Source organism: Streptomyces sp. NPDC057287 (assembly GCF_042667905.1).
GTDB lineage: Bacteria > Actinomycetota > Actinomycetes > Streptomycetales > Streptomycetaceae > Streptomyces.
Genome location: NZ_JBHUYV010000024.1, coordinates 1 through 57,671, shown reverse-complemented (window position 1 = coordinate 57,671; position 57,671 = coordinate 1). Strand labels below are relative to the sequence as shown.

At 66.2% G+C, this 57,671-nt stretch carries 46 protein-coding genes and 3 pseudogenes (1 of these 49 running past the window's edge); 31 read left to right on the top strand and 18 right to left on the bottom strand.

All coding sequences use genetic code 11. The features are described 5' to 3' along the window. The 3 genes from ACFUNE_RS33490 to ACFUNE_RS33480 form a co-directional block, all read left to right on the top strand. Positions 1-6, top strand: partial view of a hypothetical protein gene (locus tag ACFUNE_RS33490; RefSeq protein WP_383575860.1) — the 3' end only. Its footprint begins 600 nt before the window's first position; the window shows 6 of its 606 coding nt (coding positions 601-606); its start codon lies beyond the left edge, outside the window; it ends in the stop codon at positions 4-6. Positions 7-63: 57 nt separating this feature from the next. Further along, positions 64-699, top strand: coding sequence for a hypothetical protein (locus tag ACFUNE_RS33485; protein ID WP_383575857.1), 636 nt, complete (start codon positions 64-66; stop codon positions 697-699). Between the two features lie 89 nt (positions 700-788). After that, positions 789-1,202 (top strand): hypothetical protein, encoded by a 414-nt coding sequence (locus tag ACFUNE_RS33480; protein ID WP_383575855.1) that lies wholly within the window; start codon positions 789-791, stop codon positions 1,200-1,202. A 539-nt stretch (positions 1,203-1,741) separates the two neighbouring features. Here the strand turns inward: ACFUNE_RS33480 and ACFUNE_RS33475 are convergent. From ACFUNE_RS33475 to ACFUNE_RS33440, 8 genes are all read right to left on the bottom strand, one after another. Next, a complete protein-coding gene (locus ACFUNE_RS33475) occupies positions 1,742-3,598 on the bottom strand; it encodes an AAA family ATPase (RefSeq protein ID WP_383575853.1) in 1,857 nt (618 codons plus the stop codon). Between the two features lie 56 nt (positions 3,599-3,654). After that, on the bottom strand, positions 3,655-3,870 hold the full coding sequence (locus ACFUNE_RS33470; RefSeq protein ID WP_383575851.1) for a KTSC domain-containing protein: 216 nt from the start codon (positions 3,868-3,870) through the stop codon (positions 3,655-3,657). 403 nt (positions 3,871-4,273) lie between these two features. Next, the gene (locus ACFUNE_RS33465) at positions 4,274-4,741 is read right to left on the bottom strand and encodes a Pycsar system effector family protein (protein WP_383575848.1); all 468 of its coding nucleotides are present in this window, start codon (positions 4,739-4,741) and stop codon (positions 4,274-4,276) included. Positions 4,742-4,791: 50 nt separating this feature from the next. Then, complete coding sequence (locus ACFUNE_RS33460) at positions 4,792-5,703, bottom strand: hypothetical protein (RefSeq protein WP_383575845.1); 912 nt, start codon at positions 5,701-5,703, stop codon at positions 4,792-4,794. After that, positions 5,700-7,748, bottom strand: coding sequence for a hypothetical protein (locus ACFUNE_RS33455; RefSeq protein ID WP_383575842.1), 2,049 nt, complete (start codon positions 7,746-7,748; stop codon positions 5,700-5,702). The genes ACFUNE_RS33460 and ACFUNE_RS33455 overlap by 4 nt, the downstream gene beginning before the upstream one ends. Beyond that, positions 7,745-8,653 carry a hypothetical protein gene (locus ACFUNE_RS33450; RefSeq protein ID WP_383575839.1) on the bottom strand — a complete coding sequence of 303 codons (909 nt, stop codon included), beginning with the start codon at positions 8,651-8,653 and terminating at the stop codon, positions 7,745-7,747. Before ACFUNE_RS33450 ends, ACFUNE_RS33455 begins: the two co-directional genes overlap by 4 nt. A gap of 153 nt (positions 8,654-8,806) precedes the next feature. Beyond that, positions 8,807-9,451 carry a Crp/Fnr family transcriptional regulator gene (locus ACFUNE_RS33445; RefSeq protein WP_383575835.1) on the bottom strand — a complete coding sequence of 215 codons (645 nt, stop codon included), beginning with the start codon at positions 9,449-9,451 and terminating at the stop codon, positions 8,807-8,809. A 215-nt stretch (positions 9,452-9,666) separates the two neighbouring features. Next, on the bottom strand, positions 9,667-9,888 hold the full coding sequence (locus ACFUNE_RS33440; protein ID WP_383575833.1) for a hypothetical protein: 222 nt from the start codon (positions 9,886-9,888) through the stop codon (positions 9,667-9,669). 330 nt (positions 9,889-10,218) lie between these two features. Between ACFUNE_RS33440 and ACFUNE_RS33435 the strand changes: the two genes are divergently transcribed. From ACFUNE_RS33435 to ACFUNE_RS33420, 4 genes are all read left to right on the top strand, one after another. Next, positions 10,219-11,106: a nucleic acid/nucleotide deaminase domain-containing protein gene (locus ACFUNE_RS33435; RefSeq protein WP_383575830.1), complete on the top strand. Its 888-nt coding sequence runs from the start codon at positions 10,219-10,221 to the stop codon at positions 11,104-11,106. Between the two features lie 281 nt (positions 11,107-11,387). Further along, on the top strand, positions 11,388-12,785 hold the full coding sequence (locus tag ACFUNE_RS33430; protein WP_383575827.1) for a hypothetical protein: 1,398 nt from the start codon (positions 11,388-11,390) through the stop codon (positions 12,783-12,785). Between the two features lie 112 nt (positions 12,786-12,897). Next, positions 12,898-14,442 carry a nucleic acid/nucleotide deaminase domain-containing protein gene (locus tag ACFUNE_RS33425; RefSeq protein WP_383575824.1) on the top strand — a complete coding sequence of 515 codons (1,545 nt, stop codon included), beginning with the start codon at positions 12,898-12,900 and terminating at the stop codon, positions 14,440-14,442. Between the two features lie 14 nt (positions 14,443-14,456). Next, complete coding sequence (locus tag ACFUNE_RS33420) at positions 14,457-15,032, top strand: SUKH-4 family immunity protein (protein ID WP_383575821.1); 576 nt, start codon at positions 14,457-14,459, stop codon at positions 15,030-15,032. A 109-nt stretch (positions 15,033-15,141) separates the two neighbouring features. On the opposite strand, the gene ACFUNE_RS33415 is transcribed toward ACFUNE_RS33420, so the two are convergent. Beyond that, entirely contained in the window at positions 15,142-15,735 is a 594-nt protein-coding gene (locus ACFUNE_RS33415; RefSeq protein ID WP_383575818.1) for a hypothetical protein, read from the bottom strand. A 499-nt stretch (positions 15,736-16,234) separates the two neighbouring features. Continuing rightward, the gene (locus ACFUNE_RS33410; RefSeq protein ID WP_383575816.1) at positions 16,235-16,972 is read right to left on the bottom strand and encodes an HNH endonuclease family protein; all 738 of its coding nucleotides are present in this window, start codon (positions 16,970-16,972) and stop codon (positions 16,235-16,237) included. A 130-nt stretch (positions 16,973-17,102) separates the two neighbouring features. On the opposite strand from ACFUNE_RS33410, the gene ACFUNE_RS33405 reads away from it, so the two are divergent. The 9 genes and pseudogenes from ACFUNE_RS33405 to ACFUNE_RS33365 all read left to right on the top strand — a co-directional run bounded on the left by ACFUNE_RS33405 (position 17,103) and on the right by ACFUNE_RS33365 (position 26,640). After that, the gene (locus ACFUNE_RS33405; RefSeq protein WP_383575814.1) at positions 17,103-17,354 is read left to right on the top strand and encodes a hypothetical protein; all 252 of its coding nucleotides are present in this window, start codon (positions 17,103-17,105) and stop codon (positions 17,352-17,354) included. A 583-nt stretch (positions 17,355-17,937) separates the two neighbouring features. Next, positions 17,938-18,507, top strand: a complete 570-nt coding sequence (locus ACFUNE_RS33400; protein ID WP_383575812.1) for an RNA polymerase sigma factor — start codon at positions 17,938-17,940, stop codon at positions 18,505-18,507. After that, positions 18,504-19,205 carry a hypothetical protein gene (locus tag ACFUNE_RS33395; RefSeq protein WP_383575810.1) on the top strand — a complete coding sequence of 234 codons (702 nt, stop codon included), beginning with the start codon at positions 18,504-18,506 and terminating at the stop codon, positions 19,203-19,205. Before ACFUNE_RS33400 ends, ACFUNE_RS33395 begins: the two co-directional genes overlap by 4 nt. A 1,407-nt stretch (positions 19,206-20,612) precedes the next feature. Further along, complete coding sequence (locus ACFUNE_RS33390) at positions 20,613-21,206, top strand: helix-turn-helix domain-containing protein (protein ID WP_383575807.1); 594 nt, start codon at positions 20,613-20,615, stop codon at positions 21,204-21,206. Positions 21,207-21,418: 212 nt separating this feature from the next. Beyond that, positions 21,419-21,769, top strand: a complete 351-nt coding sequence (locus ACFUNE_RS33385; RefSeq protein WP_383575805.1) for a sigma factor-like helix-turn-helix DNA-binding protein — start codon at positions 21,419-21,421, stop codon at positions 21,767-21,769. 520 nt (positions 21,770-22,289) lie between these two features. Next, positions 22,290-23,141, top strand: coding sequence for a hypothetical protein (locus ACFUNE_RS33380; RefSeq protein WP_383575802.1), 852 nt, complete (start codon positions 22,290-22,292; stop codon positions 23,139-23,141). A gap of 769 nt (positions 23,142-23,910) precedes the next feature. Further along, positions 23,911-24,975 (top strand): helix-turn-helix domain-containing protein, encoded by a 1,065-nt coding sequence (locus ACFUNE_RS33375; protein WP_383575800.1) that lies wholly within the window; start codon positions 23,911-23,913, stop codon positions 24,973-24,975. Between the two features lie 304 nt (positions 24,976-25,279). Continuing rightward, positions 25,280-25,969: an HNH endonuclease family protein gene (locus ACFUNE_RS33370; protein ID WP_383575797.1), complete on the top strand. Its 690-nt coding sequence runs from the start codon at positions 25,280-25,282 to the stop codon at positions 25,967-25,969. Positions 25,970-26,065: 96 nt separating this feature from the next. Then, positions 26,066-26,640: pseudogene (locus ACFUNE_RS33365) on the top strand (isochorismatase family protein). A gap of 264 nt (positions 26,641-26,904) precedes the next feature. On the opposite strand, the gene ACFUNE_RS33360 reads toward ACFUNE_RS33365, so the two are convergent. Continuing rightward, a complete protein-coding gene (locus tag ACFUNE_RS33360) occupies positions 26,905-27,408 on the bottom strand; it encodes a lamin tail domain-containing protein (RefSeq protein WP_383575795.1) in 504 nt (167 codons plus the stop codon). 199 nt (positions 27,409-27,607) lie between these two features. Here ACFUNE_RS33360 and ACFUNE_RS33355 point away from each other — a divergent pair, with 199 nt between their 5' ends. After that, positions 27,608-27,853: an Imm7 family immunity protein gene (locus ACFUNE_RS33355; protein WP_383575792.1), complete on the top strand. Its 246-nt coding sequence runs from the start codon at positions 27,608-27,610 to the stop codon at positions 27,851-27,853. Between the two features lie 32 nt (positions 27,854-27,885). On the opposite strand, the pseudogene ACFUNE_RS33350 reads toward ACFUNE_RS33355, so the two are convergent. After that, positions 27,886-28,317: pseudogene (locus ACFUNE_RS33350) on the bottom strand (IS5/IS1182 family transposase); the annotation flags it as partial. Positions 28,318-28,967: 650 nt separating this feature from the next. On the opposite strand from ACFUNE_RS33350, the gene ACFUNE_RS33345 reads away from it, so the two are divergent. Further along, positions 28,968-29,231: a helix-turn-helix transcriptional regulator gene (locus ACFUNE_RS33345; RefSeq protein ID WP_383575790.1), complete on the top strand. Its 264-nt coding sequence runs from the start codon at positions 28,968-28,970 to the stop codon at positions 29,229-29,231. A 227-nt stretch (positions 29,232-29,458) separates the two neighbouring features. After that, positions 29,459-30,991 (top strand): UvrD-helicase domain-containing protein, encoded by a 1,533-nt coding sequence (locus tag ACFUNE_RS33340; RefSeq protein ID WP_383575788.1) that lies wholly within the window; start codon positions 29,459-29,461, stop codon positions 30,989-30,991. A gap of 316 nt (positions 30,992-31,307) precedes the next feature. Here ACFUNE_RS33340 and ACFUNE_RS33335 read toward each other — a convergent pair whose 3' ends face one another. From ACFUNE_RS33335 to ACFUNE_RS33315, 5 genes are all read right to left on the bottom strand, one after another. After that, a complete protein-coding gene (locus ACFUNE_RS33335) occupies positions 31,308-32,345 on the bottom strand; it encodes a hypothetical protein (protein ID WP_383575786.1) in 1,038 nt (345 codons plus the stop codon). A 114-nt stretch (positions 32,346-32,459) separates the two neighbouring features. After that, on the bottom strand, positions 32,460-33,233 hold the full coding sequence (locus tag ACFUNE_RS33330) for an AAA family ATPase (RefSeq protein WP_383575783.1): 774 nt from the start codon (positions 33,231-33,233) through the stop codon (positions 32,460-32,462). After that, the gene (locus ACFUNE_RS33325) at positions 33,230-34,738 is read right to left on the bottom strand and encodes a Mu transposase C-terminal domain-containing protein (RefSeq protein ID WP_383576020.1); all 1,509 of its coding nucleotides are present in this window, start codon (positions 34,736-34,738) and stop codon (positions 33,230-33,232) included. Before ACFUNE_RS33325 ends, ACFUNE_RS33330 begins: the two co-directional genes overlap by 4 nt. 564 nt (positions 34,739-35,302) lie before the next feature. Continuing rightward, positions 35,303-38,515, bottom strand: coding sequence for an AAA family ATPase (locus tag ACFUNE_RS33320; protein ID WP_383575781.1), 3,213 nt, complete (start codon positions 38,513-38,515; stop codon positions 35,303-35,305). Continuing rightward, complete coding sequence (locus ACFUNE_RS33315) at positions 38,512-39,753, bottom strand: exonuclease SbcCD subunit D (protein WP_383575778.1); 1,242 nt, start codon at positions 39,751-39,753, stop codon at positions 38,512-38,514. Before ACFUNE_RS33315 ends, ACFUNE_RS33320 begins: the two co-directional genes overlap by 4 nt. Before the next feature lie 125 nt (positions 39,754-39,878). On the opposite strand from ACFUNE_RS33315, the gene ACFUNE_RS33310 reads away from it, so the two are divergent. The 5 genes from ACFUNE_RS33310 to ACFUNE_RS33290 all read left to right on the top strand — a co-directional run bounded on the left by ACFUNE_RS33310 (position 39,879) and on the right by ACFUNE_RS33290 (position 47,136). Continuing rightward, positions 39,879-40,697, top strand: a complete 819-nt coding sequence (locus tag ACFUNE_RS33310) for a hypothetical protein (protein ID WP_383575775.1) — start codon at positions 39,879-39,881, stop codon at positions 40,695-40,697. A 50-nt stretch (positions 40,698-40,747) separates the two neighbouring features. After that, complete coding sequence (locus ACFUNE_RS33305; RefSeq protein ID WP_383575773.1) at positions 40,748-41,893, top strand: hypothetical protein; 1,146 nt, start codon at positions 40,748-40,750, stop codon at positions 41,891-41,893. Continuing rightward, positions 41,890-43,380, top strand: coding sequence for a hypothetical protein (locus tag ACFUNE_RS33300; protein ID WP_383575770.1), 1,491 nt, complete (start codon positions 41,890-41,892; stop codon positions 43,378-43,380). Before ACFUNE_RS33305 ends, ACFUNE_RS33300 begins: the two co-directional genes overlap by 4 nt. Positions 43,381-43,412: 32 nt before the next feature. Continuing rightward, positions 43,413-44,741 carry an AAA domain-containing protein gene (locus tag ACFUNE_RS33295; protein WP_383575768.1) on the top strand — a complete coding sequence of 443 codons (1,329 nt, stop codon included), beginning with the start codon at positions 43,413-43,415 and terminating at the stop codon, positions 44,739-44,741. Positions 44,742-44,907: 166 nt separating this feature from the next. Further along, complete coding sequence (locus tag ACFUNE_RS33290) at positions 44,908-47,136, top strand: hypothetical protein (RefSeq protein ID WP_383575766.1); 2,229 nt, start codon at positions 44,908-44,910, stop codon at positions 47,134-47,136. Positions 47,137-47,890: 754 nt separating this feature from the next. On the opposite strand, the gene ACFUNE_RS33285 is transcribed toward ACFUNE_RS33290, so the two are convergent. Continuing rightward, positions 47,891-49,402: a toll/interleukin-1 receptor domain-containing protein gene (locus tag ACFUNE_RS33285; protein WP_383575763.1), complete on the bottom strand. Its 1,512-nt coding sequence runs from the start codon at positions 49,400-49,402 to the stop codon at positions 47,891-47,893. A gap of 367 nt (positions 49,403-49,769) precedes the next feature. On the opposite strand from ACFUNE_RS33285, the gene ACFUNE_RS33280 reads away from it, so the two are divergent. From ACFUNE_RS33280 to ACFUNE_RS33250, 7 genes and pseudogenes are all read left to right on the top strand, one after another. Continuing rightward, entirely contained in the window at positions 49,770-50,033 is a 264-nt protein-coding gene (locus tag ACFUNE_RS33280) for a hypothetical protein (protein WP_383575760.1), read from the top strand. A 2-nt stretch (positions 50,034-50,035) separates the two neighbouring features. Then, the gene (locus ACFUNE_RS33275; RefSeq protein ID WP_383575758.1) at positions 50,036-51,007 is read left to right on the top strand and encodes a hypothetical protein; all 972 of its coding nucleotides are present in this window, start codon (positions 50,036-50,038) and stop codon (positions 51,005-51,007) included. Between the two features lie 377 nt (positions 51,008-51,384). Beyond that, positions 51,385-51,849, top strand: a pseudogene (locus ACFUNE_RS33270) (type II toxin-antitoxin system prevent-host-death family antitoxin); the annotation flags it as partial. A gap of 528 nt (positions 51,850-52,377) precedes the next feature. Then, positions 52,378-54,318 carry a DnaB-like helicase C-terminal domain-containing protein gene (locus ACFUNE_RS33265; protein WP_383576017.1) on the top strand — a complete coding sequence of 647 codons (1,941 nt, stop codon included), beginning with the start codon at positions 52,378-52,380 and terminating at the stop codon, positions 54,316-54,318. Then, the gene (locus ACFUNE_RS33260) at positions 54,319-54,939 is read left to right on the top strand and encodes a hypothetical protein (protein WP_383575755.1); all 621 of its coding nucleotides are present in this window, start codon (positions 54,319-54,321) and stop codon (positions 54,937-54,939) included. A 209-nt stretch (positions 54,940-55,148) separates the two neighbouring features. Further along, a complete protein-coding gene (locus ACFUNE_RS33255) occupies positions 55,149-55,664 on the top strand; it encodes a GNAT family N-acetyltransferase (protein WP_383575753.1) in 516 nt (171 codons plus the stop codon). A 349-nt stretch (positions 55,665-56,013) separates the two neighbouring features. Beyond that, positions 56,014-56,601: a hypothetical protein gene (locus ACFUNE_RS33250; RefSeq protein WP_383575750.1), complete on the top strand. Its 588-nt coding sequence runs from the start codon at positions 56,014-56,016 to the stop codon at positions 56,599-56,601. The last annotated feature ends 1,070 nt before the right edge of the window (positions 56,602-57,671 follow it).

Here is a 57,671-nt window from a genome sequence, read left to right as displayed (position 1 = left end):
GCTTAACGTGTTGGAGAAGTCCAACATCCGGGTATGGTGTAGCTAAGGAGGAGGGGGTACTCCGTGGAATTTTGCGTTCCTCTTGTTATCCGCAATATCAGCCTTGACGACGACGAGACAGTTGAGAAGCTGGCACTGAGTCTGTCTGATCTCGGCTGGCGTCAGGTAGCAGGGCAGGTGCTGGCCAGCGTGTACACGACTCAGCCGGACCCAGTGGCTTCCGTAGTCGCAGCAGCGCACCACATCAAGCGTGAACTGCCGCATGCCGTCGTGGAGCGCGTGGACGAGCAGTTCGTCTCGCTCGCCGACATTGCGGCCCGCGCCGGCCTGAGCCATGAGGCTGTCCGCCTGTGGGCGACAGGGAAGCGACGAACGACAGGCAAGCCTTTCCCTGCCGCACGCTCAACCGTCGGCCAAGGCCAAACCACAACCAAGATCTGGGTGTGGCCTGAGGTGATGGCCTGGCTCAAGGCGCAGTATTGCCTGGACCTGGAACCAGGCACGGCCCACCTTGACGCCCAGCAGGTTGCGCGTGTCAACGCCGCTCTGTGCGAGTCGCCCCAGACGGATCGTTGGCGCCGGACGAGCACGGCCAGCCTCACGCGGACCCTCGAAGCTACCAGTGCACTTCTGGGGGAAGACGTGCCGTCCGGCCCGAACGGACGGCGTCTCTTCGCCGAGCCGGGTACCCAACGATGAACACCACAGTTTCTTCGAGAGCGACCCCAGGCGACGTTCATGAGCAGGTCTCCGAGCTCCACACTCGACTGCACCTGAACGACGTAAGAGTGCAGCGTCTGCGCGCCGAGACCATCGAAGATCCGCCGCTAGACGTCGCCAAAGTCGTCATCACCGTCGAACCGTGCGAAGTGCTCCTCGAAGCACCGCGCTTCGCTGCTCGATTCACCCAAACCGTGACCCTGCAGGACCACGACGAGCAATCGCTCGCGGAAGTCGAGATCGTGGTCGTCATCGACTACACGCTCGACGACGGCCCCACGCCCTCGCAAGAGGCCATTGCCGCATACGTCGAGAGCAATTCGTACTTCACCGCTCACCCCTACCTGCGTGAGACGCTACAGAACGCTACGCTGAAGCTAGGGGTCGAGCCCGTAGTCCTGGGCATCCTTAGCAGGGACCAGCCCAGGCCCACCGAGGTTAGCCTTGTGCGCCGCCCAACACCCCAGGTTGCCGCCCCCTAGCCTTGAATGGCGGACCCTCCCGGCGAGGCATCGGTCCGCAGCCTTGGAGGCTCCGTGGTGGGTAAATCGGATCGCCTGCCCGGGCGGCCCCGTCAGGTGTGAGCTACGTCTGAAAGGCTCAGCCGGCCAACGGCACGGTGCTGCGGGCCGCTCCGATCAGCTAGCCCCGCGGCATCGTTCACGCCGACTTCGGAACAGGCCGCCCCGTACTGAGGACCTGCCGCGGGCGTGATTCGAGCGGCGGACTGTCAGTGGCATGTGGGAATCTTTGAGTATGAACTTCCGGGGGAAGTATTCACATCGAAGGCGTTCCGACGAACACAGGCGGTGTTCCATGGCTGACGGACGGGTTATACGCGTACATCGCAAGGAGCTGCCTTCTCCTGACGGCTGCCGCTGGTGCGGCGATGACCAAGGCCACCACGGCTCCCAGTGGGTGGCCTCGGTCGGCCTGCACACATGGCAGGAGCCGACCCGGGAGCAGCGCCTCACGCGCATGAAAGCGCGGCGTGCGGCGCGTCAGGCCGCCCCCGCAGCGTCTACCAAAGATGGGGCCCCGCGCTCTGGGCTCGCGTGACCAGGGAATCGAAGACTGTTGACAGCGCCTCGGGGATCCGGTCCTTGGTGATGTGTGCGGCAATGCCGATCATGAGGTCTTCCTTGCCCTTCGGCCCATCGGCCGAGCCGGTCTTGAACAAGTCCAGCAGTTGAGAGCTGAACTTCCCCGCGCGTAGTTCGTTGACTTCCTCGGGCAACCAGGCCCCCCGCTCAGCGTTGGGCTTCCACAGGGCGTTGGCGGTCTCGGCCCAGTCGTCGTCAGTGAACAGGTCCTCGAGCTCATTGGGGGAGCCGAGGTAGAGGCACTCCTTCTTGAGGTCGAAGCCATGCTCCTTGAGCTTGTCATCCCGAAAGGCACGCTTCTGATGGGTGCGGCTGTCCTTGTCAACGACAAATGCAACGTCGCGGCCGTGCTCCTTGAGGAACTTGGCAAACCGCAGGGCACCCTCGTTGCTTCCGCCGGCCCATAGACAGATCCCGGCGGACTGAATGGGTACTCCGGCGTACTTGCGGAACAGGAGCGGGAACGCAGAGGTCTCGGACACGCCCTCCACCGCGACGAAGAACCGCTCGTGCAGCAGGACACTGTTGCGGAACCCCAGCGTGGTCGCGATCGTCGACAGGTGACGGCGCACATCCATATCCGCGCTGTCCTCGCTCAGCACCTCGGCCCGCACTGTGCCGTGGTGAGTGCGCAGATGCACCACAGAGGAGATGTCGACGCCGTCGATCAGGTTGAGCGAATGCGTCGCCACGATGACGCGCGCGTTGGGACGTGACGACTGCAGCTGGATGAGCGCCATGATGCGTCGCTGATGGGAGTAGTCCAGGTGCGTATCGGGCTCGTCGTAGACGAACACGACATCCGCGTCGAGGCCTTGCGTCGAGTCGTGCTGCCCCAGGTCGTTGCTGCTCTCCCACAAGGCCAGCGAAATCCGGCGTGAGCGACCGGTTCCCGCCGACGAGAGCGGGTACCGACGGCCCTGTGAATCCACGATGCTCAACTCGACCCCGACCAGGGCCGGGCGCACCTGCACCTGCGGATCCAGTTCCACCGAGGGCAAAGAGCACCGCTCGGCGATGTGCCCGCGGATGCTATCGATGTCCTCCGTCAGCGACTCGGCAAGGTAATTCTCAAGCTCCGATACACGCTTGGCCACCTCATCAGCACGCGTGTACTCGCGCAGCCGGGAGTTGAGCAAACTCTGGACCACCGCTTCAGGAGCCTGAACCGAATCGCCCTTGAAGTACACCATCGACGGCAGCGCAGCAGCTACCTCGGAGTCCGCCGCCACCCATGCGTCGACCTGCTCCATCTGCTGGGCCAGCTCCCGAAGCGGCTGCTCCCAACTGTTCTTCGCGTTCGCTTGACCGACCGGCTGGACCCCGCGAGCCACCGCCAGCTCCTTGAGCATCGTCAGCTTCACCGATTCCAGGTCACGCAGTTCCGGATCCTTGCAAACGCGGCGCCGGATCTCCAGGAAGGTGCCCGCCTCCGGCCGGTAACGGCGGCGGATCAGTACATGCTCAGGCAAGTCGAAATGCGCCTCCTCAGCCGCGCTGAGGATGAAATCGCCCGTCACTGTCGTCTGAGCCACTCGCGCATGCGCGGCGACCATGTCCACTTCGAGTGGCGCCTCCGGCAAGATCCCGCCGCCGACGTAGGTGAGATCCCGTTCGCTCAGTGGCGACCCGTGCAGCAGGAAGTCCAGCGCGTCGAGCAGGGTGCTCTTTCCACCCTCGTTCTGGCCCGTGAGGACCGTCTGTGGCAGGACCGGAACATCATCGATGTTCGCGAGGCAGCGGAAGCCCTCAACGGAAACGGAGCAGATCTGCACGCATGCCTCAACTCGACAACGATCGAACGGTTCGGATAAACAGAAAACTTCGGGTGTCAGCCTGAGATCTGACGGTATGGGAACTGGTCCACGATGAATCGAGCCAGATGACGACCCTTGCTGGGGGCGGCCATCAGCGCCGCGTGAACGTCCGCGGACACACCGTCGTAGCGGTACAGCCTTCCGCTGTGGAAGGCCACCTCAAGCACACGATCTGACTCGCTGTAGCCCACCGAACGGACGTTCGTCGACTGAACCGGCTCATGTAACAAAGTGCCTCCTGCGGCCTACGTGCCGGGCGTTGCACGAATGAACAAAATAATAGCGCTGTGCACGAGGCCGAATGCCCTGTCGGTGCGAAGTGCCATCGGTGCCTAGCGGTTCGGGCATCGTCGCCAGCAAGGCATCCTCGGACGCCGGGTTCCCCAGCCACGGTGAGGGCTGATGCATGCACCGTGCAACCGAACACGAGGCCGCCCACAGCTGCGATGGCAGTACTGATGCCTCCGTGGATCAGAAGGCACCAGAGTCAACGAAGCACGCGGAACTGGCAAGGAGAACCAGAGCGACGTCAGTGCCGGGAGGCCCTGGGGCGACGAGCACCGGCAGGGAGCTGACGACTACAGTGATCGGGAACAGTCTTCGTTGTGCCAGGTTGCCCAGTTGTCGAGGGCATCAAGTCTCGTAGAGCAGCGCGGCGCATACCGATGTGACAGCCGGCAGCAACATGAGCACTGCCCCGAGGACACACCTGTTCTTTATGCGGACGATGCGGCTGGTTGCGGTCAGAGCGCGGAACAGTCTGCCATGGGGGTCTGCGCTGCTCAGGAGGAGCCCGGAGGAGAGCTCTGCTTGCTTGTCCGCCCTGACCACGTCGTCGTAGTAGGCCACGGATCCGAGGCTCTCCCAGACTCTTGGACCACGGCGGGGGAGTAAGGCTGCCAGAAGGAAGATCAAGGCCAGCGTTGTCGTGACAGAGGCTGTCCACCACAGTGGCTGGGGCCACAGCGCACCGGGCGGTCGGCGGACCAGGAGGAGCCCGAACAGGGACAGTCCCGCTGCGAGCAGGACCGCGGCCTTGCCGTCGGCCCTGCCTATCTCAATGTGGTTCTGAGCGATCAGCTCACGGGACAGCTCCACCACATCGGCCGGCTCGGGAGCTGTTGGACGGCGCCGTAAGCGAAGGAGGGGAGTCATCGGAAGTCCTCATACAGATTGTTGGCATCTCCCGGGCCGTTGTCGGTGCCGATGCGCCGCAGCACTTCGTCGCCTTGTGGGACTCCGACGTCGCTGAGCACCCGTGCGAGGTTGACGCCGACGAAACTGCGGTCTTCCGGTGTTAGCGACTGCAGCGTGGCGGCGAGGGTGTGCTCCCAACTGTCCGGATCGCTTAGTAGGGTGCGGTGGGCAACGGTCCAGTCGAGCACCTCGCGTGCTTGGTCAGGCTGATGCAGTAGCCACAGGGCTGCGAGACCGACGGGACCGCCCGCGACGACCTCTCGATAGAAGCGGTATGCCTCACGGTGGGCTTCGCCGAAACCAGCGGGCAGGGCCGGTGCCGAACCGGAACCGGGCGTGGGCAGCAGTGCGGCCGGGGGATCCAAGAACCAATACGTGAGACCTGAGCCGTGAATTGGATGGGGCTGGCCAGGCGGCACGGCCTCGGTCGTCGCGAAATACGGCGGCGCTTTGCGCAGCGGGTCAGGGACTCCGGGCAGAGAGGCGTGTTCGTTGATATGGCTGGCCACCAGCTGCTGGGCTTGCTCTTCGGTAATCTGCGACCTGGCCGCGACGACAGGGTTGCTGATTCTCCAGCTGACCCCGTAGCGGGCGGGGGATTTCGGTGGCCGGCGGGGAACGTCCACCGAGATCCGCTGCTCGGCCAGCGAGACCCACACGATGCTGTGGAAGGCGCCCTCCCGTACGGCACGTCGAGTCGGACGTGGGTAACCCCAGATGTCGCCACTGCGTGGCGGCAGCATCCCGTCGTCGTCCTCAGTGTCGGCGAGGAACACCAGCGCCCGGTCGCTCGGCGCGCTGAGATGGTGACGGAGCAGTTGCCAGACAGGGGAGGAGACCAGAGGCGTGATGAGCGGACCGGTCATGATGTGAGTCCTTCGGCTGTGAACGAGTTGCGGGATCGGTGACGGCGCAGCAGAAAGCGAAGGGCACCACGATGACTGCGTGCCACCCCGGCGAGTTCGCCCAACATGTACGGGAACGCGGTCTGTCGACTTTGTTCCGGGTCGCGCTCGATCAGGAACAACCCCGCCGACATCGCCTCGTAGGTATCTGGATCGCCCAACGCCGTGACCACGAGGTCGAATGCTCGCTCGAAGTCATACGTGAGGAGGTCCGCGAGCCGTACGCGATGCAGCCCCCGGGCTCTGGCTGAGGGGAAGGCCCCTTCACTCATCGCTTTGATGACGTGCACTGCCATCGTGTGGTGCTGTGTGCCCTGGTCTGCCCGCTGCCAGGAGAGCAGATGATCCAGGACCAGGATGCGGTTGGCCTTCTCGGAGAGTAGGACGCTGAGAGCGAAGGAGACAGCGGTGCGGACTCTGCTGTCAAGCTCTTCCCCTGGTCTGGAGAGGGCCGTATCCATGAGCCTGAGAGCGGTGGTCGGCCGTGCCAAACCGTAGCTGCTGGCACAGGTCTCGGCGACTGTGCAGTGAAGGGTCACCGCGGCAGACCGGCTCCACTGTCTCAGCTGCTCGCCTACTGCTGCGGTGTGGGAGGGGCGCTCCGCCAGCTCACCCAGTGCATAGGAGACCAGGCGGCGATGCCAGCGGTACTCCGAGGCAGCGAACGGCGCCAACTGACGCAGGGTGTTCGGACCGGTAGCGTGCGCGAGAGTCTTCCCGAGTGCCCGCCCGGCGGCCAGCTCGACTCCCGAGTGGTGAGGGGACAGACTCAGAGCTTTCCACAGCACGGCAGTCATGCCTTCGTAGTCCAGCAGAAGGCACCTCAGCAGGCTCTCCGAGCGGTGCTGGCCGAAGAACGCGACTGCCTGGACGGGGTAGCGCTGCCCGGCTGTGAACCGAGGCGGCATGAGACGGGCACCGACGGCCTCCAACCGATCGTGGAAGGCCGACCCGAGCAGGTCACGCTCTGCGGCCGTGTCCGGCCTCCCGGATGCCGGGGCACAGCGTTCGTCGATGAGAGGTCGCAGCGACACACTGAATTCCTCGACAATCGTGCGGTCCTGTCCTGCCAGGAGCGAGATGGCCGCCATCAGTGAAAGGCTGTCCGCTCTGTGACGGGACGCTGCCAATGCCTGGTGAGCTGCCGCGGGACTGCCGGCCCGTAACTCCTCAAGCACGGACGACGCGGCTCTCTCCGACACGACGAGATCACGCAGCCCTTCAGCGACCGCAACAGCGTCCTGGGGCAGAGGATGATCGCGCAGGTAACTGCTGAAGTCTGGCGAGCTGAGGTGTTCTCGAGCTGCAGACACCTGCCCAGGGGAGAGGTCACCCTCCTCAGCCATGGCGTTCAGCTGTCTGGCGGCTACAACGGCTGGCAACGGCGGACGGTGCACGCACTGCCAAGGCTTTGACTCACGGGGGAGAGCCGTGTCCGCCCCGACCGTGACGACCAGGTGGGCACGAGCGTCGCGGAGCAGCGCGGCCAGCGCGTTGAGCGCCGCCTCGCTGAGCGAGGCGGCGGCTCGCGGGGTCAGGCCCTGAAGTACGTAGCCGCGGGCTTCTTTGGGACGCCACCGTGCCAGGTCCTCGGGGCAGTCCAGACCGGTGATGGCGTTGACCCCGTGGCAGTCCGCCAGTAGCGCGAACGCAGTGGTGCTCACGCCTGTGCTGCTGCCGGCCCACAGTATTAGGAGGTGGCTGTCCAGAATCTTTCGGCATTGTGCGTAAGCCGGTGGTTCGACGAACCCATGCAACCGGGCTGTGACCTCGTCCGCTGGGTAGGGTCCCTCTCTCAAACGGGGCTTGAAGACGTGCTCTGCGACGGCCTCGTCCATCTGCACGCCGTTGATCACGGTGACGTTGCCCGCGATGCCGCCCATGACGGCCATGCCCTGCTCTAGGCGTTGTTGGTTGTCACGGTAGGAGTGGCCTGCATCTGCGCGGTTGTCCGCATCAGCGTCAGTACCGGTTGAGAGGGGAGCGGCGTTCGTAGCAGTGCTCACCGAGGGTCCCCGGATTCACCGATCCGCTTGTCGCCCGACACGTTGTCGCCGCCGCCCCAGTGCTGGTTGGTGCCGCGATACGACGTAGAGGGGCCGGTGTACTTGAAGTCCCGACCCACATTGCCCATCACCGCGGCACCGCCCCCTACACGCTGCGTATTGCCGCTGTAGTGCGTCTCGGCCCCGGCCATGGTGTCCCGCTCTTCATGGACAGACTCAGCGGTCTGCTCCGCGAACTCCTCACGCGGTTCCACGCCGGCCCGGACGAGGTTCCCCGAGGGGGAAGGGACGTACAGCCAGGCGCGCTGAGAGAAGGCCTTGCCTTCCACGGTGGCCGGGACTTCCACGCAACGATCGGGGTGAAGTCCGGTGTACGCGCCGAGCACGGCGTCCTCGTAAACGCGCTGTGAGATGATACTGACCAGATGCGTGACCTGTTCGCTCGCCGCGGCGAGGATGGCTTTGACTGGGCGTGAGTCCAGCAACCGGTGCGTGTCGTTGCGGGCCGTTCCGTTGCCATCGCCTTGATCTCCCGCGTCAGGCAGCGGGCCGACATGGATGCTGGCCCGGAGCCGGATACGGGGGCCCACGGACTGCCTGTTGTACGCGCCGAGGGTGTCGTCCAGCACGCCGAGAAACGGCCAGAGAACATAGGGCAGCCATGACGGGTCGAAGCCGAACACCACCCCGTCCCCAGTGCTGGCCGGAAATCGTTTCGCGTCGCGCAGCTCGTGGAGCTTTGCGCGTTCCAAGGCCTGGTCCACAAGCTCCGGGATCAGCTGGCTCACCGGCCCGTGCTGCGAGGCGGGAAGGCCGGTGAAGTCTTTGGCATCGACCGCGAGCAAAGCCCGGTAAGGGGGAAGCGGACGGCTCTCGGCATACGGGACGGGCATCTGCGTGGACATTGTGATCTCCTCGTGAACGAAGCCGGGGCCGGCAGTTCCGAGATTCCCCTGCTTCCGCTCACCCGACTGCACAGCGCAGGGCACTGCGAGGGTGCCCCACGTCACAGCGAGGTCGTGACGAAGGTGTCGCGGACGACGACGTGCCGGACAAGGCTAGAGAGCGCCCTCGGCCCAATGCCGTAGTGCCCGCAGGTCCTTGACCACGATTACTCTGCGAGCCGTCTCCACCGCGCCGGCTTGACGCAACTGCTGGAGCCCGGTAATGACCGCGTTGCGTGTTACCCCGATAGCCTGGGCGAGTTCCTCCTGGCTCAAGCCGGTCAGCCTTACAGCATCCGATTTAGTGCCGTGTGTGTTGAGCTCGATCAGTCGCACAAGTGCCCGTGCAAGTCGAACGACCAGCGGCAGGGTCAGCAGTTCGCTGCGGTGCGTGTCCGACTCGCGTAGCCTCGATAGGGCCTGGCGCATCAAGTCCATGATGAGGCCACGCTCTTCGACGAACCGGCGAAACCGATCAGCCTCCAGCACGACGGCGGTACACGGGGTCAGAGCGACCACGTCTGCTGTGCGCGGCGTGCCATGGAAGACGGAGACTTCGCCGAGCAACTCCCCAGGCCCTCGGAAGGCCAGCCACGTCACAATGCCCTCCGGTTCCCGGCGTATCACTTTGGCCAGGCCCTCGGTGAGGGCTAGCAGGTACGTTCCCGCCGTGCCCTGCCTGAGCATCACGCTGCGCGCACGAAAGGCGCGCGCTGTCCCCTGATGCCGTAGCTCATTCCAGACCTCGTCGGACAGCACCCGTCACCTTTCCCGTTTGGCTCACCAGCGACAGTCCGCAGCTGTCACCCATTGAGTTCTACGCCGATCGGACCTTCTCGACTCGTCAGTGGGCGACTATGTCCGGTAACGGCTGCTGATCTCACCGTGACTGCCTCGAGGAGTTCTGGCCGAAGGATGAAGGTGTTCCCGATTGGCGCACCAATACGGTCCGCAGGGAGCGACCCGAGGAGCGGCTAGTCGCCCGCCGGTGTAGGAACAGGGCGCCAGCCAAACGAGCTCCCGCTGAACGTTGCGCTGATGAAGTCGACCGTGCCACCGGTGAACGTGGCGTCGGCGAAGGAGACCATGCCACCGGCGAGCCTCGCGAAGGCGAAGGTGACCGTGCCGTCGCTGAACGTCGCGCCAAGGAACGAGACCACGCCGCCGCTGAACGGCGCGCGGTCGAAGGCGACCACACACCTCGAAAGTGGCTGATTGAGAAGTTGCCGCCATCGAAGACGGCACCCGGTGAATAGGGGATGCCCACCCGCCCGCTCGTGGATGCGAGTCGCAGATGCGCCGATCAGCTTGTGGGCCGCCGCCTTGGTCAGCCGCTTCGCAGCTCGCACAGCAGTCCAGGCCCCCGGCTCCAACCGCAGCCACAAAATTCGGCGGAGAAACCAGCCTCACGCGTCCCATCGCCGACCGACCAGCCCAGTCCGGCCAGCACGCCTCAACTCATCCGCTCACTACCCGTAGAGTCCTCTGTGACCATTGGCCGTCTGTCTGTATTGCGAGGTTTCCCCATGCCATCCCCCGTTCCGGAGAGCCGCGATGAGCTGGTTCAGCACTTCGGCCGTGAGGGATTGCGACGATTCGGGCGGGCCAGTCTGTCGGGTGTCCGCTTGTCGGAGGCGGGGACGGTTTTTCTGGAGCGGACCGGTGTACCGGTAGGCATCGCTCCGTACTTTCAAGCTCCGCTGGGAGATGAGCCGGTAGCCCTGGGTGTTGTCGCTGCACGTTCAGCGGGACCACGACCGCATGCGGAAATGGAAAGGTGGCCGCGCATCGGGTTCGACGGGCTGGCCCACCTGTGTGTGAGGCCCGATGGTGCCGTTCAGGCTGTCCTGCTGAACAGTGTGGCGGATGACATGTTCGTCAACACGGATATCTCGACGATGAGTGCGTCTCTTCTGGCGCTTGACCGCGCACAGCCGCTGATCGCAGCGTCCTCGGGTCTCGGCGAGGCTGCGGCTGTCTTCCGCGATCTGTCCGCGGAGCTGCGACGGATCGATGCGGCGGCCTTCGAGGAGCGTGAGGCCTGGTGGCCTCGTGTCCTCGACGACGTCCGGCACACCTTGAACTTTCCGTTTTCCGCCGCGTTCGAGTATGTCGATTCCTCTGGTGCCGAGCAGGTCGTCACGGAGGCTACGGGACCTGGTCAGCCGCATCCGGAAGAGATCATCTGGCGTCGTCTTTCCCGGGAAGGTGTACAGCCGCAGCACGTACGCAGGGTCTACTGCGAGCTGGAACCCTGCCTCATGCCCGGGCACTACTGTGCTGTGTGGATGCAGGAAACGTTCCCACGGGCTCAGTTCGCCCACAGCTTCGACTACGGGGCGACCACTGAATCCCGCGAAGAGGGGTTCAAGGAACTGATCATGCACACCGCCGAACAGGCACGGCGTCGCTGATGCGCTGGGAGCGCCCTGCCGCCGGACGTGAACCCGCGGCCGCGGCTCTGCTGGGCTGGCTTGCCGATCCGCAAGCACCTCGTCTGTGCCTGGTGTCCGGATCGCAGGGATGCGGAAAGTCAGGGCTGCTCGCCTGGCTCGTGCACCACGGCAGCGGGAGCGAGGCATCGGCTGAGCGCGCCGTACACGCCGTTGTTCCCTCAGCGGGGCAGAGCCTGCGAGGCACAGTCTGGACGCTTGCTGATCAGCTCGGCATCGTGGCACGGGCCCCGGGGGAACTCGTGACGGCGCTTGAGCGTGACCCTCGGCGCACGGTCATTGTCCTGCCGGATCTTCATACAGACGACGTCGCCGAGCTCGCACTCGACCTGGTCGCCCTGCCGCATATCCGGCTGATCGTCGAGTCCCGCTCCCAGAGCCCCGCACATCGCCTCCTGTCCGCAGGCGCATGCGCGGAACTGGACCTGGACCTCGAGCAGTGGAGAGACCAGAGACGTTACGAACAGTGGGTGGCTGACATGCCCGACAGCCACGCCACCGCCCGCCCGGGACCTGCGAATGCGGCTGAGGACCTGGACCTGTCGGATCCGGTCGCCGTCTGCGAAGCCGATCCGTGGGAAGTTACCGCGGCTTACGACCGGGACGATGACCACAAGCACGGAGGGCTCCGTGCTGCCTGGATCCGGGTGGGGCAGGCCCTGTGCAGGGAGCAGCGGCCGGCGTCTCGAGCGCTGCACCTTCTCAGCGCGCTGGGCGACGGTGCGGATCCCTGGATAGCGCCCGCACTGCGCGTTGTTGCTGCAGCAGCGGACTGGCGAATGGAATGGAGCCGGGTGCGGGGGGATATGACTCCACCCTGGCCCGGCCCCGTCGCGACGCTGGCCGTGGGCACGGGGCCCCTTGCCGGCAGCCTGGTGGTGGCCGGCTCCGGTGGGATAGTGAAGGCCGTGTGCCTGGCAGATGCCACCGCGCAAGGGCGTCTGCCGACCCTCTCCTTTCAGCCGGTGGCAATGACCGTCATGCCGGACGGCGCGCTGCTGATGCTGGACGAGAACGGCCGTATCGAGGCCGAATCCGGCTGGGCGACCCGACCAGCAGAGTCGGGCCTCGCGGGCCTGCTTGAGCAGGAGCCCACCAGCACGCAGCGCCTGCTGGACAACCTTCGCAATCAAACCGGAACGGCTCTCACTCATGCAGCAGGCAAGGACCTGGGCATCCTCGCGCTCGGCGATGTCACCGGCACCGTGCGGGTTTTCGGTGACGTTTCGGACATTGCATGCCTGCATGATGGGCCTGTGAACGGCCTGACAGCCCTCAACCTCCCCCTGGGCGACGGCGTGACCGCGCCGATCCTCTACAGCGGCGGGGCAGACGGCGCCGTCCGTGCATGGTCACCGGGCAGCGCACCCATGACCGAACCCGTCCTTCAGCGGCCCTGCCCCGTCGTGTCCCTTGACTCCGCAGTCACACACGACGGGCCTGCAATCGTGGTCGCCTGGGGCGACAGTACGGTCGAGTGCATCTACTGGGACACAGGGATCCAGCGAACGTTCCGGCCTGGACCCCCCGTCCGCGCAGTTGCCCTTGATGAGAACGGCCGCATCTTGATCGGAATGGATGAGTCTCTGACCACCCTCATCCCACGGATTCCATCCGCTGACGCAGGCGTCGTGCAGTAGCGAGAGCCCGTTGACTGATTTCACCCGGCTCTCACACGGGCCGGATTGACGATCATTCAGCTGACCGGGGAGGGTAGCAAGGTCGGCGCTTAACGGGGGGAACTACATGGGGATGACGCTGCCCGATGACCTGGTCGAGGTCCTGGACCTCGTAGGCATCGACTGGCCACAGATCGACGAGGACGACGTCAAAGCCTCCGCCAAGGACTACCGGAAGCTAGCCGAAGGCGTCCGCGACGCCGTCAAGGAAGGCAACGACGCCTGCTCTCACATCGTTGCCGGCAAGAGCAAAGGCGAGACGGTCAACGCAATCGACCGCCGCTGGGGCAAGCTCACCACGAGAGACCTGGCGACCTTCGCCAAAGGAACTGACGACCTAGCCGGTGCCCTCGACGACTGCGCCGGCCTCATCGTCACCTGCAAGGTCGCGATCATCGGCAAACTGACAGCGACCGCCGCCACCGCCACGGCAGGCGTCATCGGCATGTTCTTCACCGCCGGTCTCAGCGGCCTGCTCTCCGCCGCTGCCATCGCCGCCGCACGACTCATCATCCAGGAAGCCATCGACTACGCCATCGAGCAGATCACCTCGATCGTCACCGACAAGATCGAAGGCATGATCCTTTCGGAGATCGAGAAGCTGTTCTCCGACAAGCTCGGAGGCGCCAGCACCCAGGACGTCATGGGTGCTGGCAGCGCCGACATGGCCCAGGACCTGGTCATCGAGTTCGCCGAGTTCGAAAGTGCTGCCAGCGACTACAAGAAGACCGCCACCAACTTCGACAAGAAGAAGGGCGAGTTCAAGGCCGGCGGAGCTGGTCGCAAGACGTCAGTGAAGAAGGACAGCCGCTTCCACAAGCTCTCCACCGTCATGGACAAAGCCGAGGACGCTGTCGACAAGAAGGCCGACGAGATGGTCAAGACCCTCGAAGACCACGGCGGCAAGATCGACAAGAGTAAGAAGGACCACAAAGGCACCGACGGCGACACCAAAGACGACTTTGACAAGTGCAAGAAGCCCGACGGCGACGATGTCCCGATGTACTTGCTCAACGCTGACGGAACCGTTCAGGAACTACACGCAAACGGCAGCAGGTCCGCTGTATCCGAAAATGACAAGTCCGGCATATGGAACGTCATGGAGAAGAATGGGACGGTCTGGCGTCCGCCGAAAGGGACTAACCCGTACCCCATCCCGAACACACGCGGCGGCCCCGCGGTGGTCTCCAAGAAGATTGCGCCAGGGTCTAACGCCCTGTCTCGAGCCACGGAAATCGCCCGGTTTGCCAAAAAGGACTACGGCGGCACCAACTTTGCCGCGGCGGAATACGTGAACCCGACGACGAAGAAGCCCATCATCCTCATCGGTGACAGCGAAGGGCCGCACTCGGAACGGACAATCGGATACCCCGTCCTCCGGCACAACGAAGAAGCCAACATCACAAAGGTCTACACCGAACGGCAACCCTGTCAGAAATCCCCAAAGTGTGACCAATGGCTCGACGAATACTTCAAGTCCAAGAACCCAAAACTCGAAGTAGAGCACGCCAACACATACGACCAGACACTCTCCTCCAAGGATCCTCAGCGAGACAAGGAACACCGTGAATACATGACAGAATTGAAGAAGCGTCACCAGACCCAAGGGCACCCATGATAGATAGGTCCGACATGCTCACCCAAATCACCCCCGACGTTGTGATCGAGGCGTTCGGCCTTAGCTCCGTCACCTACCTCCCGCAGACGGAACCTGGCCACCTGCACAGGCCAACAGCCAACTTCCTGGCAACTGTCGGTCTCCCTGAAAGCAAGTTCTTCGGCCCAAGGAAGGATCTCGAGGACAACAGTGCGCAGCGACTGCGCTTCGGACCGAGCCTGAAGGCCTACTTCGAACGAATCGGATCCGAACTGCCACCGGAAGCCGAGACGTGGGAGCACCTCGGAGATTTCATCTACGCCACCGTCGCACTCGACCCGCGGGACGGGCGAATCTACGCCTTCCCAGAGGGGGAAGCCGACTATCAGCCGATGCACGAAGACGTCTCGAGCCTCGTACACGCGCTCATCATCCTGAACCGGGGTCGGGTGGACTACCTGAAGCTAGAGACGGACGACGACGAGCAGCGTGTACGCATCGTGGACCGCATGACCGAGGAGATCGCCGCTGTCGACCCCACCCCCTTCGCAGACGAGGAGGCCGAGTGGAGCACGCTCTTCGACCAGATCAGCCTCAACATGTGGCGATGAAACAACCCCCGCTATGAGCGGCAAGCCGCACACAAACCGAACCCGGGGCGCGGACAAAGCAGTCCGCCCGAGGTATCGGGGGGACCGAGGAAGCCGGTCGCTCCCTCCGTCACCTCAGCTGATACGAGAGGACGGGATCGGCCCACCCGCCGAGTCGACGGCTGATCCCGAAGCGGGATGGGAGCCACCAGCGCCGGCGGATGTGGCGCTCGCTGACGGCCGACCACGGAGGGCCGGACAGGTCTTCCACTCCCCACCAGGTTTTCACCGCCCTGCTGCCGTCCAGCTTAAGTAAGGGCCAGCGCGGCACGTGGAGCCCCACGAAAAACATCGAGACATCATCCCCGCACTTCGTCGTGTAGAAGTACCTCTCAGAATCCGTGTAGCTGGCACCCAGCCCGCACTGCAGGCCCATCGTTCCGCCCAGCCACGTCAGGGCCAGTTTGCCACCCGCCGGGATCGAGGGGACGAGCACCGGATTGAACCAATGCTCCCCGTTCAATCCGCGCGTGAGGGCAGTTCGTTCGGCCTGGGCGACGAGAACGTTCGTAGCGGGGCCCGACCCCACGTTGACCAGCCACCACTTGGGCTGTCCCGCATTTTCTTGCCCGCTCTCCCACATGAATTGCAGGACTGGCATCCGGGATCTGCGACCAGACATGTAGGCGATGCCCAGCGAACCCAGCGAGACAAGAACAGCCACGATCGAAACTATGAATGCCGACACCGTTTGATGTTCCCCCTCTGCGGCAACGTCTGCACCGGACATACCCAAAGAGTCGGCCGCTCACGTAAAGGTCTTCGGTGCCCGCCGCGTGCTGAGTGAAGGCCCATGCGTGGGCGCGAGTCGCAGTTCTCCGCCAGGCCAGCTGCCGGCACCGACGCCTGCCGCAGCGGCCGTGCCCTCACCGCTATCGAGGAGGCCATCCTGTTCCATGACGAGCTGTTGCTGAGCGCTGATCAGATCGCAACAGTGACCGGCATTGGGCCTGCGACCACCAGGACGGGCTGCTGCCCGACGAGTGCGGACGCACACTTGCTCGCGGCTCTGGAGCTTCCCGACCAGAACCATGGCTCCCGCACTCGCAGAGCGCAGCGATCATGGGCTGAGCCCTGGGACAGGTGGAGAGCTCCTTCTGGGTGCTCGCGGAAGGGGCCGGCCGTTGCCCAGGTGAGGGCTGGCGTCCTGCTGTGTGGTGGTTCTATGGGGCGGCTTCCTCGAACTCGACGACGGTGTCAGGGCAGTCCTTCGCCAGTTCGAGGAGTGCGATCTTCTCCTTCTTGTCGGCCTGGAGCTTCCAGCGCAGCTTGGTGGCGGTCCAGTCCGCGCCGTAGGTGCAGTGGGAGGCTGCGGCAGGCGGCAGCCACTGGCTGGGGTCCTTGTCGGCCTTGGAGCGGTTCGTCTTCGCGGTGACGGCGACGAGAGACCGGTCCGATCCGAGATCGTTGGCGTAGGCCTGCCGCCGCTCCGCGGCCCAGTCCCAGGCACCGCTGTCCCAGGCTTCGGCTAGCGGGACCATGTGGTCGATGTCGAGCTTCCTCGGATCGGTGACCTCGGCCTCGTCGTAGTACGACGTCCAGGCCCCGCCGGTGAGTGCGCAGCGCTCGCCCTGCTCCGGCTTCGTGGTGGCTTCGTCCATCAGGACTTCGGCGCGGGTGGGGCACCCGTCGTCATCTTCGTCGATCCACTGCCGGAAGCTGTCCCGCTCGTAGCCGTCGCGTCGTTCCACACCGTCAGGGATCGCCGCGATGGCGTCGGCGAGGGTCAGTGCACCTGCGCCGGGAGCGGGGCCGCCGGGGGCGGGGGAGGCAACCGATGGTGTCGAGCCGGAGGAGCTGTTGCTGTCCGACGGCTTGCCGTCCACGACCTGCGGGTTGCAGCCGGTCAATGCGGCTGCAAGGACCGCAGCGGCGAGCGGGATGAGACAGCGTGACTTCACAGGGCGCTCCAGGAATGGCGGCAGTGGGGCGGCCTCATCTTCCCAGAGCAGAACTGCTGGTGACAGAGGGTCATGTGTGCTGGTGGTAACCCGGACCGCGTCCAAGGTGTCGGGCGGTCGTTGAGGAAGCATGACGACGAATTCAGCGCAGGTACCCGACGACTTCTCCGACGTGGTTCTCGCTCGCTGCCCCGGGCTGTCGGAGCGCGATGCGGGGCGGCTGCGGGCAAAGGTCCGCGAAGCCCTCGAAGGGCATCCCATGGACGAGTGGAGGGTCAGGTTCGCCGACGTGATCATCAGGCATAGGGACGAGGCGTTCGCTGAGCCGTTCTTCGAGCGGTCAGTCGCCCGAGGGATGCGGGCAATGACCAGTGATAGTTGAGCGTTCATCTGCGTGGAGCGTGGAGGAACCAGTGCCTCCGGACCTCACGTATAGCTCATGGGGGAGACCGTCCGGCTGGAATGGAGCGCTCCCTGACGGGCGGTTGCCCTCCGCCCCGCTCTTCTGCGACCCCGACCTCCAGCATTCGTTCGCGGGACGTCACGGTCACCGGGCCGTGGCGGGAGAGGCGGCATCACTGATTCTCTGTTTCGCGGCGCGAGGGGCGAGCCGGTCCGGAGGTGCTGTTCGCTGACGGATCCCCCATGGGAGCTGGTTCGCGGGTGTGATGCGCGCCCGATGGTGTGGGGCTGGTGGGGTTAGTGCAGCTCAGCCACGCATTGCGATCTTGAGGTAACGTTCCGTCAATATTTTTTGGGATTCGCCTGGACGTTTGAGGCGGCTGTGACGGCATTAGGGGTGAGAGCGGCACGCTCTCCCGGACCTGATGGGGGACAGCGGTCCGGCGAAGCGAAAGGACCCGCATGTGCGACGGCAACGAGGCGATCGAATGCCTGGGGGGAATCCGGCACCGGGCAGCACCTCCGTACCCCTTCCCGATTCGCGTGGAGTCGCGAACGCTCCGATGAAGGACGCACGCCTGTTGTCGGACTTGGTGACGCCCGATGAGTTCCCGCTGATCTACGACTCGTTCGTACTGGCCAAGCGTGACCACTACGTCGCCTACGCGTCAGCCTTCCTCGGCTCGCTCGAGGACGCCCGAGATGTTGTCAACGAGGTCTTCTTCAAGATTTATCTCCGATGGGACGACGTCCTGGCGTCCGCCAACAGCGGCGCCTACGGATGGAAAATCCTGCACGACGCCCTGGTGGATGAGCTCCGCAGGCGTGACCGCCGCCCCAGCCATCCGGCCGGCCTGAACCTGGACATTCTCCCCGCTGCCATGGACGCCGGAATAGAGCAGGCCGAACTGCGGCCGCGGATCAACCATGCCCTTCACGCCCTTCCTGAACGACAGCGTGCCTGCGTCACCCTCCACTACCTCCTGGACCGTTCCATCAAGGAGGTAGCCGACCTCACCGGCGTACAGCCATCCACAGTCCGCTCGCACCTGGCCGCTGCCCGGCCCACCCTCCAAGCCCTGCTCGCCGACCTCTCCGCCACCCCGCCCACACAGAAAGGCCGCGAAGAATGATCGAGAACATCCTGCGCGGAGTGCGGATCCGCACCCCCGAGTACACCCAGGAACACCGCGCCGAGGACGACTTCAGACTGCGACAGCGCATCGCGCAGGTCAGCGAACGCCGTAACCGCGCCGACCAGTTCCGTGCCCACGGATGGCTGGTCCCCAGCTCGCCCGAACTGACCTGCCTCCAGCTGGCGTCCGCCTCGCCGGCCGGCAAGGCCGTCAAAACACGCATCGAACGAGACCTGACGGATCTGTGCCGGATGGTCATCAAGGCCCCCGGGTGCAAGGAACGGCTGATCGAGTTCGTCGGCGCCGCCCGGCCCACCGACCAGGTCGGCGCCCGCGTCTTCGGCTGCATGCTCCTCTTGGGAGGCCATGACGAGGGCGCGCGCTTCTGGTGGGGCTTCGCTGCCGGCGTTGGTGACGGCACCGCCGCCTACGCGCTCTTCCTCGACGGTCTGCTGCGCGACGACCCTGACGCAGCCACCCGCTGCTACCTGGACTGGCGAGGCAAGGACTTCACCACCGACAAGGACTGGGAACCGGTCCGGCCCAGCAAGGTCGAACCTGCCTTCGAGCAACAGATCGACAGCCATGTACGAGAAGTCACCACCGGACCGGAGGCGCAGCATGTCCCCATTCCCGAGGGCTACCTCCAAGACGTCACCCAGGAACAGCGCGACGAACTACTCTGCGGACGCTGAAGCCGAGCCCAGCACGCAGGGGAAGGTCCACCACAAAGTTGGTGGACAGGTCACTGAAGAGGGAGCGCGCCGGGTGTTCACGCTCTCCGTACGTTCCCTCTGTGAGGACCGACCTGTACCACGCAGTCTGCTGCCCCGCATCGAGCAGCCCGGGCACGGGGGCGGCTCCGGCACGGACGTGCGCACGCCGGGTCGCACGCCGGTGTTGCGCGAGGGGGGCAGATATATCTGTGCGGCAGTTGTTCGGATTTTTGACCTTGGTAGCGGCGTCCGTCCCGCATCGAATTGCCCGACCTGTCAGCGAAATCGGACCATATGTGTCTTGTCTAGAATCACGCACGACCGTTTGCGACTTGTTCGGATCAATTGCGATCGACGTGGGTGCGTGAGGGAGCAAAATGCACTTCGTGTGCGCGGAGCTGAGCGCTGACCAGTGCGACTAACAGACGGTGTTGATAGCGCCTCCCGCCATCGAAGGGGTAGCGTCCCGACATACGAGCAGACCCCGGAGGGCGCCAACCACGTCCGGGGCCTTTGTACTTCGCGTGCGATCGAAGGGATTCTGTGATGCCTCCTGACCGCTTTCCTGCCTGGGAACCAAGTCCCTGGCAGGATATCGACGGTAACACGCCCTGCCTTTCCTGCCACGGGTGCCGGTGTTCCCGTGCCCTGGCGGTTACACGAGTGCCCGCAGCACAACAAGCCGCTCCTAGCAGCGCCATTTTGTCTCCCGCCCGGCTCTGACCTGCTGACCTTTCAGTGCAAGGGCAGCCCGGATGCCGCCTGCGGTCGACCTGCGGGGGCCCACCGAGATATTTGTCCTCCGCCCTCATCCCTAACAGGTGACTTGGGGGGAGAAAAGGCGCTTGCCTCAACCGAGTAGGAACCTCCATGACACCCGACCGCACCGGATGGTGCCGGCAGTGTGCGGCGCCCTTCGCGCACAGCGATGGCCCCGGGCGCCGCAGGAAGTATTGCGGCGCCGCGTGCAGCCGCGCCGCTCAACGCCCCGCTAAAGCTCGCTCCGCCCCAGACTCGCTCCCCAGCCAGTCCCTCGCCCGCCCGATTGCCGAAGGTCTGGAGGAACTAGCCGGCCGCCTTCTGCAAGTCCAATACGCAGGAGCCCCGCTCCAGCAACGCCTGGACTTGATCCGGCAGTTAGGAAGAGACTTGGAGGACTACACTGCTGCTGCTGTACGTGATGAGCGAAATCACGGAGCCAGCTGGGAGGACATCGCTGAGGCGGCACAGTGCGGTCCAGGGACTGCTCGCAACCGGTGGCGCCCCAGGGAAGTCGAGCGGCAACTCACTCGGCGTGCTGCGACCCGGCCCGAGGACGGTGTTCCCGGCCAGACTCGTATCGCTCCACCCGGCCTGCCCCGCCGTGCCTCTGGTACAAGCAACGCCGTGCAGAACAGCCCCGGCCAGCCCGGAAGCCTCGGCAATCTACCCGGCCCCGTGCACCAGTTGGCCAGTGCGTTGTCTCACCTGCACCGTCGGTCTGGTAAGAACCTGCGCGAGCTCGCGCAGGAAGTGGGTGTCTCGCGTCCCTACATCTCCCGAGTGCTTGCCGGGGCCCGCGTGCCATCCTGGTCCGTCACCCGCCGACTCGCGGTCGCCTGCAGCGGTGATCCCGCAGACCTGAGAGCACTATGGGAAACCGCCCGGGGAATCCGCATGCCAGCAGATCTGGCAAGTACCGATGCCGCGTTCACCCTGCGCGCAGCGCTGCGAGGGCTGTACCTGTCGGCAGCCCAGCCCACCGCTGCCAGAATCGGCTTGAGCAGCCTCGGCATGCTCGATCAGCAGGACATCGACAGCCTCATCCGCGGTTCGTCCCTTCCTGACTGGGTCACGGTCAAGCGCTTCGTATCCATGCTCAGAGGACGACCCGCCGACATCCGGCCCTTGTGGGATGCGGCACGCGCTGCAGCTAAACCGGTTGCCCTCCAAGTCCACGCCACCCAGGCATCCCCGCTCCAGGCAGCCGCCTTCGGCTGACCCGCCGCCGACCACAGTTCACCTAGCCAAAGGAGAGCAAGGCATTGTCACCCCCGGCCCCCGAGAACAACCCCGGCACTGCGATCGCCCCCAGCCCCAGTGCAAGACCGCGCCTGCCCAGGGTGCACCTGCCAGCGGACTTCACCGCATTCTGTCTTCTCCACGCACACCACTACCTGCACTACGCCCGGCTCCGACTCAAAGATCTTCCCTTGAGTGAGGCAGCAGTCGAGCGAGCCCTCGGCGACCTCGCGATCGCTTGGTCAGTCGCTCTGGGCAGCCCTCACCCTGCCGCGTTCGGCTGGGAGAGCTTGTCCTCGCGGGTCACCGCGGCGCTGCTGGCCCATCCTCCCCGCGCGGCACGTACCCGCGACGGGCTGCACAGGCTGCTCCTCGCAGATCAGGCCGATGCCGTGATCTGCCACAGGCTGATGGAACTGACTATTGAGGAGACCGCCAGCCTTCAAGGTGTGCCCGTCTCAACGGTCAATCAGCGACTGGTCGGCGCAGCCGACAGCCTGGGCACGGAACTGGCGCCTCTGCTTGGGCTGAGAACCACATGATGAACGCCGAGCACGCAATCCGAAGATCACGCCCCAAACCTGACCTCGCCCGCGGCCCGGAGAGGAACGTGCGGAAGCTCCCCGTTCGCAGGCGGGGAGCTTCCGAACCGAGAGCGCCCAGGTCACTAGACAACACATCGGCCGCTGCCACGAGGTGGCTAACACATTCAACGATTGCAGACGTTGTTCGGCGATTCAACCGGACGCCTCCCAGAAAACTAAACAACACCTGCTCTCTGACCTGCAATGTCTTCTTTGTTCCTCCCGCGCCGATGCGACGGTGCCATGTTGTTCAGCTTTCCGGGCCCCAGTACCTGCTGTCGCCCTGGCAGCCCCGAACAACTCCGCACGCCTCCGTGCAGCCAAGCCCACAGACCGAGCCCGCAAGCCGAACTGGCCGAAGGAACCGCTGTCAGAGGCCGGTGCTGTACTAGAGCGCCCGATCGCCCGCCCTGAAGGAAGAGGGCGACAGGGAAACCTTGAACCGTTGCCACCAACAGGAAAGACATGAGGGCCCGGCGTGGACGACGACGCCGTCGAGACGCGAAGCGCTACCGAACACACCACATGGCGCGCTTTCCGGAACGACCTGAACTCCCTGATGGGACAGGCCGGCATTCAGCAGCAGCAGATAGCCCGGTCCCTGGGCGTCGCGCCCTCAACCGTCGGCCGCTGGCTACGCAGGCCTACCCCTCTGCACTGGGACCGGGTCGAGCAGATCATTGTCCTGTGCCTCGAACACGCCGATGCACACGGACGGCCGCTGTTTCCTTCCACGCCCACGAACACCGCGCTCTGGAAGGACCGACTGGAGAGCATCGGTTCGAAGCCTCCCGCCGACGAAGCCGCTCATCCGCCGAAACCCGCAGCGACGCTGCCCTCGGTGACACGCGAACCGCAACGGCTGAGACCGAACATCGCCATGGCCGCCTCACCGGCCCTCCCCACGTTCGCCATCCTCTTCATCGGCTTGGTCGCCACCGTCACCGTCTTCACCTTCGCCGGACCCTCCTCCGCCCCGAAGACTGGCGCACCCACGGCCACCAGCTCAGCCCCGATGGACCGGGACGTAGCCGAACGCCTTGATGACACCCCCAAGGCCGACCGCGGCACCCCACGCCCGACCCTGTCACCACCCCCAGGTCCCCCACACAATCCAGCCCCGCCGCCATCCGCCGGCGCGTGCTCCAAGACTGCTCTGCCCCCGGTCCTTGACCAGCTCGCGCCCGTGATCATCGACTGCACGCCCGTATCCGTCACCGTGCTGCTCTGCCCACCACGAGCGGACGGCCTACCTGCCCACCCACATTCGGCCCCGCCATGCTTCCTGCTCGAACTCAGCTCGACTCGCTCACTCGCCCCGAAGCAGTGAGAGCAGGACCAAGCGAACACTTCCCAGAGAAACCGAAGTCGGTCTACTGGATCATTCGATCCCGCGAACAACCGAAAGCACCGCTGAGCGGAACACGGATTCCGTCTAGCGATAGCCAGGCAGTGCAACTGTGCCGGTAGTTGTTCAGAGATTTGGCACACAACGCATTCCGTGTCAAACGGCGTGTTGACACCTCCCGCCGTACGGCAGAATGAATCCGGCCGATGAATACCCCAAGGGTGCGAGTTTCGCAGCAAGTGCCCCTCGCCAAGCGGGTATCCACGGTCAGCCCAGGTCAACCGGAGTGCAACTACTCAATCCGAGTGGCACTCATGACATCACTGGAGAAGACGTGTTCGCCAAGCGTAGATTTCGCGACGGCAAGCCACCTGCCCGGGGGCGTCGAGTCACCAGACACGCCGCGCTCGCCCTTGCGGCCGCGGCCGCTGCTGTCCCCATTGCATACCTGGACAACGCCCACATCGTGCCAGCCGCCGGGGTGGCCCTGGCCCTCTTCCCGGTCCTTCTGAAACTGTTTCCCGCCCATCCCGCCCCGCGAAACACCTGCGCTCCAAGGCCCCTGGAGTCGAGCCCCGCATCTTTGCCGGCCCAACAATCCGCAACCGGGGCCAATCAGACGCCAACCCAGGAAGTCGCAGCCCCCCCGATCGTAGTCTGGGTGACAGTCCACTCCCACGCCGCACAACCCATCCCTCCGGCCGATTCCGAACAACCCCATGCCGGGACGCTGGACAGCGAGAGCGCGTAAATGGCCAACTCCTCCATGGGGCGGCCGGAGAAGCCGGTGACGGGGGACTACCCCAGCACCGTCGCTGTGGCGCTGATCCTGCGGGGTCAGCGCCACGCATCCGAGCTGACCCTGCGCCAGCTCTCGGACAGGGTCAACTACTCCGTAGCGACCCTGTCAGCAGCAGCATCCGGAAAAAGCCTCCACCGATGGGAAGTTGTGGAAGCCTACGCAAAAGGGTGTAACGCCTCCCCACAAGTCATCGCCGATCTGCGAGAACGCTGGCAGCTCGCCACTAACGACCTCAACCAGCCCGGCACTGCCACCACGCTGCCACCGCACGGCAGCTCCGAACAAATGAACCAATTGCCCCGTGACGCCACGTCTGACGACAGACCGCGCCACCCAAAATGGGCGCGCACCACACCCGCCTCCACCGAGGCGCAAACGATCAATACGGGCAACCAACCCCGATCACCCTTGCCGCGCCGGCCCAAGACCACCCCTCCATCCTTCGCCGACACCGTCGGCCCGGACATAGAGGTCCCATACCAAGACCCCACCACCGCGCAACGCCAGCGCAACTCGCCCTCCGACCCTGGCAACAGCCTGACGGCCCTCATGCGCCAGGCCCGAGCCATGGAACCCAACAGCTCAGGTGCGCCACCGAACCCCTTCGCCACCGCCCTCGCCCTCTGCACCACCCCGGACCACTTCACCGAACTGATGCGCCGCCTATGGCAGCACAGCGGCTTGTCTCTACGTGACCTCAGCTACCAAACCAAAAGAACCCGCCGCCCCGTAGCCAAGAGCACGTTCTACGCGGCCCTGAATAGCAACCGACTGCCCCCCACCGAGGTTCTCCACGCACTCCTTGTCGCGTGCGCCGTGCCCAGCGACAACTGGTCACTGTGGCACCACACCCGAACACGGCTGAAGCTCGCACAGCTCGTCACCCCCCAGGAAGAGCACATGTCGAAGATCATGATGCTGCGTACCGACCCAGTTCTCCGAGCCGCCATCGTCTACATCTCCGTCATCGTCATCGCGATCTCCCAAGTGATCTTTCTCGTTACCGCGATGTAGGACACGGTCTTAGCACCTGCAGCCGCGTCGACGTTGATGGTCGCGGGCGCCCGAGCGATCTGCCGAGGCATAAACCGTGTACGAACTCGCCGTGCGTGCAGTGGTGACCATCCTCGACGACACCAACTGGCGCGATGCGTCGCCCTGGTCTGGCCGACACGTGCACCTGGTTGCCTTCGCAGGGGGAGATCATGGTCGAGACACGCGGATGAGAATCGTTCCTGCGGTGAATGTCCACGTCCGTGTGGGTGAGTGACAGCTGTCGGGTACTCATCGGGGGCTGGGCAGCCGGTAGAACGCGGGGGTGATCAAGAACCTTCTGCGCGGCTTCAGCGCGCTCTCTCTCGCGTTCGTCCCGCTCGTCGCATTCACCCCCGCACAGGCCGCACAGGCACCCCAGGGGTCGCGGGTTGCTGAGGTGACCACCCTCGCCGATGCCATCGGCCTGATCCGGGTCGAAGATGAGGACCGCACCGGCTACGCCCGCTCGTCCTTCCGGCACTGGAGCTCCGGCGAAATCGCCACCGACGGCTGCAATACCCGCAACGAGGTGCTGATCGCCGAGGCGCTCACGGCCCCGGCGGTGGGCGCGGGATGCAAGCTGACCGGGGGTGTATGGCTGTCGTACTACGACGGCCAGGAAGTCACCGACCCCGGCGCCTTGGACATTGACCACATGGTCCCTCTTGCCGAGGCCTGGGATTCCGGTGCATCTGCTTGGACACCGGCTCGGCGCGAGGCGTACGCGAACGACCAGGGCGCGGCGACGTCGCTGGTCGCGGTGACGGCTCGTACGAACCGTCAGAAGTCAGATCAGGACCCGGCCGAGTGGCTGCCGCCGGCTCCAGATGCGCAGTGCCGGTACGTGGGGGAGTGGGTGGCCACCAAGCTGCGCTGGCAGCTGACCGCCGATGCTGTTGAGCTCGAGGCGCTGAAGGTCTTCGCCGATGGACCCTGCGAGGACAGCATCGTCCCTCACACCCCCGCTCCGTAGCAGTTGTCCCTGTTCCGGGGTGCCGGAGTCCGATGGCTCCGGCACCCCGGAACGGGCGTCCTCCTGTTTGATTCGTATCGCTGAAGGGTGTTCATGATGAGCCGAGGCTTGATCATCGTGGATGTACAGAACGACTTCTGTGAAGGAGGCAGTGTCCCCGTCGCGGGCGGTGCGCGGATCGCCACCGCGATCGCGGGGCTGGTGGAGCAGACCGCCGGCCGCGACTACCAGTTTGCCGTCGCGACCCGGGTAGCCACTTCTCCGAAAACCCCTACTACAAGGACAGCTTCCCCGTGCACGGCGTGGCAGGAGACCAGGGCGGCGAGTTCCACCCCCACTTCGCCCCTGCAGTCGCTAGCGGAAAGGTCGACGCGGTCTTCTTCGAGGGCGCTCACGGCTCCTCCAAGAGGGGCTTCGAAGGCGCCGACGAACACGGCACACTCCTGGCGGACTGGCTGCGCGCCCGCGGCGTGGAGGACGTCGACAGAGTGGGCATCGCCACCGACCACTGCGTGCGCGCAATGGCGCTGGACACCATGAAGGCCGGGTTCCGCGCACGGGTACGTCTGGACTACTCGGTCGGGGTCGCTTCGGAAACCACAGCCTTGACCCTGGACGCCTTCCGCCGGGCAGGCATCGCCACCTCCGGCGAGACCCCCGTGGCGCAATAGCGACAGGCCTGTGCACTGGGCGGCAGCTTGGTGGTCGCTGTTGCTGGTCTGTGGGACGACGCGAGTCTCAGGTCCCGGCTCTTCCGCGGATAGGACACCGGCCCAGGGGCAGTGGTCGCGCGACGGCACTCGACGGTCCATGGCCCGGAAGATCGGGCTGTGGACCGTCGAGTGCCGATGGTCCACGACGCTGGCCGCGCTCAGGCTGGCTGCCACGATGCGAAGGGCGTGTTCATGCGGTACGTACCGTCAGTCGGCCGGGAGTTAACCGTGGTAGGTGATGTACCCGTTGCCGTCGCGGTCGTTGGTCTTTTTGGTGTAGGAGTGGACGTCGGCGCGAGCGCCGGAGGGCTTGTACAGGTAGATGGTGTCCTTGTCGTTGTTCCAGATGAAGTTGCAGTTCTGGCGGTAGACGACGTTGTTGGCGTCGGAGTCGGTGCCGCGGTTGCCGCGGAGCTTGATGTAGTCGCCGGGCTGCAGCGTGTGGGACGCCTTGAAGGTGAAGGTGTTGCCGACGGCGTCCTTGACGACGTAACCCTTGAGGTTGACGGTCGAGGTGCGCGAGTAGTTCTTGATCGTCAGGTACTCGTTCTTGGTGTTGCCGCCCGAGCACTTGTTGGAGTCACTGCCCGGGGCGTCGTACTGGACACCCTTGATCTTCAGGGCCGAGGAGTACTCGGCTGCCTGGGCCGGGGCGGCGGCCACGAGGCCGAGCGAGATAACCGAGGCGGCAGTTGCGGCGGCGGTCAGGGCATGACGGATGCGCATGAGGAGTCCCCCCTCTGTGGTGCGGAAGCAGCGTCCCAGAGCATATCGAGACTTGTGGCGAACAAGTGAAGAGAGGTGGGGAAAGCGTGTTCGGTGACGGTTGTCGCGTTCGGCTTCTGTCTGAAGCTCCTCGCCTCCGCCGGAGAGTCTTCTCGGTGAAGGAAGTGCAGACGGCTGTACGGCAGAGGTTGGGCTTCTTGTGGCCACCCGTGATGGGGCAGCGCGGGCGTTGTGCTCATGGCCATCAATCCTGTGTCCGCCGACTGTCACCAGTTCCTCCTGCGGTGAGCACGTGGCCGCGGTCGCCCCTGGTTCCTACGGACTCCTCCACGATCGCGATGACGAGGAACAGGGGCACGAGAACGATGTGCGCGTGCTGAAGCTAGTTCGCGGCATGGTCACGCACACGCGGAGGCGCTACTGTCCCCGTACATCCCGACGGTGAAAGATCCCTTCACGGGCTGAGGCATCGTCGCATCACGCTCGCAGCCAAAGCCGGATCGCGGCCACCGTGCCAATGCCATGGAAGACGTAGGCCCGTTTGTCGAAGCGGGTGGCGACGGCGCGGTAGCCCTTCAGGCGGTTGATCGTCCGTTCGTCCTCGTTGCGGCGCCGGTGCTGCTCCTTGTTGAAGCCGACGGGGCGGCCGCCTCTGTTGCCACGGCGCCGACGGTTGGCTCTCTGGCCCTTCGGCTCGGGAATGCTGTGTTTGATCCGACGTCTCTGCAGGTAGCGGCGGTTGCTGCGGGACGAGTACGCCTTGTCTGCGCTGAGTCGGTCGGGCATGGTGCGCGCCCGCCCCTCTCCAGTGCGGGGCACGTGGGTCCGTTCGAAAACCAGGATCACCTGTGGTGCGTCGCCGCTGGCGCGCGGCATCCACCCGCGGAGCGTTCGCGCACCTCCAACACCAGATGCCGTTGGTCGGTGTGGCTCAGAAAGCCTCGACCCATTCGTGGTGTTCAGCCAGCGGCTCTGGCGCGGATGCAGCCTCGGAGGGTTCTGGCGCGGGGTGGGTGGCTGTGGGTGGTGGGGGTTCGGGGACGGTGGCGGCGTGGGGGATGGCGTCGGCGCAAGAGTGGCAGGTGTCGGCGAGGTGCCAGGTGCGGCCTTCCGCTGCCCGGATGAGAAGGAGTTGGAGCGGCCCGGAGCAGGGTTGTTGGCGGCGGTGCCAGGTGCAGGCGGTTTCGCGGCACCGGCAGGTCCGCAAGTGCGCGGGCAGTAGGGGTTCGGTGAGGTGGTCGGCGAGGTGACGGCGGACCTGACGTGCCGGCAGCGCTCCTGGCAGGGGGATGGGGGAGGGGCAGGCACTGCAGGTGAGGAGGGGCTGTCCGGTCGTGCTGCTGATGGTGAGGGTCCAGGCGCGCGGTGGCAGGGGAGCGGGCATCGGTTCCCTCCTGCCAGGTTCGGGTTCGGATCGGATGCGGCGCTGTCCGCGCGCCGGGTGCATGGCGCGAACACCGTAGTGCAGAGCTGTGCCCTGCCGGGTTTCACCCGGATCCGCACAAGTAGGGCAGAGGTCTGCACTGTAGAGGCAGGGTTCTGCACCGTCGGATGGGGAGGTGACGATCTTCCCGCCGCCGGAGCCCGACCCGACGGCACTGCGGCAGTCCCTGGCCCAGCTGCGCGCCCAGCGAGGCTGGAGCTACGACGAACTCGCCGCCCGCACTGGCCTGTCCCGGCGCACCCTCATCGAGATCGAACAGGGCCGCACCATCGGCACACTCGCCACCTGGCACGCCCTCGCCCACGCCTTCCACATCCCACTGGGCGAGCTCCTTGACCCGCTGTGCACCGGCCACGAATCCCCGCGCCCCGACCGCTGAACCCCACCCGCGGCACTCACCCGATCGGGAAACCGCTCCCGCACGCCTGCCCGAACACCATGCCGGTGTTCCTTTCCCGTCACCCCATCGACGGGCCCTGACGGCGCGCACCCCCGCGATCCGCGTGGCGGCTGGCACTTTTCACTTCGGCACTTGCCCTCCAGGGCAGGACCGCTGGGCACACCGTGCCCCGGAACATGCTGCCGCGACTTCCGGAGAATCCCTTCATGCCTTTCGCCCCCACCGAGGAACAAACCGCTGCCCTCGAGGCATTCACCCGCGGCGAGCACCTCGTCATCCAGGCCGGCGCCGGCACCGGCAAAACCTCCACCCTCGCCCTCCTCGCCGAGAAAACCCCCGCCCGCCGCGGCCGCTACCTCGCCTTCAACCGCGCCATCGCCCTGGACGCCGCCTCCCGCTTCCCCACCACCGTCCAGTGCAAGACCGCCCACTCCATGGCCTATGCCGCCCTCGGCCACCGCTACCGCGAACGCCTGGGCAGCCCCCGCAGACCCGGCTGGAAAGTCGGCGCGGACCTCGGCCTGAACACCCCAGCCCGTATTCAGGACCGCGACCTGCTGCCCGCCACTCTCTCCAACACCGTGCTGCGCACCGTGACCCGCTACTGCCAGTCCGCCGACGCCGAACTCGCCCCCCACCACGTCCCCGCCCTGCGCGGTATCGACGACGGTGATGCCCGGAGCGAACTCGCTGACCTGCTCCTGCCCTACGCCGCGAAAGCCTGGGACGACCTGCAAAGCCCCGCAGGCGGCATGGTGCGCTTCGAGCACGACCACTACCTGAAGATGTGGGCCCTGAGCGACCCGGTACTGCCGGGCGACTTCCTTCTCCTGGACGAGGCCCAGGACACCAACCCCGTCCTCGAACAGATCGTCCTAGCCCAGAGCGGGCACACCCAGATCGTGATGGTCGGCGACTCCGCCCAGGCCATCTACGGCTGGCGCGGCGCCCGCGACGTGATGAGCGGCTCCGCCGGCCACCACCTCACCCTCACCCGCTCCTTCCGCTTCGGCCCCGCACTGGCCGCCGAGGCCAACCGCTGGCTCACCCTCGCCGGTGCCCCCATCCAGCTGAGTGGAAGCACGGACCTTTCCACCACCGTCGGCACCCGCCCCGGCGACCCGGACGCCATTCTGTGCCGCACCAACATCGGCGCCGTCACCGAAATCCTCGCCCTCCACAACGCAGGCATTCCCACCGCCCTGGCCGGGGGAGGAGGCGCCCTGCGCGCGCTGGCAGGGGCCGCACGAGACCTCATCCAAGGTCGGCGCACCCACCATCCAGAACTGGTTCTCTTCACCACTTGGAACGAACTGCGCAACTACGCCGAACTCGACCCCGCCGGCGCCGATCTGCAGCCCTTCGCCAACCTCATCGCCGACCACGGACCCGACGCCATCCTGGACGCCGTCGAGCGCCTCGTCCTCGAACCCCACGCCCAGGTCACCGTCTCCACCGCCCACAAAGCCAAAGGCCGCGAATGGCCCCACGTGCGCATCGCTCCCGACTTCACCCCGCCCCCCGACACCAATGAACGCGACGTCACCGGCCGCCCCGTCCCCGCCCCTGTCAACCCGGACGAAGCACGCCTGGCGTACGTCGCCGTCACCCGCGCCCGCCACCACCTTGACCCCATGGGCCTGGCTTGGATCGCCGAGCACCCCGACAACCCGGGCTTGCCCTCCGACAGTTCCAGCCCTCACAACTCAGCACTTGGACAGAGCACGCGCCGCGCTTGAGCATTGCTTGGCGTGCAACGGCGTTGACATTGAGCGCGATGAGTTTGAGCTCGTCGTCGAGGCTGAGACCGAGGTCGGCGTCGGTGGCGAAGGTGCCCGCGATGCTGCGGCCCGCGGTGAGGACCGCGCTGTCCAGGGGCCCGCCCGGTCCCGCCCCGACTCGAATGCATGGCAGTTCACCTCGCCCAGGCGTCAGAGAGAGCCGGCTCGGTTCGCGCCCGCTGCATCCTGCCCTGCAGTTTCGGGCGGCGGCTTGCTGCGAACGCGGCATCAACGCTGCTGGGTCTCTGGTGCGCAGGGCGGGACGGTTGGCACCTCAAGGGGCCGGGACGCCGAGAGACAGGGGCAGATCGGGTCGAGAGAGGCCTTGAGCGTGTGCGCGCAGGTGCCGTGCTTCGGCGAGCATCAAGGGGGCGAACACGCTGACTCCGGGCGGGTGGGCTGCCAGACGGTGGTAGGCGCGGGCGCCGGCCAGCAGTAGGCGTGCCCAGACGGGGACAGCGTACAGAGGACAGCGACGATGGCTGGCCTCGTGGAGCTTGATGGCGGAGACGTCGCCGGCGATGTCGAGGTCGCGGGTGAAGCGCAGGCTCCCCAGGTGGGCCTGAGTGAAGACCAGTACGCTCAGCGCTGCGGCGATGAGCGGGTGCGCGAGGGTGGTCAGAGCGTCGGCGTCCTCGGATGCGATCACGACGGGGCGAGAGGCTTGGACCAGCTGCGCCGTTGCCGTCGCGCCGGCACAGGGGGGAGGCCGTCGCCTTGGCGTCAGTGACGCGGGCCGAGCATCTCGCGGCTGCCGGGCGGGTGGCTGCCTCGCAAGCATCACCGCCGGTCCTGTCATGGCGGCAGGGGACGGAGGGAAGGACGGGCGTGCGGGGATCGGGCCCGGCTCGTTGAGGAGTGCCTCGAACTGGTCGCGGCCGCTGATACGGCGCTCGACCTGGGCCAGCGCCGACGGCATCCAGTGCGGAGCCCTCTGCCACAGAAGGGTCAGCTGAGCTCCCGTCAACTCGCGCCAGGCGAGCAGCTGATCGATCCGCCGGTCGGTCAGCAGATGGGCGCGGGGGACCACAACGTGCCGCACCCCGGACGCTACGCCCCAGGCAGCCGCGGCGAGCCACGCCGCGTTCGCCGCGTCCAGCCACACGTCGGGGGAGTCGGGTCCGGGAGCCAACCGTTTGCCCAGCGCATACAGCATGTCGTGGGCCAGCGCCGCCGAGCTGCCGCCTGCAGGTGTCGGCTGCACCGTGATGCGGCCTTCCTCGGGGCGGTGCGCGTGCAGTGCCGCCCGTGTGTAGAACAGGTCGTCCCGCTCGTCCACCACGATCGCCACATCGCTGTACGCAAGCACCATCGTCCCCTCCCGGCCGCCCGCCGCCACCACCCGAGCCCCGGAGGCACCAGGCAGGCATGTTCAGCGCGCGAAGTTGGTCACGGGCAGCCCAGCTCGCCGGGCCGCCGCGCACTGCTACATGCCGCCCAGCTTGCTGTACACCCAGTTGACTAAGTCCTGGTTGACCTCGGTCAGTCCTTTGTCCTCCATGCCCTTGAGCAGGTGCTTGGTGATGGTGGCCCAGTTGCGGAAGTTGCCGTGTGCCGCGGCCCGGTCGATGTTGCGGATCATCTGTGGGCCGACCCCGTCCCACAGGGAGTGGAACGCCGGCAGCGTGGCGACGACCTCGTCCTCGGGCATGCGCCGGAACTTCTGCCAGACGAAGATCCTTGATGCCAGCATCGGTTCACGCTTGAGAACCTTGTAGCAGTTGTCGCCGCCGGCGAAGATCACCGCGATGTTGGTGTTGCGGTCATCCCACAGGTGACGCCAGTACTCGAACGAGCTGCGGCCCATCCACTGGGCTTCGTCGCATACCAGCACACGAAACGTCTGCGACAGCGTCTCTTTCAAGAGGGTGTCGAATTCGATCGGCCGGGTCGGCGGCTCCCCGGGCAGCCCCAGCGCGCGAAACAGCCCGTGGCGGATGTCGCGCGGGGTCGGGCCCGAGCGCAGCTCCAAGCGGTAGGTGATGTCCGGGGCTACCTTGCGCAGCGCCGAGTTCACCGACATCGTCTTACCGCTTCCGGCCGCTCCGTGGGCGACCATCATGGCCTTGGCGTCGATCGTCGCCTGGATATTGTCCAGCGTTGCCATCAGCGCGCCAGTGGCCACCAGGTGCGCATCAAGGCGGTGGAAATGGTCGTCGTCCTCTGCAGGCAGCTTGCCGTAGTCCATGTCGTCGCTCACGCGTTCTCCTCAGGCCTGTCGTTACCCGGCTCGTCCGCAGCCGGTGGAATCGGACGTGCCCAGCCGTCCGGGACGGGCTGGTGCGGGATGTAGTCGGGATCGACCCGCCGCAGGTCTGTGGCGGCCGATTCGAAGAGTTCTGCCTCGGCTTCCGCATCGGTCAGCGCGCCCAGACGCTGGGGCGGGCTGGCCACGGTGACGGCCTTGAAGCGTTCGCGGCGCAGCCGTTCAGCGGCCTTCATGTCCGCGCGAAGCCGCCGCGCCTTGGCGGTACGGGCTTTGCGTACGTCGCGGATCTGGTCCTCGCTGGCCGCCTCGGCCAGGAAGGCGCTGCCCAGGTGCGCGCCACCGAGGTCGAAGACCTCGATGGTCATGTCGTGGTGAGGGAGGTGGCGCACCGCGACACGGACGCCTGCCTGCCCGACCATCCAGGGGGCGATGTAGTGGCGGTTGCGCCACTGCACTCCCTGCGTGGTGATGGTGCGCGTGCGTCCGTCGTCCTCGAGCCCGAAACGGGCCAGCTGCTCGGCGGGAACGTCGTACAGAGGAGTGGGGTCGGACTGCCATGCCTCCATCGGGGTGCGGCCGCCCAGCGCCCCGGGCCGGTGTTCGTTGTTCCACCAGTGCACCCACTTAAGTAGCAGTTCCACGAACACCTCGAAGGTGAGCGCGGGCTCATCCGGGTCCGCGATGCGACCGCCGGTGAGCGTCTGCCGGTGGGCGTAGCGCGGCATGGAGACGAACAGCATCTCCTCGACCGCGCCGTTGAGCGCTTCGATGGTGCCTTTCAGATGCGGGGTATAGGCCGGGAGGTCGATGACGGGCACGGCGAAGGCGCCCAGGGCCGAGGCCACGGTGGAACACAGGAACTCTTTGCCGCGGTCCACACGGATCAGGCCGGGTAGCCCGCCGGCCGGCCCAAAGGGCTCGGCCCGGTCCAAGCCCATTCGCAGGGCCGCCAGCACCGCATCCCTGCTGGGTGCATGGGGTGTCACGGCCACCCCCATGATGACCTTGCGAGCACAGTCGATGAACCAGGTCACCCAAGGCTGCGCGAGCTCGTCCTCGACCCACACCTGTACGGGCACACACTTGTGGTCACCCTCCCAGGCGGCATTGCGGTGTGTGGCCGGGCGCTTTCCGAACACATCGAACGCCCGCCGGGCGGCTTCTCCTTTGGCGAGCCCGGCCCGGTCCCCACGCGTCAGCTCCCGTCGCAGCGCCCGGTGGATCGTCGACAGCGACGGCGCTGCAGGCAGCTGGGGATCCGCCAGGGCCTGCTCGTGCAGCTCGCGGTGCACGGCGGAGGCGTTGCCTCCCCACAGCACCAACAGCCGCCGGAACTCTGGGGTGACGGCGAACCGTGTTCGAGATGCCGCATCGATGCGACCGGTGGTACGCGCCTTAGCGACCCATCGCCACACTGCGCGCTCCGACCGGCCTACAGCCGTGGCGACCAGCCGCACATGCGCACTGGTCAGCTCGCCGTGCTGGTCCAGCGTCATCAACCGCGGCAACGCGGCCAGCCGTCCCAAGCGGGCGGTGAGAACCGTTTGGTCAGCGCCCTGCGTGCCGGCAGGTGAGTCACTCATGCGGTCTGCTCCTTACCTGGATACAAATCGGTGGAATGGTTCGAAGCGCCGCGCTTCCCCGGCGTTTGCGGTGTCGGAAGGCGGGCGGCGCAGGTGAAAGGGTGGCCGTCGCAGGGGCCTTGGCGCGGCGTCATGCCCGGGGACGCCGGCGCGGCGGAGTCCCAAACCCGATCCTGTAACTCCTCCGCGCTGCCTGCTCCGGACCATTCACCCTGGAGCGGGGACGCTCCCCGACAACCCGGCAGCGCGGTGGGGCACTCTTGCGCCGGTACATCGGGGAGTGCCGTGGCGCGAGCCGGCCGTTTACCCAGACGGAGTGGCCCGTCAGCCCTGGACGCATGCGTCAGGCGCGTCTCTGACGCAACGGGAAGCAAGCACGGTCCGGACGGTCACCAAAGGGAGAGCCGCCGTCGTCCGAAGGGGGCCCCGAGGCCCAGAAGATGAGCTCCTTGATGACTGTTGGCCGGCCCGGTCCTGTCAGGTGTGTTCCAGCAGCTGCCGGATCCCGTCGCGGATGAGCGAGTCGCGTTGTTGCGGCATGAGCCAGGCAGCCGTGGACCCCCGGGCGGTCTTCTCGACGAACAGCACATCGTCGACGGCCTCGGCCACCGGATGCAGGTGGCTGATGACTGCGACTGTCTTGTCCCGGGTCACGCTGCTGCTCAGGACGGCAAGGGTGGCGTCCAAGCGGTCGGAGTCCAGCGAGCCGAACCCTTCGTCCAGGAACAGACTCTCCAGCTTGCTGTCGCTGCGGCTGTGGAGTTCCACGAGCGCCAGCGCCAGTGCGAGCGAGGTCTGGAAGGTCTCCCCGCCGGAGAGGGTCTTCGGGTCACGTGCGAGGTTCGTGGCGAGGTCCATGATCTGGAAGTCCTCGGTGAACGCATAATTGCCCTTGGAGATTTGCTGGAGGATCCTGCTGCCGCGGCTGAGGAGTGATCGGGTGCGCCGCTTGGTGAGATAGGCCAGGAACCTTGCGTCGGTGAGCTGATCGCTCATGCTCTTCCACACCGCGGCCTGCTGTTCTCCAGCTTCGAGGGCGATGTCCAGCGCGCTGGCGTAGGGGATTTGGGACCGCGCGGTGCGCAGGTCGTCCTTGGCCTTGTCGTGCGCGGCTTCCGCTTGGATTGTCATGCGACTGAGCGGGTCGAGAACACCGGGGGCGAGCAGATCGCTCTGCGGCGGCACCGGAAAACCAGGACTGTCGTCGATTGCATCGGCGACGGCTCCTGCTTGGCGGGTGAGCTCCTTCTCGAATGCGCGGATCTCGTCGACAGCCTGCTGTGCGCTCTGCCCGAGTGCGCCGGCCAGTCGTTGATCCAGCGAGGCGAGGGCCAGACCGTAGGCGTCGACGACGGCCAGGTCGGCTCCGTCCGGGGTAGGCGGCAGCTCGGTGGACGCATTGTCGCCGAGAAGGTTTGCGGTATCGGTGGCCGCGTCTGCCCAGCGCTCCAGTTGCTTCATGAGATTGCGTGCGGGGGCATCGACTTTGCGCCGGCGGCGTGCATCCAGCGCCTGCCCGCTCTCGGCGTGCAAAGTAAGGGCCTGCCTGGTTTCGTCGCGGTCCTGTGCTGTCTGCTCGAGCCGGGCGAGCAGCTGGCCGGCCGATTCCTGCGCGGAGGCGATGTCCTGCGAGGAGGGGAGCTTCTGCTCGGAGGCCTGGGCGGGGCGGATAGAGGCCGGGAGTTCGGCGACCTCCGCCAAGAGGGCTTGCAGCTCGGTGTCGTGCTGCAGCTGGACCTTGTCCAGCCGTTTACGGTCACGATGCAAGCGGCTGCGCTGGCGCTTGAGGTCGGCCCCTGATGCTTCGTTCTCGGCCTGCGCCGCCGCCAGTTCTTCCCGGGCGCGTGTGTGGCCCGCGAGGGCTTCGTCTTCCGCGTCACGCAGCGGCTGGACGAGTGCCTTGACCGCACGGGTGATCTGGGCCCGGCCTGTTGGTTCGCCCTCAGCGAGGGCGCGCGCTTGTGTGGTCGCCCGCCCGGTCAGGCTGCCCAGCGCGGTGGCCGTCGCAGGAGCGCAGGTCGACCGGGCCGCGTCTACCAGCTCCTGTACCTGGAGCAGCGCCGCAGCTGTGCGCTCGCCGGCGGCCAGGTGCGCGCGCCGGTGCTTTTCGGCCGTCCGCTCGGACTCTTTCAGCTGCGCGGCTGCTTCCGCTCTGGCCTCCACCGCCTTGCCGACGGCCCTCGTGCGCTTGGGGACCTCACGTTGCGCCCGGCCAAGCGCCTTGCTGTCCAGCGGTGACGGAGGAGTGAAGCCGCTCGGCACAGGCTGGGTACAGACCGTGCAGAGATCCCCTGGCACCAGATGAGAACCTGCCGCGTGGGCCGCGTCACCATGCTGCAGCGCAGCGAGGGCGTCTTGGGCTTCTTCCACGGCGTCGCGCAGCGCATCCAGCTTGTCCTCCAGGCCGGCGCTGGCGCCGCGCTGCTCCTGAACTGTCTCAAGCGCCGTGCGCTGCGACTGCAGATGCCCGGCCGCGGCGTTGGCTTCCTGCAGCGCAGCCCGGACGGCCTCCTGGACCTGGTCGGTGTGCGTGCGCGCCTCGGTCACGGTGCGCTCGGCCCGTTCGGCCGCCTCGACGAGAGCTGCCTTGCCCTGCTCGCGCTCTGTCAGCTCCTGCCGAGCCTCTAGGTGCTGCTGCTCATGCTCGTTGTGCTGAAGCTGCTCCTGCTCCAGCCGCTGCACCATGGCGCCCAGTCCAACTGCACGGTCCGGCAGGCGGGCCAGGACCGTGAACGCACTGGACAGGGATCGGACCGTGCCACCGTCCTGAGCGGCCACGTCCAGTGCGGTCTGCGCCGTATTCAGTTTCAGGCTAAGGCTACGTGTGGTCGTCTCATGGGCTGCTGCCTCGGCATCGAGTTCTCCCTTCGTGCGGGCCAGCGCGGTCAACGTGATGCTTGCATCCGGCACGGCGCGCTCACGCAGCATCCGTGCCGTCTTGTCCACAGCGGCCTTGCGATGCGTGTGCTCGATGGCCCGGTTCTGGGCCGCGCGCAATTCGTCCAGCCGTTCACGCCGGCGGGCTGCGATGCCGCGGAAGTGCTCCATGTCCGCTACCGCCTGGGATGCGGCAGCACGGGGATCGTCCAGGAGGCGATGACGGGCCCTGGTGGCATCGGTGATCTGCGCGTTGAGGCGTTCCAGCCGTGTGCTGGCCAACTTGCGTACACGCTCGAGTTCATTGATGCCGAAGATGTGCCGCAGGATGTCGGCACGGATGGCGCTCGGGGCCTTAAGGAGGGTGTCGAACTTTCCCTGGCGCAGCAGCACCGTGCTGACGAAGCCGTCCCAGTCCAGCCCGATGATCTGGGTAACCGCCTTCGTTACCGCGTCCTTGTGGTCGACCCGCGTGTCGGCGGCATCATCGGCCAAGGGATCGAGCACAGCCCGCGGCCTCGTCTTGCTGTCCGCGTACAGGGTGCGGCGCACACTCCACGCACGACCGTTCGCCGAGAACTCGAACGCCACGTGCATGCTGGGGCAGCCCTTGCTGATCAGCTCGCGGACGTCCTTGCCGTTCTTCGACCACGAGCATTCGCCGTACAGGGCGAAGATGATCGCCTCGAGGAGGGAGGACTTCCCCACTCCGGTGGGGCCCAGGATGGCGAACAGGCGCCTGTCGGTGAAGTCGATGGTGCAGGTACCGGGGTAGCTGCGCACCCCGGTGAGGGTGAGTCGCAAAGGTTTCACAGTGCCTCCGTCCAGGTCGTCTCCAGTGCGGTGCGCAGCAGCTCCTCGGCGGGGACCGGCGGCGGCGTCTCGTCGTCGAGTTCATTGAGCAGGTGGATGAACGCGGTGACGGTGGTCTCCGCGGCAGCGCTGCTCAGTCCCTCTTGCGCCAGGTAGGCGCGGAAAGAGTCGGGGAGATTCGGCTCGTCGCCAAGATCGGTGTCCAGGACAGCGCCGTCGGCCGCTACCCGCGCCGGTGCCGGGTTGATGAGGATCGCGAGGGGGACGATCTCGGCGATTCTTCGGCCAAGGAGCACATCAGACTCCTCGCCCGTGATCACCGCCTTGAGGAAGGCCCCGTCGTACTGATCTGCCGCAGCCTCCAGTTCATCGAGGGTCCCGGTGAAGTTGGCCAGCCGCCGGCCGCTGGTGAGACGTCGGGGCAGGGCCCGGACCGGCCGCCCCGGGTCGGCGTCGACGATCACCACACTCTTGGATTCGCCGGCTTCGCCGAAGTCCATGGGGAGCGGACTGCCCGCGTAGCGGGCCGCGAACTTGAGCCCCTCTACGGATTGCGGACGATGGATGTGCCCGAGAGCGGCGTACGACACCACCGGAATGTCCCCGGGATCGGTCTCGAAGGCCTCGTCCACGACCCGTTCGCTCGGGGAACTCCGTACACCCGCGACCAGCACATGGGCCGCAAAGAGCAGGATGTCCCGGCCGGGGTCGTACCCCTCGTGCAGGGCCTCCACCAGCTCCGCTTGCACCTCGCGAATCCCCTCGGCGTAGTCGGCGTACGAGGCGCCCGGTGCAGAGCGCTGCCAGAACCGGTTCGGATGCACGAACGGGATGGCCGCCAGCCGGATCCGCTGCTCACCGCCGCAGGCGTCGAACGTGAGGATGCCACCGTCGTGTCCCGGGCGGAGCCGGTGGATGAAGGACAGGCCACGGCCCCAGGCCGGGCCGCTCATGTAGTTGAGGAACTCGAAGTACGCGGGGGAGTCGTGGTTGCCGGCCACGACCACGGTGGGGGCGACGGCGGCGAGTTCGCCAAGGCTGTGCATGGCGCGCATCAGGTCCCGGACCGTGGGACGGGAGGAGTGGAACAGATCGCCGCTGTGGACGATCAGGTCCGGTCGGCTCTCCTGGGCGATGGCCACGATTTCGGCTAAGACAGCGTCGAAGTCCTCTTCGCGTGGATGCCCGTACAAGGTGTGACCCAAATGCCAGTCGGAAGTGTGGAGCAGTCTGCTCATGCCTTCGTGCGCCCTTCTGGAGGCGAGGCGTAGGAGGGCACCGGTGGTGCCTTACGAGCCCGGGACGTTACACCAAAATCACAGGAGAAAAACTGGGCATCATGAGCAACTGTTAGCATGCGGGGATGGATGAGCATCTGGTCGCTCTCGAAAAACGCATGCAACACCTGCAGGAAGCGATCCGGCAGGCGCTCACAGAACACGACACCGCCCAAGTGAATCTCCTGGGCGAAGAGTTGACGCGCACCCAACGCGCCTGGAACGTTCTGTGCGGGATCAGCGACGGCCCGGAAACAGCCCGCCCGGACAACGCCCCGGCACCCGCCGAGCCCAGCTACGGCGATCTGCCCGTACGCGACCGGGTCCACCAGGCGCTGACCCTCCTCACCACCCCCGCCTCGCCCAAACTGCTCAGCCAGGTCCACCAGGCGTTCTTCTCAGGCCCCCTGAACACAGCACGCCTGACCACCCTGCGCCGCGACGAGGAACGCTCCTTCCGCTCCGCCCCCTACGGTCGCGCCTACTACATCTGCCCCGCACTGACCTCCGACCTGCTCTCACCGGCCCGCGCGCTGCTCGCCCTGAGCACCTGGCCGCTGGAGCAGCGCGTAGTGGGACCGCTCACCCAACGCGTCCACTTCCTCACTTCGGCCCTGCGCCTCGCGGACGCCGCCGAACAGTTCGCCGGCGAAACCGAGTTGCCGCCACTCGTCCAGAAGCTCCTGCTGCACTACAGCCGCAACATCCACGGCGACACCACCCGAGGCCTCCTCGACCTGCCCGCGCTGCGCCGCGCCGCCGCTGCAGAACTGGAGATCCACGCCGACGACGACGCCGACACCCGCGCCGAAGCGGCGCGGCGCGCACGCCAACAACTCGGCGACGCAGAACAGATCTTCGGCAACATTCTGCGCAACACCGTCCGCCTGCGCCGCACTTCGTAAACCCGACTCCGCTACCTGCACGGCCGTGCCCTGTCTCTCCAAGGAAAACAGTGAGCTCGATCGACACACGACTGGGCGTTTTACGCGGATCCGCGCCGCCCATTCCGCACAATGCACGAACCCTGGCAGCACTGACCGCCAACCCGAGCTGCGACCGCCGCTCCCTGATAGACGCCGCCGGCATCGACAAAGCCGCCCTCGCCGCCCATCTGGACCTGCCGCAGCCGCTGAGGAAATCCCAGCTCGCCCTCGACTACGGCCTCGCCTTCGAACACAAGGTCACCGCCCAAGCCGGAGCACCACTGCTGCCGCTGCTGCGCCAAGCCCTGGGCCTGACGCTGCCCGAGGTGTCCTACGAGGACGTCAACAGTGTCGGCAGCGATGACGACAAGTCGCGCCTGCAGCTACGCCACTCCCGCACCCGCTCTCGCATCCTCAGCGCAGCACACCACAGGTCAAACGACCACCGCACCCTGCTCGACCACCCCGTACTGCGCCTGACCGTCGCCGGCCATCAGGCCTACCTCGAGCCCGACGTCATCGCCTTCCAGCATGACGGCGCCTTCCACATCGTCGAGATCAAATCCTTCCCCGCCATCCACGGACAGCCCGACCCCACCAAGGTCACCGCGGCGCTGACCCAGGCAGCGGCCTACATCCTGGCCCTGCGCGAACTCCTCGCCGACGACGGCCTCCCAGGGGACCGCGTCTCCGACACCGTGATCCTGGTCAACCCGCGCAACTTCTCCCTCCACCCCACCGCCACGCCCCACAACGCCTACCAGCAGATCAAGTCCTTGAGCCGCCACCTCGCCAGACTCCGGCGCTTGCCCGACCTGCTGGACAAGCTTCCCCCCGGAACCACCTTCGACCTGGCCCCCGGCCCCGACGAGAAGCCGGCCCGGCCCCGCGGCGAACTCCTCTCCGCACTCGCCACCGTGCGGGCCCGCTACACCCCCGGCTGCCGCCGCCACTGCGACCTGACCTTCCACTGCCGCAACGAAGCGCGCAACCAGAGAAAAACCGAGGCCCTGGGCACCACAGTCCGCGACGACCTGGCAGGAATCGACACCATCTCCACAGCCCTGGCCCTCACCGACGGACGACTGCACCCGGCACGGGACCAGAGGGACATCACCCAAGCCCTACGCCACGCACAACGCATCCACGAAGACCTCCAGACAGACATCGCATGAGCCTGCTCACCTCACTCCTACGGATGCGTGCCGCCGACACCGGCAACGCCCTGCGCACCAGCCACCTGCGCCACCTCCACCTCAGTGACCAGCCGCTGATGCTGCTGGCGCTGAAGCGAACCGGCCCCGCCGCACGACCGCTGGCCGTCATGCTGGGCACCGACCCGTATCGCCCCCAGCTCCTGGTCGCGCCGCCCTCAGGAAGCACCGCCCTCATGCTTACCACCCTGGCCGACGCCGTCACCACATACATCGACGCCTGCCAGCGGCACCGCGAACTCCTGCCCGCCACCGCCAGCAAGCCAGCACGCCAGCGCTGCACCGACGCCCCCCAGATCCTTGTCCCCAACCCCCAGACCGTGCACCACCTGAAAGACCTCGGAGACAACCTGCGATTCCGCAGAGTCGACGACCAAAATCCCGCCTCCCGGACCGTCCAGCGCCTGGGGCACTGGCTCACCTACCTCACCGACCGCGCCGACCTCTCCGGCTCATCCGCACTCATCCCCATGACCAGCTTCCTCGGCATGCACTGGGTCACCGGCCAGAGCCCTCTGGAGGACGAGGACCTCGCCACCCTGCTGGCCTGGATCGACCCGCCCCGCCACACAGCCTCGGGACGCGACGCCGCACACCAAGCAGAAGACCCGGCCACCCACCGGCCCGCGGGACCAGCCACCGACGCCGCTTTCGACAACGAGCAGCTGGCACCCCTGTTCGACGCCCACGTCCGCGCCCGGCACCGCGGGCAGGACCAGACCCTCACCCTGCAAACACTCGACCGCCTGCTGACCGCCTACCTGCAACCCACCTGGGATTCGATGTGGCAGGCCTACGGACTCCTGCAGGCCATCCCCGAAGCCAAGGGCAGCACACGCCGCTGGAACCACGAACGCACCGCGTTCACCGACGAATGCCTCCACCTGACCCAGGACGGACGCCCCCGGCCCGCCCGCGAACAAGCCGTCGCCGCTGCCGTCCACCTGGCCCGCATGGAACGCGGAGCCGCTGCCTTCGCCGCCGAACGAGCCGCCGACGACCCCTTCGCACGGGCGGAACTGCGCACCACCGGCGAAGCCATCGGCGCAACCGTCACCGCGATCGACCCGGAACACACCCTTCGCGGACCCACCGGACGCGCACAATGGCGACCCCGGCTCACCGTGACCACCACCGACCCCGTGCACATGGAACCCGGCCAGCTCCTGGCCTGCCACACCCACCGCAACGCCCGCTACAAGATCTGCGAGGTCACTCCGGCCGACGGCGCCACCCTCGTCGGACTCGAAATCACTGCAGGCATGGGCCCCGTGGCCCGACCCAACCACGCCGTCCTGCCCGACCTCGGCGCCTTCCTCGTCTTCACCATCGCACCGGACCACTACCGGATGCCGGAATTCCCCTCACGAGACCAGACACCCTGGACCCACGGCGGGCCACCTCCCGACCACCCCGACGACAGCGACGAGGACGAGGAGGAAGAGTGACACCCCCGCACCGGCCATCGCCGCAACAGCACATGGACACGGCCGCCCGCGCCGTCCTGGATCAACTACCCACGCTCACCCACCGCGGACTCGTCGTGGACTCCCCACCCGGCGCCGGAAAATCCACACTGGTCGCCCACGCCGCCGACGTCCTTGCGCACTCCAGCGGCCCTTGCGTCGTCATCGCCCAGACCAACAGCCAGGTTGACCATCTCGTGCGGCGCTTCGCCCAGCATCACCCGCACCTGAAAATCGCCCGACTCACCGCAACCGACCACACCGTCCCGGCCGACCTGCAGGCCCAACCCGGCATCCGTATCGGCACCCGCATCGAAGACCTCGAAAAGACAGCCGACGTCATCGTAGGAACCGCCATGAAATGGGCCACGGTCACCGATCGCCGATGGCCATGGGCGATCGTCGACGAGGCCTACCAGATGCGCTCCGACATGCTTCTGTGGACTGCTGGCATCTTCGACCAGGCACTCTTCGTCGGAGACCCCGGCCAACTCCACCCCTTTTCCACGGTCAAAACCCATCGCTTCGCAGGTCTGCCGCATGACCCCATGAACAGCGCAGTCGCCGTCCTGCTCGCCAACAACCGCGACCTGCCCGTCCACTCCCTGCCGGTGTCCTGGCGACTGCCGCCCTCAGCCGTTCCCCTGATCAGCGGCGCCTTCTACCCCTTCACGCCCTTCCACGCCGGAAGTAGCGAAACCGACCGCACCCTCACCTTTATGGCCACCGGCATGCGCACCCCAGCCGATACGGCCATCGAGAACGCCGCCCGAACCGGATGGGCACTGCTTGAACTACCCGCCCGCATCACCCACCAGATCGACGTCGAAGCCTTCCACACTGTCCTTGACATCGCCGAGCGACTGCTGATCCGCCGCACCATCACCACGTGCGAGGGAGCCCCCCAAGGCCACCGCCTGCTACCAGGTGACATCGCCATCGGTACCGCTCACCACAGCCAGGCCCACCACATCCGTGCGCTCCTGGCCCGCCAGTACCCACACCTCCACGGCGTCACCATCGACACCGCCAACCGGCTCCAGGGCTCCGAATTTCGCGTCACCATCGTCCTGCACCCCCTCTCAGGCCGCAGCGACGCCTCCGCCTTCCATCTCGAAGCCGGCCGCCTGTGCGTCCTCACCACACGACACCGCCACGCCTGCATCCTCGTCGCCCGCGCCGGCATCGCCGAACTCCTGGACGCCCACCCCTCCAACGACCCCGTACACCCCGGAGTCGCCTCCAAAGCCCCCGACGGCTGGGAGGCCAACCATGCCGTCCTCGCCCACCTGACCCAGCACACCATCTACGCCCAGACGCAGCCCAGTCACCGACGCGGATGAGCAGCACAACACTCGCCCGCAATGGCGCCGCCCTCACAGCCACAGCAGGCGCGTGCTCCAACACCCACGCCAGTGCCGAAGCAGCCGATAAGGGATGGCGATGATCGGTGAACCTCTAGGCTTCCCTCCAATAGGAGCGCGCACGTCAGGCATTGGGGGCAACGAGGTGGAGACCGTACGGCTGTCGCCGTTGAGTGAACAGCTGGTTGCCATCGGCTTTGAGTGGCTTGCCCAGGGTGCGCCGACTGTGCTGAGCAGTGCACCGTTTGGCCCCGAGCTGACCTTCAGCGCGCCGAAAGGCTGGCAGAGCGTGTACGAGTCATCGTGGGAGCAACTGGCCGAGCAGGCCGCAGGGCTTCTCGCCGATGGACCGTTGTTCCTAGTGCCAACATGGGAGCGAAGGGAGAACCTGGACAGGCATCGTGCAACCAGCCCCGACTCCTTCTACGCCGAGGTCATGATCTCGTGTCGCCCGGCTTCATCCGACGCTGTGATGGCGGTGCTCCTGCCAGCGCAGGCGTGGAACTCTAGCCGGCCATGGGCGGCTGAGATGCGCACGAAGGTGGCCGAGCTCTGGGACACCCTGCTCGTGACCTACGTATTTGGCGCGTTGACGCAGTTGTCACTGAGTAGCGAATCGGTGGTGGTCTTCCTGCGGGCGCGAACGCAGACCAAACCGGTACTGAAAATGTTCCAGGTGCCGCGCCCTCGCCCCGATGAGGCAGCTGTCGTCAAGGACTTCGAGCGGCTGTTGGCCCGTCAGGGCGGCAGGGGAGAACACGGCTACGTACTGCGGGAGCACCCCGGCCCGGAAGAGAGCTTGCACTTCGATCGCTTCGACCCGCACATCCTCCAACGCCGCGAAGACCTTGCCGGCTTCGGCGCCGTCGATGCCCTCAGCGATCTCTTCACGTTCCACCGCGCCCCCTTCCCTGAAACAGTCCTGAAGAGGGAACACCTGACGTCACAGAAGGATCCCGGCGGGACGCGCATAATCCGGCCATCGGATATTGGCCGGGACGGCACGATCGCCCCGCCGTCGGAGGAGACTTTGTGGGCATCTATCCCACCAGATCGGCAACTCACTGCGGGGGACCTACTGATCCGCCGCCTGATCGCCCCGGTTACGGTGCCCCCGCACGGCTTTTTCACCGCCGAGATCGCCGAAGAAGACCTTCCCGCCGCCGCCTCCGAACAAGTGGTGGTCCTCAGACCCATCAAGCCGCTCTCCCGGCCGCAGGCCCGCTTGATCAACTTGTTCCTGCGTACCCCGCTGGCTCTGACTCTGGCCGGGCCACGGCTCACCGCCACGACCATGGAAGCGCTGTCCGTGCTGCCCGTCCCGCAGCCCGATGAGGCGCTGACCAAGGCTATCGACGAACTGACGGCTGCCAAACAACAGTTCAAACAGTGGGAACAGCAAGCGGATTCGGTGATCGAGACCGTTTTTCTGGAGAAGACCGCAGCCCGGGCACGCGCCCACGTCATCGACTCCGGCCGTGCGCTGCGTCTGCGCGCTGAAGCAGCCTCGCTGCTCGACGACCTCGGCCACAGTGTCCGCACCCGCTTCCCCTATCCCATCGCCTACCGTTGGCGCGAGACCGAGGCACGCATCAGTGCTGGCGACGCCCAGGCCGCCTACGCCGCGATCCTGGACACTGCCGAGCAGCTGCTGTGCTACGTTGCCCAGCTCGTCCTCGCCCTTACCCACGCGAGACAGATCACCCTGGGTGCGGTGACAGCGATCCGGGACAAGCTCGCTGGCGGGCGCAGCGGCCCCGGCTTCGGCGACTGGGCCAACGTCCTCAACGAGGCAGCGACCAGCCGACAACTCAACAACCTCCCGGAAGCCCACCCCCTCAACGACATCCGGACCCTGCTGGCGCATGTGGTTGCCGAGAAGGCCCGCCAAGCCCTGAGCGAGCGTCGCAACGACCAAGCCCACCTGCGGCGTGTCGACCCGATCGACCTGCCCCACGCGATCGACATCGCCTTCGCCGACCTGACCTGCTTGGTCGAACGGGCCCGCTTCCTGGCCGACCTACCCCTGATTGAAATCACCGACCTTCGCTGGGACACCTTCGCCCGCAGCGCCCGCGTGGAATACCGGGAACTAGCCGGAGACCACCCTGTTGTCCCGACCCGCGTGATGACCTCACCCAGCAACGACCTAGAAACAGGCAGCCTTTACCTTCGTGACACCGATGGCGCACTGCACCTGCTGCGCCCGTTCCTGATCGGCCGGGACTGCCCGATCTGTCGCACCTGGTCCACCTTCCACGCCGACCGGGCCCCTAAGGGCGCCGTGGTCTTCAAAAGCCTCGAACACGGTCACACCCTCGAGGACACATCTCCTGATACCCGCCGCCTATTGGGACAGATCCGCTTGGTGTGAAGCACCGCGCTGCGGGCCTACATTGTTGGTGGCCGCCAGCGATCGTGCCACGCCAGCTCCGTGAGGCGCAGCGGGCGGTTGATCAATGATCAAGTCCACTTGAGGACAGGCCAACAGCCTCCCCTATGCCCTGCCTGACCGCTCAGCCCCTTGTCGGTACGCCGCCAGGCTGGCGGCCTCACCCGCGGTCGCGCACCACACCATGAACGATCATGATGCGATGTGCCGACCAGGTGCTGTCGCAGGTGCCACAGCACGGTCTTGCCCATCCTCGCCCACCGCGCTGAGGCTTCGCCCCACGAGGTCCCAGTCCGTGAAGCGTCACCTGGCCACACACCGGGCAGTGACACCCCGCGGGCACGGCGAGCGACGCACCGCTCGCATTGCTATTTCTCGGGATCTGGCTCCGCTTCTGTGGTGCGAGTGGGAGGGCGTGCCCAAGAGTCGGCTCCCCGGCTCTGACCTGCCTAACACTGGCCACTGCACGACCTGGCCCCCAGCGTGGTCGCTGACGGCACAGAAGCTGGGCCAGCACCGCCTCTCGTGAACAAGGCCGGTCGTAAGCCGGCTCCCAGGCGCCACCTCGGGCTGGTGCACAGATGCCAGGGGGCTTGGGAGACCGGCAGATGCCGCTCGGGGGGCGACTTCGAGGGCCCTCAGGCCGACGGTGATCTGTAGTTGTCGGGTGGACTGATCCGGCTGTCTACTACAGGTGGGTGCTGCTGCCCGCGCCCTCCATCCTTGGCCGATCTTTCTAGAACATGCGCTGTCCCACGAGCTTATTGAAGGTCTCCTGATAGGCCTTCAACGCGGCATGGGCGCGGCTTACCTCGCCGCCGAACAACCCACCCTTGAGGGGGCCCCACTGGGCACCCTGACTTTCGAATTCGTGTACCAGCTCGGCCGCTGCGTTGCCGTGGCTCTGGGTTCGCCAGGTCGAGCGCCCGTACCAGTGGGAGCGGCTCCATGATCGTCCCTCCGGGTTTGCGGTCGTACGCACATTCGTCATGTCCTGTGCGATCACCCCGAGCATCACTTCAGCCCGGTCGAATTCCGCGCTGTAGGTGTCATCGTCGGGCCACTGGTCCGAGAAGATCGGGCGAAGCACGTGGTGCACCCACTCAGCAATCGGGGTGTGGTATTTGCCGTTATGGCGTTCAGTGAAGTCCTTCAGCGAGTCGTGGAGGTCTCGCTCCGCGATGGTGGCGCGTGCCAGAGCGTTGGGAACCCAGTCCGTGGTGTCGCCGAATGCCTTGTGCGGATCCGTGACGTCGATGATCGGTGCCGGCTTCTGCTCGTACCTGTCCCTGACCGACGGATCGACAACGAGTGCTTTGAGGTTGGCCCAGTTGCCGCTCGATGCGCACGCGAGCGTGGCGGTCATGATGCCGATCATGCCCGGCAGGTGGCGGAGTCCAATGAGTGCAGCCTTCCCGCTCTCCGGTTTGACTGCCGCGCCGACGAACGCCCGCATGCCGTTTGCCCATGGCCGCAGCGATTCGGGCGCTCCCCAGCGGGATGCGATCTGAAGTGACGCGCAGAACGGCTCCGAGAGAGCCCAGAGGTCTCGCGCCTCCTCGGCAATCTGAACGATCTGTTCTTCGTTCGTGCCGTCCAGCGACCTGGCCACTCGGTCCTTGTCCTTTAGGACCGCGAGCACACGCTGGGCCTCCTGCGAGACTAGGTCGTCCAACTCGATGCGACGTGAGGGTTCGAGAAGCATCTCCTTGGTGAGCCGCTTGAGAAGGTCCACCCGGTCCGCGGCTGTCGCCTGCTCGACTGCGGCCAAGGCTGTTGCCGGATCGGGTCTCTTCTCACCGAGCAGCCGATTGATCGTGGTGACGAGACTGGCCGCGTGGGCCATGTGCGCCTTCCCGAACAGGTCGGCGTAGTTGAGGTCGCTGAGCATGCGCCCTGCCCCAAGGTCCCATTCGGGCACGTCGCCCGCGTCGAATCGCACCGGGATCAGCCAGACACGCCCCGGCGCCCTGAGACGAAACTCTTCGACAGCGAGTGCCAGTTCCTCGTTCATGTAGGACTTGGCCTTGGCCCGGGAACCATCCGAGAAGCAGGCCAGGAAGACGAGCGATCCGTCTCGGATCGCCGTTCGAATCTTGGCTTTCCACGCATCGCCCGGTCCGAGGTCCTTGCGGTCGCGCCAGTACGGGATCTGAGCCGCCTCCAACACGGTGCAGAGACTGTCCACCTGATCAAAGTCCTCGTGGACGTACGAGATGAAGACGTGTTTGCCTGCTTCGTCGCTCATGCGTCGAATGATAAGTCCGGGGTCTGACAACGAGAGTGGTGTGGGAAGAGGACCCGTCGCTGACGCCGTCCGGCGGCGCACACAAGGGGAAGGCGAACGCGCCTCTTGGGCAGCCGCGCCCGGGGCGATGCAGGCCCTGGACGGTTTCGGGTTAACTCAATTTTCCAGGGGGTCTGAGCAGGGACGAACGAGGTATCCGTGTTTTGGGACGATGAACACGTCGGCCTGAGCAGGTGCCGAGCAGACTGGCCCCGAGAGCGTCGGCGAGGGCACCCTTGAGACATCAACGGCGGGACACGACCCCGCACCAATCCCTTCCCGAATCGCCCGGGTTGGGTGTCTCACTCTTCCCTTCCTGGAGCTGCTCATGTCCGTCCCTCCCCTGCCCGCCGCCAGCACCGGGCAGCCAGCGTTCTGCGCCGGCCACCTTCCCACTCGCACCCAGCCGGGTCGGCTGGGCATCCCGGAGGTCGTGGTCATCGTCGTAGTCGTTCTGGCATCGGCTGCCCTGGCTGCTGGCAATCGGCCCGTTCCGGCCGCGCTGGTCGTGGTGGCCGCTGCCGTGGCCGACCTGATCACAGGCCGCCGCTCCAGCGACCCTGTCAAGCCCTCCCGCCGCCGCGGCCGGTGACGATGGGCCGCCCCACCGAACCCGTCCACGCCGGTGCCCGGCCCCGACTGCGAGCCCTGGCCGTATATCTGCGGCAGCTCAAGGACAAGACCCACACCACCTACGCCACCCTGTCAGAGTGCACCGGCTCACCGAACACGCCCGGCTACCGCGGAGCATCCACCCTCAGCCAGGCCGCTCGCGGCACCCACCTGCCCCCGCTCGAGACCGTCCTCGCCTATGCCCGCGCTGCCGGCGACCCCGGCAGCTACTCCACGCAGTGGCGGGAAGCGAAAGCCCGGATCCTGTGGAAGGAAGCCGCGATCGAGAAAGCCCGACCCCACCTGACTGGTCGGAGCCGGCGGACCCGTCAGATCCGCACCCAGGCCTCGCTGAGCCGGGAGCTGACCAGGCTGCGCCTGCGGGCCGGGCAGCCCTCTTACAGCGCCATGGAGAAGGCGACCCAGGCTGACGGGCACCGTGTGCCGCGTTCGACGGCCCACCTGATCCTGAACGGGAAGATCCTGCCCAGCCGCGAGCAGCTGTCCGCGCTCCTGAAGGTCTTCAATGTGAGCGTCGCGGCTACCACCCAGTGGCACGCGGTCCTCGACCGCGTCGAGGACCGCGTGCGTCCGCCCGAGCCGCCCTTTCGAGGGGGAGGGTACGTGTGTGCAGACGCCGACCCGGCCGTGCAGGAGTACCTCGAACGCCGCGAACGCGACGAGGAGATCAAGCGTCGTGCCGGGCAGATCCATTCGGACGAGACGTACGAGGACTACGAGGAGCGGATGGCTGAGAAAGCATTCCAGCGCGCTGCGGACGACTGGCTGTACGAGCAGTACGAGGACGACGAGCCCGAAGGCGACGACGAGGCTGAAAGGCAGAGCCAGGCCGCCGAGCAGGTCGCCTTCCGTGTCCGACTGAAAGCCTTGGTAGAGAGCGCGTCGCCCCCGCGGGACGGGGGCACGCCTGACAGTTCTCGAACCCCGAACTGACCGCGGCGTCCGCCCCAACGTCGCACCCCCGGGGGACGGCACACAGGTCCTGTGCGGCCTGCGAGCTCCGCGACACAACCGCTCTGTCGTTACAAAAGTATGTACCGTCGGCTAAGGTGGTCTGTAGGCGTTACATTTTTGACGGCGTGGCCGCTTTCCGCCTGGCGGCGGCTGCGCCAGGCCGACCCTCGATCGCGCCTCACTACCTACTTGCCACCTCTGCTTTGGAGCCTTGGGTGTCTTCCTCGCACTCGTCCCAGACCCCCGGTGAGGCGGCCCCCGGCCCTGCCGTGCCGGACAACTCCGCCCACGATGCCACGCCCGCAACGCCCACGGAGCCGACTGATCCGGTTCCACGCTGGGCGGGCACCTGGCCCATGCGTTTCCCGACGCACCCGACGCATCCCTTCCTGTCTGCAGCGGCCGGGACAGCCTCCGGAAACACGGACCACGAGGATGGTGAACCCATGACAGCCGACAGGCCGTTGGCCGAGCCGGAAACCATCGCCGCACCCCCGGCCTCCTCAGAGGCACCAATTACCCCTCCTGGCTCAGACGCCCATGCGCTCACCGGCCCTGCGACGCTGCACGAAGCCCGCAGCGCGCTCCCACAACTGATCCGTGCCGCCACGGAGGGCAGACCCACGCCACTGACCCGCGGTCCATACCACGCACTGCTCACCACCCCCGCCCAGGCAGCCAGACTGGGATGGGACCTCACCCAAGCTGCAGCGCACAGCATCACGGACGCGCGCAAAAAGCTCGGCAACTTGATCGAGCTCGCCGCCGAGGGTCACCCCCAGGTCCTGCGCCGTCACTCCACCCCCGTCGCCGTATTGCTCCCCGCTGCCGAGGACGCCACTCCCATTCCGGCCGCCCCCGCATCCACGCCCGACATCGCCCCTCCGGCCACCGCGATGATCCCGGACTCCGCCACACCTCCGGAAGGCAAGCAATCCGCCCAGGGCACCGATCCGGCCGCAGCAACAACCGAAGCTGCCCAGGACCCCGTGCCCGCCACAGCCGGCCCCGCACCCACAACCGCCCCCACCACCGAATCGGCCGCTGCAACTGCCACGTCGCCAGAACCTCAGCAGCCCGAACCAGCACCAGCAGTTACACCCACCCCCCCCACCGACCCCGCCTCAACCAGCACCACACCGACCGCCTCAGCTCCAACCCCACCCCTCCCCGCAGCACTTGGCACCACACCCAACGGTCCGTCCTCCAAGCACCCGACCCCGCCACCGCCCGTCCTGCCAGTAACCCCCGCCGCCCCACCAGCCGCCACTGCCGTGACAACCGGCGTCAACCACGAGACCGCAACCCCCACCAACCCACCGACCACTGCGCCGCGCACCTCGCGACGCTTGGCCGCACTTGCCCACGCCCTGGACACCGTCCTCCCCGCCACCACCCCAACCGATGAAACCGCCACACCCAACCCCCTGATGGGCCTGTCGACCGGCATCCGCGCCCTGGACGACGCCCTCGGCGGCCTGCAGCCCGGCCGCTTCTACCTCGTCGCCGCCGCCCCGGGAGCCGGATCCAGCCTGATCGCCACCGCCGCCGCACGTACCGGCGCCCTCGATCAACACCAGCCCGTCCTGTACGCCGCCTCCGGACTGACCCGCGCCGACATCGCCGCCCGGATCGTTGCCGCGCACCTCCCAGTCGACTACCGCCGCCTGCGAGCCGGCCACCTCACCCCCACCGAGCAGAACGACATCGGTGCCCTCCACCACCTCCTGGCCTCAGCCCCGCTGTACATCGACGACGGCACCGACCTGACCACCTCCGCGATCGCCGAGAGCGTCCCGGACCTGCCAGGTCTGGCCCTAGTCGTAGTCGACCGCCTGCAGACCACCGAGGACCCCCGGCTGCCGTTGTCCGGCCCCGCCCAGATCACCGACGCCGCCCAAGCCCTCGCCCACCTAGCCCGCACCCACGGGCTCCCCGTCCTCGCAGCCGTCGACACCGACGACCCACACCTACTTGCCGCACTCGGCCTCGACATCACCATCACCCTCACCCGCGACACCGACCAGATCCACGCCACCATCACCGAGCGCGACCTAGGCCAACAAGCCACCCTCGCACTCCACGCCGACCTCGCCCACGCCCGCATCACCGACCCCGCCAACCCCTACGCCAGCCCCCCAGCACCGCAGACACCCCCCACCCCGACGACCGCAAACCCCGACACCCCCGCACAGGCCCCGCAAATGCCCGCTCAAGCCCCCACCAGCCCCCTCCCAGACCCCGCCCCGGCGGCCCATACCGCCACCGCCCCCGGGAAACCGCCTACCCGCACCAGCCCGCCCGGGGGCGGGCACGCAAGCCGGGACTACAGCTACTACACCGAAATGATCACCCGCGCCGTCGAGGAAGCCCTCCAAGACCACGACGGTGACGTCACAGCCGCAACCGAAGCCCTAGTGAAAAAGGCCGTGCCGAACGCAATGTCCTTGTTCGAAGCAACCCGCGTCGGCGGAAACTACGAGCACACCGTTTACCCGGAAACCCTGGAATTCCTCCGCAAGAAAACCAAAGATGGCGCCGACGAAATCTGGGAAGGCCGCCACAGCTGGACCAACACCCACCTCATGGACGCCCTCCACAACGGCACCCACCCCCCGATCACCGTCGACGCCCTCGACACCAACGCCAGCTTCCTCTCCGCCTTCAAGACTCACCTGCCCATCGGCGCCCTGACCCACGACCCCGACGGCGGCTTCGACCCCAAACGCTCCGGCATCTACCGCCTCCCCACCCGCCCCACCTGGCACCACCCCAACCTGCCCGACCCGATCGGCAACCGCCGCGAAGAAGGCCCCGTCCTCCTCGACGACGCCACCATCCGCCTGCTGATCCGCTGCGCCCGACTCGGCCTGTGCGAAGCCCCGCACATCAGCGAACGCTGGACCTCCGGCGCCAGCGAGGGCCTGCTGGAAAAATTCCGCCGGGTCCTGACCGAGGCCCGCACAAACGCCATCGAAGCCGACGACACAGTGACCGTCGAATACATCAAAGCCATGTACTCAAAATTTACCTCAACCATCGGCGAATCAAGCATCAACCGCGACATCCGCCGACCCGACTGGATGCACATCATCCGCTCCCAGGCATTCGCAAACCTCTGGCACAAAGCCCACCGCGCCCACAGCAATGGGCTAACCGTCGTCCGCGTCCGCGGCACCGATGAACTTCACGTGACCGGCGACTGGCGTACGGTATTCACCGAAGGCCGCCTACCCACTCAAATGAAACAAAAAGACCAGTACCCCCTGCCGAGGAAAAGCACCCGATAAATGTCAACCGACGGATGGAAGAACTACGGCACCCACGGCGCAGACCGCGACCCCGGAAACGTCCACGGCAAAATCGCACTCGCCCGCGCTCTCGAAGACGCCCTCGAACTCATGATCATCGACGGCGGAATCAAATCCCCAGCCGACACCCGCCGAGGCCTGAAAGCCCGCATGCGCTACCTCACCACCACCAAAAGCGGACCCCAAGCCCTAACCGACGCTGGCATCCACGCCACCCCCGCCACGATCCGTGCCTGGACCCGCGGCACCCAACGCCCGCGCCCAGACAACCTCGAAGCGATCGACACCGCCTACTGGAACCTACGAGCCCACAACGTGCTCACCAACCCAGGCGCCCTCAAGCAACACCTCAACCGCAACGGCCGTGGCACCCGCATTGAGATCCACCCCGTCAACCAGACCACCGTCGACGGGCCACGCCGCCGTGACAACCTGAGAATCCAACACCGGCAAGTCCGCTACATCTGGGACGACGCAGTCGACGCCCTCGTCGCCAGCGACCTCAACACCCTGGAAGACCTCTGGGACGACGTCATCGCCGAACTCGACTCCGACTGGGGCGCCTACACCTACGTCTCCTACATCGGCATCGGCGCCTAAGACGTCACCTCACTTGGTGTGATCTTGCGGCAGCCTGGGGTGACGACTCCCGCGCCTACCGAACGGATTGGCGCCGGAAGACCTCCAGGTGCTGTTCCAGCGGATACTGCCGCCGGCTCCGGAACGCCCACGGGGCGGAGAGCACCGAGAGTGAATCGGCTTGCCCCGCTCAAGAGTCCGAGGGCACATCCGCCATTCATACTGGCGAGATGCCAACTCCCATGCTTCGAACGGCTACTTCGACCGATGTACTGGATGTGCTCAGGCTCCTCGCTCAGGTCCCTACGTGGGAGGAGAAGAACATGGACTCCTGGCGAAGGGACCTGAAGGAGCAGGAAGAGCATGGAGACGGAGCCCCGCACGGTGTGTGGGTACTGGAGGCCGACGGCGCGGTGCTGGGGGTGGCCACTGTGAAGCGGGGACGGCGGGTCCCGAAGACGATCGACGACAGGACATGGCCGGTCTACCTGGAGTACCTGATCATCGACGAGCACCACCGCGGCGGCGGCCGCCGCTACGGCGCCCGACTCGAAGAGCACGTGATGCAGGAGCTGACCCAACAAGGCTGCTCCGGGGCCTACCTGCACGTGTTCAAGAAGGACGACGGCTGGGAGGAGGCCCTGGGATTCTGGGAGTGCCAAGGCTGGGAGCAGGCAGCCAACTCCCACCCGACACACATCCTGATGACCAAGGAGACTGCCGCCTCCGCCCCTGAGTCACCCTGAGCACCCCGCACGGCCCTGCCCTGATCAACAGCCCCGCCGGCTGCGCCCAACCCAGCACGTCACGGCCCCACCCAGGCTCACGAGGCATGCCGCAGGGGCATGCCTCCATACTGATCGCGAGCTCGCGGCGACGACCCGCCCCGCCCCGCCCCGGTGACCGCGGCCGCTATCTACGAGCCAGCCTGGGCGCCGTGGCCGTCTTCGCGGGTGCTCTGGTAGCTCAATAGATGAGAGGGCGCTGGGCCTGATGTGGGCCCCCAACAGCTGCTGATCGGTGGCGGGTTCAAGCGATCGGCGTAGCCTGAGCGCTCGCGGAGGACTGGCCGCGCTCAGCACGAGGAGGACCCCAGTGGATTGGCTCATTGCCGCCGCTCAGCAAACCAGTACGAGCACCAGCCCCGTCTGGCTCGCACCTCTCCTGGGCGGCGTCGGCGCTCTGCTGGGTGGCAGTCTCACCTCCACGGTCGCCTGGCGCGTTCTGTCCGATACGAAGAAAGCGAGGACACGCGCTGAGGAGAAGGTGGCCACGGAGACCATCACCGCTGCCCTCCTAGAGGTGCGCCAGACCTATCGGAAAGGCGAAGTCGGCACGGGACCGGCACCCGACGAATTCGAACACTGGCCCGACTACCTCCTCTCCAAGCTCGGTGCGGCGGAAGTCGCAGTCATGGCCTTCAGCAGTGAGGACCTACGCAAACGCCTCACCTCGTCGCTGGATCTGCTCCTCTGGGGAGCCCACGACTCGCAGCTGCTGTACGAGACGCGTCTAGGTAGTTCGCGAGTGGTGGCGTATGCAGCGCACCACGACGCCTTGGCCTGTCTCGGTGCCAATCTCCGTGGCGAACCGCTACCAGACGCCGCGGAGAGGTGGACGAACGCGGACCACCAGATGCGATGGCAAGACGAACAGGTACGCCGGGCAGAAGAGGGAGAGTGACGCGCCAGGATGACGCCGCAACTGGACTGTGCGGTCTCGGAGCATCCGCCACTGCTCCCTCCGCAGTCCGGCTCTCCGTTCGAGCCCCGAACAGCCCGCCAGGAGCCAATTACCCCGCTAAGCAAAATAGCTAGCGGGCTATTTCGGTAGAAACCTGCGTATTGGTGACTAGCCGGAGCGGGTGGAGGCCTTCGAAAGGCCTGTGCCCGCCGGCAAGGTGAGCCTTGTGCGCCGCTCACCGGTCCGCGGTCCGGAACAGGTGCCACTGCCGTGTGTCATCCCTGCAGGTGCCTGCCCGGCAAACTCGACGGCCTGACCCAGGCGTTCGTTCACCGAGGACGCTGCGCTGCCGGAGCCAGGGGAGGAATGAGCCCCTGCACGCTCTGTGAAACAGGCATGCCGCTCCGCAGAGTGATGGTCTGTGGGGAAGCGTTGGTTGAAAGTCGTTGCCTGGGCGTCGGTATTGCAGGTGTGGTGACGTGTTCGTTGAGTTCCCGAGAACCGACCAAAAACCCAAGCGCAAAGAAAGATCTCGAATTGAGTCCCTGATATCCCACTTCGTGACACGGCAATGTACCCCCTTAGAGAACATCACCTGGAGGGAACCGGTACAGAACACCCAACACTCCGCCAGAGAGAATATGCACCGCGAGCTTTGAATTCCTCTAGGATGTTTTTCTGCCACTATTTCGGGCGCAAAGTTTTCTAGAAGGTATACACCACTAGCCACAACACGAAGAGTGACCGTTACGTAATTATGTATGACGAGAGAGCGTTACATTAATGGGTACACATTAGATACAGAGGCACACCGAAGGGTGCTTCGACCCGGTTCAGCTCTACCTTGGTACCAGCAGTCGAGCGTCACGAGAGGTAAAAAGGGCAGTTCAGAGGTACAGAAGGAGCACCAGAAGCCCGATGCAGCCACCCTCAAGGAATGTAACGCCCCGCAGAGGCCGGCCTCACTCCTTTTGCCAGCCTGTAACGCTGCGGAGCAGCGTTACAAACCGTCGCGGAGCGACGGGCAACTCTCCGTCACGTAGTGACGGCGCGTCATGTCTCCGGAGGAG

Excerpts from the sequence above, each read along its gene's own strand:
- ACFUNE_RS33275 (WP_383575758.1), top strand. The coding sequence starts at position 50,036 with ATGGGCCGCCCCACCGAACCCGTCCACGCCGGTGCCCGGCCCCGACTG.
- ACFUNE_RS33395 (WP_383575810.1), top strand. The coding sequence starts at position 18,504 with ATGATCGAGAACATCCTGCGCGGAGTGCGGATCCGCACCCCCGAGTAC.
- ACFUNE_RS33300 (WP_383575770.1), top strand. The coding sequence starts at position 41,890 with ATGAGCCTGCTCACCTCACTCCTACGGATGCGTGCCGCCGACACCGGC.
- ACFUNE_RS33310 (WP_383575775.1), top strand. The coding sequence starts at position 39,879 with ATGGATGAGCATCTGGTCGCTCTCGAAAAACGCATGCAACACCTGCAG.
- ACFUNE_RS33420 (WP_383575821.1), top strand. The coding sequence starts at position 14,457 with ATGCTCACCCAAATCACCCCCGACGTTGTGATCGAGGCGTTCGGCCTT.
- ACFUNE_RS33360 (WP_383575795.1), bottom strand. The coding sequence starts at position 27,408 with ATGCGCATCCGTCATGCCCTGACCGCCGCCGCAACTGCCGCCTCGGTT.
- ACFUNE_RS33280 (WP_383575760.1), top strand. The coding sequence starts at position 49,770 with ATGTCCGTCCCTCCCCTGCCCGCCGCCAGCACCGGGCAGCCAGCGTTC.
- ACFUNE_RS33435 (WP_383575830.1), top strand. The coding sequence starts at position 10,219 with ATGCCATCCCCCGTTCCGGAGAGCCGCGATGAGCTGGTTCAGCACTTC.
- ACFUNE_RS33405 (WP_383575814.1), top strand. The coding sequence starts at position 17,103 with ATGACGACGAATTCAGCGCAGGTACCCGACGACTTCTCCGACGTGGTT.
- ACFUNE_RS33400 (WP_383575812.1), top strand. The coding sequence starts at position 17,938 with ATGAAGGACGCACGCCTGTTGTCGGACTTGGTGACGCCCGATGAGTTC.
- ACFUNE_RS33315 (WP_383575778.1), bottom strand. The coding sequence starts at position 39,753 with ATGAGCAGACTGCTCCACACTTCCGACTGGCATTTGGGTCACACCTTG.
- ACFUNE_RS33340 (WP_383575788.1), top strand. The coding sequence starts at position 29,459 with ATGCCTTTCGCCCCCACCGAGGAACAAACCGCTGCCCTCGAGGCATTC.
- ACFUNE_RS33260 (WP_383575755.1), top strand. The coding sequence starts at position 54,319 with ATGTCAACCGACGGATGGAAGAACTACGGCACCCACGGCGCAGACCGC.
- ACFUNE_RS33450 (WP_383575839.1), bottom strand. The coding sequence starts at position 8,653 with ATGTCCACGCAGATGCCCGTCCCGTATGCCGAGAGCCGTCCGCTTCCC.
- ACFUNE_RS33255 (WP_383575753.1), top strand. The coding sequence starts at position 55,149 with ATGCCAACTCCCATGCTTCGAACGGCTACTTCGACCGATGTACTGGAT.
- ACFUNE_RS33460 (WP_383575845.1), bottom strand. The coding sequence starts at position 5,703 with ATGACCGGTCCGCTCATCACGCCTCTGGTCTCCTCCCCTGTCTGGCAA.
- ACFUNE_RS33375 (WP_383575800.1), top strand. The coding sequence starts at position 23,911 with ATGGCCAACTCCTCCATGGGGCGGCCGGAGAAGCCGGTGACGGGGGAC.
- ACFUNE_RS33285 (WP_383575763.1), bottom strand. The coding sequence starts at position 49,402 with ATGAGCGACGAAGCAGGCAAACACGTCTTCATCTCGTACGTCCACGAG.
- ACFUNE_RS33325 (WP_383576020.1), bottom strand. The coding sequence starts at position 34,738 with ATGACGCTGGACCAGCACGGCGAGCTGACCAGTGCGCATGTGCGGCTG.
- ACFUNE_RS33425 (WP_383575824.1), top strand. The coding sequence starts at position 12,898 with ATGACGCTGCCCGATGACCTGGTCGAGGTCCTGGACCTCGTAGGCATC.
- ACFUNE_RS33295 (WP_383575768.1), top strand. The coding sequence starts at position 43,413 with ATGGACACGGCCGCCCGCGCCGTCCTGGATCAACTACCCACGCTCACC.
- ACFUNE_RS33335 (WP_383575786.1), bottom strand. The coding sequence starts at position 32,345 with ATGGTGCTTGCGTACAGCGATGTGGCGATCGTGGTGGACGAGCGGGAC.